General features: G+C 61.8%; 51 protein-coding genes and 1 pseudogene (2 of these 52 only partly in view). 26 read left to right on the top strand and 26 right to left on the bottom strand.

Annotated features, from left to right (window positions below; genetic code table 11):
• The 4 genes from ACSSVH_RS24095 to fdhA all read left to right on the top strand — a co-directional run.
• A protein-coding gene (locus ACSSVH_RS24095; RefSeq protein ID WP_492633825.1) for a sarcosine oxidase subunit alpha crosses the window boundary here: on the top strand, positions 1 to 1,992 show its 3' portion. Its footprint begins 1,026 nt before the window's first position; the window shows 1,992 of its 3,018 coding nt (coding positions 1,027–3,018); its start codon lies beyond the left edge, outside the window; the stop codon is at positions 1,990 to 1,992.
• Positions 1,993 to 2,124: 132 nt separating this feature from the next.
• Positions 2,125 to 2,757, top strand: coding sequence for a sarcosine oxidase subunit gamma (locus ACSSVH_RS24090; protein ID WP_169953719.1), 633 nt, complete (start codon positions 2,125 to 2,127; stop codon positions 2,755 to 2,757).
• Positions 2,758 to 2,808: 51 nt separating this feature from the next.
• A complete protein-coding gene (gene purU, locus ACSSVH_RS24085) occupies positions 2,809 to 3,666 on the top strand; it encodes a formyltetrahydrofolate deformylase (protein WP_169953721.1) in 858 nt (285 codons plus the stop codon).
• Between the two features lie 189 nt (positions 3,667 to 3,855).
• Complete coding sequence (gene fdhA, locus ACSSVH_RS24080) at positions 3,856 to 5,055, top strand: formaldehyde dehydrogenase, glutathione-independent (protein WP_038443950.1); 1,200 nt, start codon at positions 3,856 to 3,858, stop codon at positions 5,053 to 5,055.
• 137 nt (positions 5,056 to 5,192) lie between these two features.
• Here the strand turns inward: fdhA and ACSSVH_RS24075 are convergent, their stop codons facing one another.
• Both ACSSVH_RS24075 and ACSSVH_RS24070 read right to left on the bottom strand, forming a co-directional pair.
• Positions 5,193 to 5,558: a hypothetical protein gene (locus ACSSVH_RS24075; RefSeq protein ID WP_178121185.1), complete on the bottom strand. Its 366-nt coding sequence runs from the start codon at positions 5,556 to 5,558 to the stop codon at positions 5,193 to 5,195.
• 258 nt (positions 5,559 to 5,816) lie between these two features.
• Complete coding sequence (locus ACSSVH_RS24070) at positions 5,817 to 6,275, bottom strand: anti-sigma factor domain-containing protein (protein WP_169953723.1); 459 nt, start codon at positions 6,273 to 6,275, stop codon at positions 5,817 to 5,819.
• A 182-nt stretch (positions 6,276 to 6,457) separates the two neighbouring features.
• On the opposite strand from ACSSVH_RS24070, the gene ACSSVH_RS24065 reads away from it, so the two are divergent.
• Positions 6,458 to 7,027: a DUF2780 domain-containing protein gene (locus tag ACSSVH_RS24065; protein ID WP_170042198.1), complete on the top strand. Its 570-nt coding sequence runs from the start codon at positions 6,458 to 6,460 to the stop codon at positions 7,025 to 7,027.
• Here ACSSVH_RS24065 and yihG read toward each other — a convergent pair.
• On the bottom strand, positions 7,024 to 7,911 hold the full coding sequence (gene yihG / locus ACSSVH_RS24060) for a 1-acylglycerol-3-phosphate O-acyltransferase, YihG family (protein WP_492633824.1): 888 nt from the start codon (positions 7,909 to 7,911) through the stop codon (positions 7,024 to 7,026). The genes ACSSVH_RS24065 and yihG overlap by 4 nt on opposite strands.
• Positions 7,912 to 8,086: 175 nt before the next feature.
• Between yihG and rloA2 the strand changes: the two genes are divergently transcribed.
• The 4 genes from rloA2 to creD are packed head-to-tail and all read left to right on the top strand — an operon-like array spanning position 8,087 to position 12,187.
• A complete protein-coding gene (gene rloA2 / locus ACSSVH_RS24055) occupies positions 8,087 to 8,587 on the top strand; it encodes a retropepsin-like aspartic peptidase RloA2 (RefSeq protein ID WP_029296952.1) in 501 nt (166 codons plus the stop codon).
• A gap of 58 nt (positions 8,588 to 8,645) precedes the next feature.
• Entirely contained in the window at positions 8,646 to 9,323 is a 678-nt protein-coding gene (gene creB / locus ACSSVH_RS24050) for a two-component system response regulator CreB (RefSeq protein WP_172313588.1), read from the top strand.
• Positions 9,323 to 10,762: a two-component system sensor histidine kinase CreC gene (creC, locus tag ACSSVH_RS24045; protein WP_170057623.1), complete on the top strand. Its 1,440-nt coding sequence runs from the start codon at positions 9,323 to 9,325 to the stop codon at positions 10,760 to 10,762. The genes creB and creC overlap by 1 nt, the downstream gene beginning before the upstream one ends.
• Before the next feature lie 51 nt (positions 10,763 to 10,813).
• On the top strand, positions 10,814 to 12,187 hold the full coding sequence (gene creD / locus ACSSVH_RS24040) for a cell envelope integrity protein CreD (RefSeq protein ID WP_492633823.1): 1,374 nt from the start codon (positions 10,814 to 10,816) through the stop codon (positions 12,185 to 12,187).
• Positions 12,188 to 12,338: 151 nt separating this feature from the next.
• Here the strand turns inward: creD and ACSSVH_RS24035 are convergent, their stop codons facing one another.
• The 9 genes from ACSSVH_RS24035 to ACSSVH_RS23995 form a co-directional block, all read right to left on the bottom strand.
• Positions 12,339 to 12,968 (bottom strand): glutathione S-transferase family protein, encoded by a 630-nt coding sequence (locus tag ACSSVH_RS24035; protein WP_170042200.1) that lies wholly within the window; start codon positions 12,966 to 12,968, stop codon positions 12,339 to 12,341.
• 164 nt (positions 12,969 to 13,132) lie between these two features.
• Positions 13,133 to 13,312 carry a hypothetical protein gene (locus ACSSVH_RS24030; protein ID WP_170057625.1) on the bottom strand — a complete coding sequence of 60 codons (180 nt, stop codon included), beginning with the start codon at positions 13,310 to 13,312 and terminating at the stop codon, positions 13,133 to 13,135.
• Positions 13,309 to 14,412: a PepSY-associated TM helix domain-containing protein gene (locus ACSSVH_RS24025; RefSeq protein ID WP_170057626.1), complete on the bottom strand. Its 1,104-nt coding sequence runs from the start codon at positions 14,410 to 14,412 to the stop codon at positions 13,309 to 13,311. Before ACSSVH_RS24025 ends, ACSSVH_RS24030 begins: the two co-directional genes overlap by 4 nt.
• Positions 14,413 to 14,476: 64 nt before the next feature.
• The gene (locus ACSSVH_RS24020; protein WP_170042202.1) at positions 14,477 to 16,915 is read right to left on the bottom strand and encodes a TonB-dependent siderophore receptor; all 2,439 of its coding nucleotides are present in this window, start codon (positions 16,913 to 16,915) and stop codon (positions 14,477 to 14,479) included.
• A gap of 146 nt (positions 16,916 to 17,061) precedes the next feature.
• Positions 17,062 to 19,887, bottom strand: a complete 2,826-nt coding sequence (locus ACSSVH_RS24015; RefSeq protein ID WP_492633822.1) for an acyltransferase domain-containing protein — start codon at positions 19,885 to 19,887, stop codon at positions 17,062 to 17,064.
• A gap of 140 nt (positions 19,888 to 20,027) precedes the next feature.
• Entirely contained in the window at positions 20,028 to 21,023 is a 996-nt protein-coding gene (locus ACSSVH_RS24010) for a FecR domain-containing protein (protein WP_169953740.1), read from the bottom strand.
• Positions 21,020 to 21,538, bottom strand: a complete 519-nt coding sequence (locus ACSSVH_RS24005; RefSeq protein ID WP_169953742.1) for an RNA polymerase sigma factor — start codon at positions 21,536 to 21,538, stop codon at positions 21,020 to 21,022. The genes ACSSVH_RS24010 and ACSSVH_RS24005 overlap by 4 nt, the downstream gene beginning before the upstream one ends.
• A gap of 97 nt (positions 21,539 to 21,635) precedes the next feature.
• The gene (locus tag ACSSVH_RS24000; RefSeq protein WP_432754710.1) at positions 21,636 to 22,343 is read right to left on the bottom strand and encodes a 3'-5' exonuclease; all 708 of its coding nucleotides are present in this window, start codon (positions 22,341 to 22,343) and stop codon (positions 21,636 to 21,638) included.
• Positions 22,340 to 24,262 (bottom strand): putative nucleotidyltransferase substrate binding domain-containing protein, encoded by a 1,923-nt coding sequence (locus ACSSVH_RS23995; protein ID WP_169953746.1) that lies wholly within the window; start codon positions 24,260 to 24,262, stop codon positions 22,340 to 22,342. The genes ACSSVH_RS24000 and ACSSVH_RS23995 overlap by 4 nt, the downstream gene beginning before the upstream one ends.
• 247 nt (positions 24,263 to 24,509) lie before the next feature.
• Here ACSSVH_RS23995 and ACSSVH_RS23990 point away from each other — a divergent pair, with 247 nt between their 5' ends.
• On the top strand, positions 24,510 to 24,956 hold the full coding sequence (locus tag ACSSVH_RS23990) for a response regulator (RefSeq protein ID WP_169953748.1): 447 nt from the start codon (positions 24,510 to 24,512) through the stop codon (positions 24,954 to 24,956).
• 128 nt (positions 24,957 to 25,084) lie between these two features.
• On the top strand, positions 25,085 to 25,474 hold the full coding sequence (locus tag ACSSVH_RS23985; protein ID WP_169953750.1) for a hypothetical protein: 390 nt from the start codon (positions 25,085 to 25,087) through the stop codon (positions 25,472 to 25,474).
• Positions 25,475 to 25,540: 66 nt separating this feature from the next.
• Here the strand turns inward: ACSSVH_RS23985 and ACSSVH_RS23980 are convergent, their stop codons facing one another.
• Positions 25,541 to 27,718: a malate synthase G gene (locus tag ACSSVH_RS23980; RefSeq protein ID WP_432754708.1), complete on the bottom strand. Its 2,178-nt coding sequence runs from the start codon at positions 27,716 to 27,718 to the stop codon at positions 25,541 to 25,543.
• A gap of 480 nt (positions 27,719 to 28,198) precedes the next feature.
• Here ACSSVH_RS23980 and ACSSVH_RS23975 point away from each other — a divergent pair, with 480 nt between their 5' ends.
• Positions 28,199 to 28,717: a glycine cleavage system transcriptional repressor gene (locus ACSSVH_RS23975; protein ID WP_057440288.1), complete on the top strand. Its 519-nt coding sequence runs from the start codon at positions 28,199 to 28,201 to the stop codon at positions 28,715 to 28,717.
• Between the two features lie 222 nt (positions 28,718 to 28,939).
• Here ACSSVH_RS23975 and rarD read toward each other — a convergent pair whose 3' ends face one another.
• The 4 genes from rarD to ACSSVH_RS23955 all read right to left on the bottom strand — a co-directional run bounded on the left by rarD (position 28,940) and on the right by ACSSVH_RS23955 (position 32,653).
• A complete protein-coding gene (gene rarD / locus ACSSVH_RS23970) occupies positions 28,940 to 29,824 on the bottom strand; it encodes an EamA family transporter RarD (RefSeq protein ID WP_128593318.1) in 885 nt (294 codons plus the stop codon).
• Positions 29,825 to 29,985: 161 nt separating this feature from the next.
• On the bottom strand, positions 29,986 to 30,960 hold the full coding sequence (locus tag ACSSVH_RS23965) for a serine/threonine protein kinase (RefSeq protein ID WP_032858595.1): 975 nt from the start codon (positions 30,958 to 30,960) through the stop codon (positions 29,986 to 29,988).
• 125 nt (positions 30,961 to 31,085) lie between these two features.
• A complete protein-coding gene (locus ACSSVH_RS23960; protein ID WP_170042275.1) occupies positions 31,086 to 31,850 on the bottom strand; it encodes a TOBE domain-containing protein in 765 nt (254 codons plus the stop codon).
• 65 nt (positions 31,851 to 31,915) lie between these two features.
• Entirely contained in the window at positions 31,916 to 32,653 is a 738-nt protein-coding gene (locus ACSSVH_RS23955) for a ComFC family protein (protein ID WP_492633821.1), read from the bottom strand.
• A 92-nt stretch (positions 32,654 to 32,745) separates the two neighbouring features.
• Between ACSSVH_RS23955 and bioB the strand changes: the two genes are divergently transcribed.
• The 10 genes from bioB to ACSSVH_RS23905 all read left to right on the top strand — a co-directional run bounded on the left by bioB (position 32,746) and on the right by ACSSVH_RS23905 (position 45,132).
• Positions 32,746 to 33,801, top strand: a complete 1,056-nt coding sequence (gene bioB, locus ACSSVH_RS23950) for a biotin synthase BioB (protein ID WP_169953757.1) — start codon at positions 32,746 to 32,748, stop codon at positions 33,799 to 33,801.
• A gap of 156 nt (positions 33,802 to 33,957) precedes the next feature.
• Positions 33,958 to 35,136: an 8-amino-7-oxononanoate synthase gene (bioF, locus tag ACSSVH_RS23945; protein ID WP_492633820.1), complete on the top strand. Its 1,179-nt coding sequence runs from the start codon at positions 33,958 to 33,960 to the stop codon at positions 35,134 to 35,136.
• Complete coding sequence (locus ACSSVH_RS23940; protein ID WP_169953761.1) at positions 35,129 to 35,860, top strand: alpha/beta fold hydrolase; 732 nt, start codon at positions 35,129 to 35,131, stop codon at positions 35,858 to 35,860. Before bioF ends, ACSSVH_RS23940 begins: the two co-directional genes overlap by 8 nt.
• Complete coding sequence (gene bioC, locus ACSSVH_RS23935; RefSeq protein WP_492633819.1) at positions 35,853 to 36,665, top strand: malonyl-ACP O-methyltransferase BioC; 813 nt, start codon at positions 35,853 to 35,855, stop codon at positions 36,663 to 36,665. The genes ACSSVH_RS23940 and bioC overlap by 8 nt, the downstream gene beginning before the upstream one ends.
• Positions 36,662 to 37,342, top strand: a complete 681-nt coding sequence (bioD, locus tag ACSSVH_RS23930) for a dethiobiotin synthase (protein WP_169953763.1) — start codon at positions 36,662 to 36,664, stop codon at positions 37,340 to 37,342. The genes bioC and bioD overlap by 4 nt, the downstream gene beginning before the upstream one ends.
• 107 nt (positions 37,343 to 37,449) lie before the next feature.
• Complete coding sequence (locus tag ACSSVH_RS23925) at positions 37,450 to 37,731, top strand: pyrroloquinoline quinone biosynthesis protein PqqE (protein WP_169953764.1); 282 nt, start codon at positions 37,450 to 37,452, stop codon at positions 37,729 to 37,731.
• 286 nt (positions 37,732 to 38,017) lie between these two features.
• Positions 38,018 to 39,823 (top strand): phenylacyl-CoA dehydrogenase, encoded by a 1,806-nt coding sequence (locus tag ACSSVH_RS23920; protein WP_029296902.1) that lies wholly within the window; start codon positions 38,018 to 38,020, stop codon positions 39,821 to 39,823.
• Positions 39,824 to 40,030: 207 nt separating this feature from the next.
• The gene (locus tag ACSSVH_RS23915; protein ID WP_169953765.1) at positions 40,031 to 41,323 is read left to right on the top strand and encodes a GGDEF domain-containing protein; all 1,293 of its coding nucleotides are present in this window, start codon (positions 40,031 to 40,033) and stop codon (positions 41,321 to 41,323) included.
• 90 nt (positions 41,324 to 41,413) lie between these two features.
• Positions 41,414 to 43,198, top strand: coding sequence for an acyl-CoA dehydrogenase C-terminal domain-containing protein (locus ACSSVH_RS23910; RefSeq protein ID WP_492633818.1), 1,785 nt, complete (start codon positions 41,414 to 41,416; stop codon positions 43,196 to 43,198).
• A gap of 155 nt (positions 43,199 to 43,353) precedes the next feature.
• Complete coding sequence (locus tag ACSSVH_RS23905) at positions 43,354 to 45,132, top strand: acyl-CoA dehydrogenase C-terminal domain-containing protein (RefSeq protein WP_169953767.1); 1,779 nt, start codon at positions 43,354 to 43,356, stop codon at positions 45,130 to 45,132.
• A 227-nt stretch (positions 45,133 to 45,359) separates the two neighbouring features.
• On the opposite strand, the gene ACSSVH_RS23900 is transcribed toward ACSSVH_RS23905, so the two are convergent.
• Positions 45,360 to 46,280 carry a LysR family transcriptional regulator gene (locus tag ACSSVH_RS23900; RefSeq protein WP_169953768.1) on the bottom strand — a complete coding sequence of 307 codons (921 nt, stop codon included), beginning with the start codon at positions 46,278 to 46,280 and terminating at the stop codon, positions 45,360 to 45,362.
• Positions 46,281 to 46,486: 206 nt separating this feature from the next.
• Between ACSSVH_RS23900 and ACSSVH_RS23895 the strand changes: the two genes are divergently transcribed.
• The 4 genes and pseudogenes from ACSSVH_RS23895 (at position 46,487) to ACSSVH_RS23880 (ending at position 48,909) form a co-directional block, all read left to right on the top strand.
• Positions 46,487 to 47,758 (top strand): aspartate aminotransferase family protein, encoded by a 1,272-nt coding sequence (locus ACSSVH_RS23895; protein ID WP_169953769.1) that lies wholly within the window; start codon positions 46,487 to 46,489, stop codon positions 47,756 to 47,758.
• A gap of 232 nt (positions 47,759 to 47,990) precedes the next feature.
• Positions 47,991 to 48,348, top strand: a pseudogene (locus ACSSVH_RS23890) (type II toxin-antitoxin system RelE/ParE family toxin).
• Positions 48,332 to 48,652 carry a helix-turn-helix domain-containing protein gene (locus ACSSVH_RS23885; RefSeq protein WP_170042213.1) on the top strand — a complete coding sequence of 107 codons (321 nt, stop codon included), beginning with the start codon at positions 48,332 to 48,334 and terminating at the stop codon, positions 48,650 to 48,652. Before ACSSVH_RS23890 ends, ACSSVH_RS23885 begins: the two are co-directional and overlap by 17 nt.
• Positions 48,653 to 48,750: 98 nt before the next feature.
• Positions 48,751 to 48,909 carry a YqaE/Pmp3 family membrane protein gene (locus ACSSVH_RS23880; RefSeq protein WP_010207008.1) on the top strand — a complete coding sequence of 53 codons (159 nt, stop codon included), beginning with the start codon at positions 48,751 to 48,753 and terminating at the stop codon, positions 48,907 to 48,909.
• Between the two features lie 5 nt (positions 48,910 to 48,914).
• Here the strand turns inward: ACSSVH_RS23880 and pqqE are convergent, their stop codons facing one another.
• From pqqE to ACSSVH_RS23840, 8 genes are all read right to left on the bottom strand, one after another.
• Positions 48,915 to 50,045 (bottom strand): pyrroloquinoline quinone biosynthesis protein PqqE, encoded by a 1,131-nt coding sequence (gene pqqE, locus ACSSVH_RS23875; protein ID WP_187699250.1) that lies wholly within the window; start codon positions 50,043 to 50,045, stop codon positions 48,915 to 48,917.
• Positions 50,038 to 50,313 (bottom strand): pyrroloquinoline quinone biosynthesis peptide chaperone PqqD, encoded by a 276-nt coding sequence (pqqD, locus tag ACSSVH_RS23870; RefSeq protein WP_032858571.1) that lies wholly within the window; start codon positions 50,311 to 50,313, stop codon positions 50,038 to 50,040. Before pqqD ends, pqqE begins: the two co-directional genes overlap by 8 nt.
• A complete protein-coding gene (gene pqqC / locus ACSSVH_RS23865; RefSeq protein WP_170057637.1) occupies positions 50,310 to 51,062 on the bottom strand; it encodes a pyrroloquinoline-quinone synthase PqqC in 753 nt (250 codons plus the stop codon). Before pqqC ends, pqqD begins: the two co-directional genes overlap by 4 nt.
• 10 nt (positions 51,063 to 51,072) lie before the next feature.
• Entirely contained in the window at positions 51,073 to 51,984 is a 912-nt protein-coding gene (gene pqqB / locus ACSSVH_RS23860; RefSeq protein ID WP_169953780.1) for a pyrroloquinoline quinone biosynthesis protein PqqB, read from the bottom strand.
• A 75-nt stretch (positions 51,985 to 52,059) separates the two neighbouring features.
• Entirely contained in the window at positions 52,060 to 52,134 is a 75-nt protein-coding gene (gene pqqA, locus ACSSVH_RS23855) for a pyrroloquinoline quinone precursor peptide PqqA (protein ID WP_003194766.1), read from the bottom strand.
• Between the two features lie 163 nt (positions 52,135 to 52,297).
• Complete coding sequence (pqqF, locus tag ACSSVH_RS23850; protein ID WP_492633817.1) at positions 52,298 to 54,685, bottom strand: pyrroloquinoline quinone biosynthesis protein PqqF; 2,388 nt, start codon at positions 54,683 to 54,685, stop codon at positions 52,298 to 52,300.
• A gap of 50 nt (positions 54,686 to 54,735) precedes the next feature.
• Positions 54,736 to 55,530 carry a carbon-nitrogen hydrolase family protein gene (locus tag ACSSVH_RS23845; RefSeq protein WP_492633816.1) on the bottom strand — a complete coding sequence of 265 codons (795 nt, stop codon included), beginning with the start codon at positions 55,528 to 55,530 and terminating at the stop codon, positions 54,736 to 54,738.
• An 11-nt stretch (positions 55,531 to 55,541) separates the two neighbouring features.
• Positions 55,542 to 57,103, bottom strand: the 3' portion of a protein-coding gene (locus tag ACSSVH_RS23840; RefSeq protein ID WP_169953786.1) for a flavin monoamine oxidase family protein. Its footprint extends 130 nt past the window's final position; the window shows 1,562 of its 1,692 coding nt (coding positions 131–1,692); its start codon lies beyond the right edge, outside the window; the stop codon is at positions 55,542 to 55,544.

Raw genomic sequence — 57,103 nt, 5'->3', positions numbered from 1 at the left:
GATTGGTTCGACGCTGGCCTCAGCGTGGTCGCGGTAGCCGATGCACGCCACAACCCACGCGGCGCGCTGGTGGAAGAGGCCCGCGCCAAAGGCATTCGCATCCTTACCGGCAGCGCCGTGATCGAAGCTCGTGGCAGCAAGCACGTCACTGGCGCCCGTGTGGCGGCCATCGACGTCAAAGCCCATAAGGTCACCAGCCCCGGCGAGTGGCTGGACTGCGACCTGGTGGCCAGCTCCGGCGGCTACAGCCCGGTGGTTCACCTGGCCTCGCACCTGGGCGGCAAGCCAACCTGGCGTGAAGATATCCTTGGTTTTGTACCGGGCGAAGCACCGCAAAAACGCGTGTGCGTGGGCGGTATCAATGGCGTCTACGGCCTGGGTGATTCCCTGGCCGATGGCTTTGAAGGCGGCGTGCGCGCGGCCAGCGAAGCCGGGCTTGCCCCGGTGGAAGGTACGCTGCCCAAGGCCCTGACGCGCCTGGAAGAGCCGACCCTGGCCTTGTTCCAGGTGCCTCACGAAAAAGCCACTGCACGGGCGCCCAAGCAATTTGTCGACCTGCAGAACGACGTCACCGCTGCCGCCATCGAACTGGCGACCCGCGAAGGCTTCGAGTCGGTGGAACACGTCAAGCGCTACACCGCGCTGGGCTTTGGCACCGACCAGGGCAAGCTGGGTAACGTCAACGGCCTGGCGATTGCCGCGCGCTCGCTGAACGTGACCATCCCGCAGATGGGCACCACCATGTTCCGCCCCAACTACACGCCGGTGACCTTCGGCGCCGTGGCGGGCCGGCACTGCGGGCATATCTTCGAGCCGGTGCGCTACACCGCGCTGCAAGCCTGGCACGTAAAAAACGGCGCCGAGTTCGAAGATGTCGGCCAGTGGAAACGCCCATGGTACTTCCCGCGCAACGGTGAAGACCTGCATGCGGCAGTCAAACGCGAATGCCTGGCCGTGCGCGACAGCGTCGGCCTGCTGGACGCCTCGACCCTGGGCAAGATCGACATCCAGGGCCCGGATGCCCGGGAGTTTCTCAACCGCATCTACAGCAACGCCTGGACCAAGCTCGACGTGGGCAAGGCGCGCTACGGCCTGATGTGCAAGGAAGACGGCATGGTCTTCGACGACGGCGTCACCGCCTGCCTTGCCGACAACCACTTCCTGATGACCACCACCACCGGCGGCGCCGCCCGCGTGCTGCAGTGGCTGGAAATCTACCAGCAGACCGAATGGCCGGACCTCAAGGTGTATTTCACTTCGGTCACCGACCACTGGGCGACCATGACCCTGTCCGGGCCCAACAGCCGCAAGCTGTTGAACGAAGTCACCGATATCGACCTGGACAAGGACGGCTTCCCGTTCATGACCTGGAAAGAAGGCCTGGTGGGCGGTGTGCCGGCGCGGGTGTTCCGGATCTCGTTTACCGGTGAGCTGTCGTACGAAGTCAACGTGCAGGCCGACTACGCCATGGGCGTGCTCGAACAGATCGTCGAGGCCGGCAAACAGTACAACCTGACCCCATATGGCACCGAGACCATGCACGTGCTGCGGGCCGAGAAGGGCTTCATCATCGTCGGCCAGGACACCGACGGCTCGATGACCCCGGACGACCTGAACATGGGCTGGTGCGTGGGCCGTACCAAACCGTTCTCGTGGATCGGCTGGCGTGGGATGAACCGTGAGGATTGCGTGCGTGAAGAGCGCAAGCAACTGGTGGGCTTGAAGCCGATCGATCCGAAGGTGTGGCTGCCGGAAGGCGCGCAACTGGTGTTTGATCCGAAGCAGAGCATCCCGATGAAGATGGTCGGCCACGTCACCTCCAGCTATGCGCACAACTCCCTCGGCTATTCGTTTGCGATGGCGGTGGTCAAGGGCGGCTTGAAGCGTATCGGCGAGCGGGTGTTCTCGCCCCAGGCCGATGGCAGCGTGATCGAGGCGGAGATTGTGTCTTCGGTGTTCTTCGACCCGAAAGGCGATCGCCAAAACATCTGACACCACTCCCTGTAGGAGCCGGCTTGCCGGCGATGGCGTTTCGGAAATCGCCGCCAGGCTTGAGGGCCTCATCGCCGGCAAGCCGGCTCCTACAGGGGTTGTGGTGTTCATTGGAATTCAGATAGGTGCTTTATGACAGCAGCCAATGTGTACCAACAACGCCCCACCTCCGGCGCCAAGGCCGAGTCGTCGCTGCACCATGCCGACCTCGCCAGCCAGGTGGGCAAGGGCCGCAAGAACGCCGGCGTGACCGTGCGCGAAAAGAAACTCCTCGGCCACCTGACCCTGCGCGGCGATGGCCACGATGCGGCCTTCGCCGCCGGCGTGCACAAGGCCCTGGGCATCGAACTGCCCGGCGCCCTGCAGGTCATCGTCAAGGGCGAAACCAGCCTGCAATGGCTCGGCCCGGATGAGTGGTTGCTGATCGTGCCAGGCGGTGAAGAATTTGCCGCCGAGCAAAACCTGCGGGCCGCCCTGGGCGATCTGCACATCCAGGTCGTCAACGTCAGCGGCGGCCAGCAGATCCTCGAACTCAGCGGCCCGAACGTGCGCGATGTGCTGATGAAGTCCACCAGCTACGACGTGCACCCCGACAACTTCCCGGTGGGCAAGGCAGTGGGCACGGTGTTCGCCAAGTCGCAGCTGGTGATCCGCCATACCGCCGAAGACACCTGGGAACTGCTGATTCGTCGCAGCTTCTCGGACTATTGGTGGTTGTGGCTGCAGGATGCCTCGGCCGAATTCGGCCTGAATGTCCAAGCCTGATGATCGTTCCCACGCGCTGCGTGGGAACGCATCCCTGAGGAGTCAACTGTAATGAGCCGCGCACCCGATACATGGATTTTGACCGCCGACTGCCCCAGCGTGCTCGGCACGGTGGACGCGGTCACCCGCTATCTGTTCGAGCAGGGCTGCTACGTCACCGAGCACCACTCGTTCGATGACCGCCTCTCGGGGCGCTTTTTTATCCGCGTGGAGTTCCGTCAACCCGATGGCTTCGACGAGCAAGGTTTTCGCGATGGCCTGGCCACGCGAGGCGAAGCCTTTGGGATGATCTTCGAGCTGACGGCACCGAACTACCGGCCAAAAGTGGTGATCATGGTGTCCAAGGCCGATCACTGCCTTAACGACCTGCTGTACCGCCAGCGTATCGGGCAACTGTCGATGGATGTGGTCGCGGTGGTGTCCAACCACCCCGATCTCAAGCCGTTGGCCGACTGGCACCAGATTCCCTACTACCATTTCCCCCTCGACCCCAACGACAAGCCGTCCCAGGAGCGTCAGGTGTGGCAAGTGATTGAAGACGCGGGCGCCGAACTGGTGATCCTTGCGCGCTACATGCAAGTGCTGTCGCCAGAGCTGTGCCGCAAGCTCGATGGCAAGGCGATCAATATCCATCACTCATTGCTGCCGGGGTTCAAGGGCGCCAAGCCTTACCACCAGGCGTACAACAAGGGCGTGAAGTTGGTCGGCGCCACTGCGCACTACATCAACAACGACCTGGACGAAGGCCCGATCATCGCCCAGGGCGTGGAGGTGGTGGATCACAGCCACTATCCCGAGGACCTGATTGCCAAGGGGCGGGATATCGAAGGGCTGACATTGGCGCGGGCGGTGGGGTACCACATTGAGCGGCGGGTGTTTTTGAATGCCAATAGAACGGTGGTGCTCTGACTGACGCCATCGCAGGCAAGCCAGCTCCTACAGGGTGATATGTGAACCCGATCAAATGTGGGAGCGGGCTTGCCCGCGATGAGGCCCTTACAAACAACGCAAAAACAGCATCTGTAACCCGAGCACTTAAACGCGCTGCCCACTCGAACGGGCACCGCAGTTCCATAAAAACAACAGCGAGGTGAAAGCATGTCTGGTAATCGTGGTGTCGTGTATCTCGGCAACGGTCAGGTCGAAGTACAGAAAATCGACTATCCCAAAATGCAGGACCCCCGTGGCAGGAAGATCGAGCACGGCGTCATCCTGCGCGTGGTCTCCACTAACATCTGCGGCTCCGACCAGCACATGGTGCGCGGCCGTACCACCGCCCAGACCGGCCTGGTGCTCGGTCACGAAATCACCGGCGAGGTGATCGAGAAAGGCAGCGACGTCGAGAACCTGAAGCTCGGCGACCTGGTGTCTGTGCCCTTCAACGTTGCTTGCGGCCGCTGCCGCTCCTGCAAGGAACAACACACCGGCGTCTGCCTGACCGTCAACCCGGCCCGTGCCGGTGGTGCCTACGGCTATGTCGACATGGGCGACTGGACCGGCGGCCAGGCCGAATACGTACTGGTGCCGTACGCCGACTTCAACCTGCTGAAACTGCCGGATCGCGACAAGGCCATGGAGAAAATCCGTGACCTGACGTGCCTCTCCGACATCCTGCCCACCGGCTATCACGGCGCCGTCACTGCTGGCGTTGGCCCTGGCAGTACCGTGTACATCGCCGGCGCCGGTCCTGTAGGCCTGGCGGCCGCCGCTTCGGCGCGTCTGCTGGGCGCGGCGGTGGTGATCATCGGTGACGTCAACCCGATCCGCCTGGCCCACGCCAAGGCCCAGGGTTTTGAAATCGCCGATTTGTCCAAGGACACGCCGCTGCACGAGCAGATCGCCGCGTTGCTGGGCGAGCCGGAAGTGGACTGTGCGGTGGACTGCGTGGGCTTTGAGGCGCGCGGCCACGGGCATGATGGCGTCAAGCACGAGGCGCCGGCCACGGTGCTCAACTCACTGATGGGGGTGGTGCGCGTCGCAGGCAAGATCGGCATCCCCGGCCTGTACGTCACCGAAGATCCAGGGGCGGTGGATGCCGCCGCGAAAATGGGCAGCCTGAGCATTCGTTTTGGCCTGGGCTGGGCCAAGTCCCATAGCTTCCACACCGGCCAGACCCCGGTGATGAAGTACAACCGCCAGTTGATGCAGGCGATCATGTGGGACCGCATCAACATCGCCGAGATCGTCGGCGTGCAGGTGATCAGCCTGGATGACGCGCCGCGTGGGTACGGCGAGTTCGATGCCGGGGTGCCGAAGAAGTTTGTGATTGATCCGCACAAGCTGTTCAGCGCGGCGTAGGCACTCGTAATACAAAACGGTGACCCGAGGTTAATGCCGACCAACCAAGAGCGAACAGCGGCCTGTCTGCGCCTTCTCTTGACTGATCGGCATTAGATCCAACGGTCATCGTTTTTGCGTTTTGATACCGGGGCGGACTACTCGGGGGCATGTAATTTCAGGAAGGGGTTGGAATAGACTTCTTTGCCAGGTTCGCCCGCCTTCACCGCCTCGCCACCATAAATACATGTCAGCTTGCCATTTGCCTGGTTGAAGCCTTCAGCTTTGAGTTTGTATTTGGGATCAAGGTAGTCATCGTCGGTGCCGGCCGTTACGCCCTCCCACTTCTTGCCGTTGCTGCTGGCTTCGTATTTGAAACCATCAGCAAACGTTCCAAGCGCGGGGTCGCTGTAGGGTGACGATTTGATCGCGCTTACGTCGGGACAACTACTAATGTCTGCCGCCAGGGTCTGACCGGTCAGGGCCATGAAGACGAGTGCTCCGATTGCAATTTTGCTGTGCATGATCAACGTTCCTTTGTTGTGGGAGGCTTCATGTTGCAACGGGAGTTGGAGGGTGCCTACTGTGGGATATGACAGTTAGATAAAATCAAATACAATTAAAAGTACGTGTCTTATTTCAAACGCCGCGACTGCGACCGAGCAAATGCGCAGGCGCAAAAAAACCTGCAAAGGAGCAGGTTTTTTTTGCGAACTTCACGGCGCGTGCGCTATCACGGGCAAGCCCGTTTCCACAGTGTTTTTTGAGGGGAGGCAGGGCGGTTAGCGAATTGCCAGCGCGCCCTGGTACACCGTCGGGCCGGTAGGCTGCTTGCTCACCGAGCCACCTTTGGTTTCCGAACTGACCATTAACTCCACCGGCTGGCTGATGGTTTCCTGCTGGCGTGGGTTGAGGCCGATGATGCCTTTGCCATCTTCAGGCAACAGGCCCAAAGACACAGGCGTGCCGCCGGCCGGCAGGGCCCACAGTTCGAGGCTGCGGTCCGGCTCAGGCGCGGTGGCGGCGATGGGCTGGACTTCCAGGTAATCCTTGTGCGCCACAATTTGCGCCGCCGGTTGTTGGGTGCTGCTGACCAGGGTCGCGGCGGACTTGACGCTGTCCTGGGTGTAGAGCGCGCCGCCGATACCGGCAACCACCACCACGCAGACGCCGATGAACAGGCGCGGGCGGGTCCAGAATGAGGGCTTGTGCTCGATCACTGGGGGTTGGGACGCAGTCATAAGGCTCTTCCTGACAAGTTTTGTAGTGTGTTGATTGACCCTGTGACAGGCGATGGGTTCCTAGTGGCAGTTTGATGGTGCCGGGCTTTGGTGCTTTTCTGAACAAATCTGTGACGTGGAACAACCTGTTGGATGCTGAGTCAAACGGCTGCTTTAGCTCCTACATTTACGAGGTTGTCTCGATGAAGATTTCACGCGGTTTTGCCCTGTCCTGCCTCCTGACCGTGGCGGCCAGCCCGGTATTTGCAGCAGGTTTCAGCCTGGGCGATGTGGCCAACGCCGTTTCTGGCGCCCAGGGCACCAACAAGGCCGCCGCCGCTGCGCCGACCTCACAGACCGCTGGCTTGCTGGGCGCACTGACCCAGCAACTGAATGTCACCCCGGAGCAGGCCGTCGGCGGTACCGGTGCGATGCTGGGCCTGGCCAAGAACCAACTGAGCAGCACCGATTATTCGCAGTTGGGCAAAAGCGTACCGGGCCTGGACAAGCTGTCGGGCAACAACGCATTGGGTAGCCTTGGCGCCTTGAGCGGCATGCTTGGCCAGAACGGTGGCAGCAAGACCAGCGGCCTGGACGGCGTGCTGGGTAACGTGAAGAACACCAACGACCTGAACACCGCGTTCAGCGCCTTGGGCATGGACAGCGGCATGATCGGCCAGTTTGCCCCGGTGATCCTGCAATACCTGGGCGGCCAGGGTGCCGACAGCTCACTGCTCGGCAAACTGGCCCAGGCCTGGGGTACCGGTAGCTAAGGTCGCTCGGCGCGCAGTTGGGCAATGCGCGCATCCTTCTCCATCCAGAGCTGGTTGACCCAGTTCTGGACGGTCTGGCGAAACGCCGGATCATTCTCGTAATCCCCCTGCCACAACGCCGGATCCAGCTCGCGGGTGCGGATATCAACAATGACGCGGGGCACCGCGCCGCTGATCAAGTCCCAGAACCCTGGAATCTTCTGCTGTGGATACACCACGGTCACGTCGAGGATCGCATCCAGCTGTTCGCCCATCGCGGCCAGCACAAACGCCACGCCACCGGCCTTGGGCTTGAGCAGGTGAGTGAAAGGTGAGCTCTGCTGGGCACGCTTGGCCTCGGTAAAACGCGTGCCTTCCAGGTAGTTGACCACCGTCACCGGCTGGCGCTTGAACAGCTCGCAGGCCTGTTTGGTGATCTTCAGGTCCTGGCCCGCCAGTTCCGGGTGCTTGGCCAGGAACGCCTTGCTGTAGCGCTTCATGAACGGGTAATCCAGGGCCCACCAGGCCAGGCCCAGGAACGGCACCCAGATCAGCTCCTTTTTCAGGAAGAACTTGAAGAACGGCGTGCGCCGGTTGAGGGTCTGGATCAGCGCCGGGATATCCACCCAGGACTGATGGTTGCTGATCACCAGGTATGAGGTATCGACCCTCAGCCCAGTGTCGCCGCGAATATCCCATTGGGTGGGGATGCACAGGGCAAAGATCAGCTTGTCGATCTCGGCCCAGGTCTCGGCGATCCACATCACGGCCCAGGAGGCGTAATCGCGTGACCGCCCGGGCGCCACCAGCTTGAGCAGGGCGAATACCAGCAGCGGGCCGATCAGGATCAGTGTGTTGAGTAACAGCAGCAGTGTGACGAAACAGCCGGTGAGCAGGCGGCGCATAAGCAACTCTTGCAAGCGATTGGACGGGCCATGATAAGCAGCTTGAGTCTAGAGGCCAAATCGCAAATGGCCTGACGAATGTTTCACTTTGTGTTGCGTATGCTGGGCAACGATCCAACTTTAGGCAGCGTTTGCAGTCTAGTATTCGTCTACTTACTTCAAGGAATCCTCCTACGTGAAATCCCTCCTTGCCCTATTAGCCGTGGTTGCCCTGCCCGTGATGGCCGCCGAGCCGACCCTGTACGGGCGCTACGAATATATCCAGTTGCCGGAAATCGGCGAGACCTTCAAGGCCAAGATGGACACCGGCGCGTTGACCGCCTCGCTGTCGGCCCGCGACATCGAGACCTTCACCCGCGATGGCGAGGACTGGGTGCGGTTCCGTCTCAGCGGCAAGGACGTGAGCAACAAGGTCTACGAACACAAAGTGGCGCGCATCAGCAAAATCAAGAACCGCGCCGACGAAGATGAAGACGGCGAAGAAACCAGCGTGGCCAAGCGCCCGGTGGTGGACCTGGAAATGTGCCTGGGCAACGTCAAGCGCACGGTGGAGGTCAACCTTACCGACCGCAGCAGCTTCAACTACCCGCTGCTGATCGGGGCCAAGGCCCTGCGTGAGTTCGGCGCCGCCGTGAACCCGGCCCGCCGCTATACCGCGGACAAGCCCGACTGCTGATTGACGCCGCATAAGGCATGGGGCACCGTTCACCTTTAGCTCCCAGTGCTCGGACGCCATGCCTCATATCCTGATTGTCGAAGACGAAGCGGCCATAGCCGATACGCTGATTTTTGCCCTGCAAGGCGAAGGCTTTACCACCACCTGGCTGACCCTCGGCCAGGCGGCGCTGGAGCATCAACGCCAAACCCCGGCCGATCTGCTGATCCTCGACATCGGCCTGCCGGACATCAGCGGTTTTGAAACCTGCAAGCAACTGCGCCGCTTCAGTGAAGTACCGGTGATGTTCCTCAGTGCCCGCGACGGTGAAATCGACCGTGTGGTGGGCCTGGAAATCGGCGCGGATGATTATGTGGTCAAGCCCTTCAGCCCGCGGGAAGTGGCGGCGCGGGTCAAGGCGATCTTAAAGCGCGTGGCACCGGTGGCAGCGCCGGCCAGCGGCGGCCTGTTCCAGGTGGACCACGAGCGGGTGCAGATCCACTATCGCGGCCAGTTGCTGGGCCTGACCCGGCATGAGTTCCGCCTGCTCAACTGCCTGCTGGAACAGCCCGGGCGGGTATTCAGCCGCGAGCAACTGCTGGATGCCGTCGGCGTGGCCGCCGATGCCGGCTACGAGCGCAATATCGACAGCCATATCAAAAGCCTGCGCAGCAAGTTGCGTGGCGTGGCCGCCGAGGCCGAGCCGATCCAGACCCATCGGGGCCTGGGCTACAGCTACAGCCCGAGCCACGCCTGATGCGCATGGGGCTGCGGATTTTCCTGGTGTATGCACTGTTTATCGGCCTCACCGGCTACTTTGTGCTCAACACGGTGATGAAGGAAATCCGCCCCGGCGTGCGTCAGTCCACCGAGGAAACCCTGGTAGATACCGCCAACCTGCTGGCGGAAATCCTGCGTGACGATGTGAAAAACGGCACCCTTGGCCAAAGCCACTGGCCTACCGTGCTCAAGGCGTACGGCGAGCGCCAGCCGGGCGCGACGATCTGGGGGCTGGCGAAGAATCAGGTCAACCACCGCATCTATGTGACCGACGCCCGGGGCGTTGTGCTGCTGGACTCGGCAGGAACAGCCGTGGGCCAGGACTACTCGAAATGGAACGACGTGTACCTGACCCTGCGTGGTGAGTACGGCGCCCGCTCGACCCGCAGCGATGCCGATGACCCGGCGTCGTCGGTGATGCATGTCGGCGCGCCGATCCGCGATAACGGGCAGATCATCGGCGCCGTTACCGTGGCCAAGCCCAACAGTTCGCTACAGCCCTATGTCGACCGCACCGAGCGCCGCCTGCTGTGGTACGGCGCCGGCCTGGTGGCGCTGGGCTTGTTGCTGGGGGCGTTGCTGTCATGGTGGTTGAGTGCTGCGCTACGCCGCCTGACCACCTATGCCCAGGCGGTCAGCGAGGGGCGGCGCGCCGAGTTGCCGCATTATCGCGGTGGTGAACTGGCGCAGTTGTCCACCGCTGTGGAGCACATGCGCACGCAACTGGAGGGCAAGGCCTACGTCGAGCGTTACGTGCACACCCTGACCCACGAACTGAAAAGCCCGTTGGCGGCGATTCGCGGCGCGGCGGAGTTGTTGCAGGGGGAAATGACTGTCGCCCAGCAACAGCGGTTTGTCGGCAATATCGCCAGCGAAAGCGCGCGCTTGCAGCAGTTGATCGAGCGCCTGCTGAACCTGGCCCAGGTCGAGCAGCGCCAGGGGCTGGAGCAGCAAGTCCCGGTACCGTTGGCCGCCTTGGTCGATGAAGTCCTCAAGGCGCAATGCGCGCGGATCGAACAGGCCGGGTTGCAGGTCGAGCGCCTGATCGAAGCGGATGTGAAGCTGTATGGCGAGCCGTTTTTACTGCGCCAGGCCTTGGGCAACCTGCTGGAAAACGCCCTGGACTTTACCCCGCCCGGCGGCACTCTGCGCTTTAGTGCCCAGGTGCGGCATCACGATGTGGATGTGTGCTTGTTCAACCAGGCCGCACCGATCCCCGAATACGCGCTGCCACGCCTGAGCGAGCGCTTCTACTCCCTGCCGCGCCCGGCCAGCGGGCGCAAAAGCACCGGCCTGGGCCTGAATTTTGTCGAAGAAGTGGTGAAGCTGCACGGCGGCTCATTGCAGATCGGCAACGTCCCGGGTGGCGTGCAAGTGGTGCTGCATCTCCACACAGTCTCCACATTGCCCTCATAAATCCCCCACAGGCCGCCGCCAGACTCTCCCCATCAAAACAGGGAGAGACCCATGAACCGCAGCCTGCTATTCAAACTGGGCGCCATCGCGCTGCTGATCCTGCTATTGCTGATTCCGTTGCTGATGATCAACGGCATCATCAACGACCGCCAGGAACTGCGCGACGGCGTCTTGATGGACATTGCCCGCAGCTCCAGCTACAGCCAGCAGGTCAGCGGGCCGTTGATGGTGGTGCCGTATCGCAAGACCGTGCGTGAGTGGAAGCTCAACGAAAAACTCAACAAACGCTATGAAGTGCTCAGCGAAGAAGATGGCCGCCTGTACTTCCTGCCGGAGCAGTTCGAACTCGACGGCAAGGTGCAAACCGAACTGCGCGCCCGGGGGATCTACCAGGCGCGGCTGTTCCATGCCGACAACCGCATCAGCGGCCGCTTTGTGCTGCCGGCGCAGATGGGCATCAAGGAGGACTTTGCCGATTACACGTTTGGTCAGGCATTTTTGGCGGTCGGTATCAGCGATATCCGCGGCATTGAAAACGCCCTGAAACTGGAACTGGGCAGCCAGCGCCTGGAGTTTGCCCCGGGCACCCAGGTGAGCTTCCTTGGCGCTGGCGTGCATGTACCGTTGCCCGCCCAGGACAGCAAGAACCCCGCGCCGCTGGACTTCGCGTTTGACCTGCGGCTGCAAGGTACCGAACAACTGCTGGTGCTGCCGGTGGGCAAGACCAGTAAGGTCAAGCTGGCCTCCAACTGGCCCCATCCAAGCTTCGTCGGCAACTTCCTGCCGGTGCAGCGCGAGATCAACGACCAGGGTTTTAACGCCAGCTGGCAGACCTCGTTTTTCTCCACCAACCTTGAAGAATCACTGGGAGGCTGTGTGGTCGGCAGTCGCTGCGAGGACTTCAACCAGCGCAGCTTCGGCGTGAACTTCATCGACCCGGTGGACCAGTACCTCAAGAGCGACCGCGCGATCAAATATGCGCTGCTGTTTATCGCCCTGACATTCGCCGGCTTCTTCCTGTTCGAAGTGCTCAAGAGCCTGGCGGTACACCCGATCCAGTACGCGTTGGTGGGGGTGGCCCTGGCGTTTTTCTACCTGCTGCTCTTGTCGCTGTCCGAGCATATCGGCTTTGCCCTGGCGTACCTGATTTCGGCCAGTGCCTGTGTGTTGTTGATCGGCTTTTATGTGTGCCATGTGCTGCGCAGCGTGGCCCACGGCCTGGGGTTCTCGGCGGGGTTGGCGGCGCTGTATGGCTTGCTGTACGGGTTGTTGAGCGCCGAGGACTACGCGCTGCTGATGGGCTCGTTGTTGCTGTTCGGGCTGCTGGGCACGGTGATGGTCCTGACGCGCAAACTGGACTGGTATGGCGTGGGCAAACACAAGGTGGCCGAGCCGTTGGTGTTTGACCTGGAGGCGGTGCAATGATCGGCTTGCGTGAGGATCAGCGGGAGAGGGGAGAGCTGGTGGCGATGATCAGGGCATTGCTGCCCGACCCTTGGAGCGGGCGTGCCTCCCCCTCGTCAATGCGCCTGGAATACCTTCGCGAGCCAGCTCGCTCCTACAAGGGAGGCACCACTCAGGCCGGCGGCTGGGTCGCCAACATCGAAGGCCGCTGACTGACCTCGGCGTACCAGGTAGCCAGTTTGGGATTGCTTGAACGCCAGCGCAGGTCCGGGTGGCGAAAGTCCAGGTACGCCAGGGCGCAGGCGACGCTGATGGCGGCGATGTCGAAATGGCTGGCCAGCTCAGCGATGGCGTCCTGTTCCAACTCGGCCAGGGCGCGGCGGATTTTGTTGCGCTGCTCCTGCAGCCAGCTGTCCCAGTGTTTGTCGGCCGGGCGCAGGGCGGTTTCATAGCGTACCAACACCGCCGCGTCCATGATCCCATCGGCCGTCGAGGCCAGGGTCAGGCGGCGCCAGCGGGCCGAGCCGTCGCGGGGGATCAGCGGGTTGCCGACGTGCTGGTGGTCGAAGTAGTCGAGGATCACCCGGCTGTCGTGCAACACATTGCCATCGGCCAGGCGCAGGGCCGGGATCTTGCCCAGGGGGTTGCCCTCGTTCAACGCGGTGATCGGGTTGACCGGCGTGACCAGCACGGTCTCCAGGGCAACCCGCTCTTGCTGGCCGGTTTCGTGGAGCAGCACCAAAACTTTGCGGACAAACGGCGAAGCGGGGTTGTGGAACAAGGTCATGCTGGGCGCGAACATGGGCAATCCTCGGAAAGGGTCGGCCATAGACTAGACAGTTGCGAGGTGACTGGCGAGGGGGATCTCGGTTGTTTTTGCGGGCCTCATCGCAGGCAAGCCAGCTCCCACATTGGACGGTGTTCGCACATCAAACTGTGGGAGCTGGCTTGCCTGCGATGGCGTCCTCACGGCCGCCGCAGCAACCCCCAGACACCGATTACCGCCGGGATCCCCAGCCCAAGCCAACTGAGGGAATCCCAACCCCCATCCCCCAGCAACGCCGCAAACAACCCGGCAGCACTGAGCAGCCCGATCACCAAGGGCACCCCGAACACCTTCCAGAAATTCGACTGCCGGGGCCTCATGGCTTGGCCGCCTTGCGCCGCACCAACCACAGGTACACACCGCTGCCCAACACGATGATGGTCAGCACATCCAGCACCGCCCAGAGGATTTTCATCGGCATGCCGCCATAGTCGCCAAAGTGCAGGGGCTGGGACATGCCCATGGCGTCCATGTACCACGGCCGCTCGGCCACGGCGGTGACGCTCAGGTCGCTGGCGTCGATCAGCACCGGGGTCAGCAGGTGCGAGGTCAGGTGCGTGCTGCCTTTCATGAATACCGCGTAGTGATGCTCGCTGGAAAACCGCGTGCCAGGGAACGCAATAAAGTCTGGGGTCATGCCCGGTGCGACTTGTTCGGCGATGTTCAGCAGGTTGGTGGCCGGCGCACGCAAGGTCAGCGGCGGCGCGTTCTTGTAGGGTTCGATCATCGCGGTGAGGCTGTCGCTGCGCCACGCGGCGATGATCAGGTCGGCGCAGGCGCTGATCACCCCGGTGACGCCCACCACCAGCGCCCAGGTCAGGGTGACGACACCGATCAGGTTATGCAGGTCCAGCCAACGCAGGCGCGTGGACTTGTCCTGGCGCACCGTGGCGAACTTCAAGCGCCGCATGAACGGCAGGTACAACACCGTGCCGGAAACAATCGCCAGCACAAACAGCACCCCCATGAACGCCAGCAGCAATTTGCCCGGCAGCCCGGCGAACATATCCACATGCAGGCGCAGCAGGAACATCGTCAAGCCGCCATTGGCCGACGGCATCTCCACACTTTCGCCGGTGCGCGCGTCGAGCATAAAGGTGTGGGACGAATTGGGCTCGGTCCCGGCGGTGGCCGCCATGATCGCAATCACACCGTTCTTGTCGTCTTCGTCCCAGGCCAGGTACTGCATGGCTTCGCCAGGGCGATGGGCCTGGGCCTTGGCCACCAGTTGCTCGAGATTGAGCTGCGGGGTATCGGCCGGCATCTGCTTGAGCTCGGGTTCATTGCCCAGCAGGTGATCGATCTCGTGGTGAAAGATCAGCGGCAGCCCGGTCAGCGCCAGCATCAGCAGGAACACGGTGCAGATCAGGCTGGTCCAGGTGTGGATGAAGGACCAGCGGCGGATGGTTGTGCTTTTCATCACGGCTCCAAAAGGCAGAAGGGCCGCAATTGGGGCGGCCCTTCATCTGCGGTTTTTAACCGTCTTAGAATTTGTAGTTCACGCTGGCGACGACGTTACGTTGGTCGCCGTAGTAGCAGTAGAAACCATCGCAGGTGGCGAGGTAGTCCTTGTTGAAGATGTTCTTGGCATCGACCGCCACGGTGACACCTTTCAGAGCGCTGCTTACGCGGCCAAGATCGTAATGGGCCGAGGCGTCGTACACCGTGTAGGAGCCAACATGGCCCCAGTCGGTATTGGCAGCGTTGCCGTAGGTATCGCCGACATAACGCACGCCTGCACCCACGCCAAAGCCGTCGAGCGGACCGCTGTGCCAGGTGTAGTCGGCCCAGGCGGTGGCTTGGTTACGAGGTACCTGATTCATGCGGTTGCCTTTTTCTGCGGCAGCGCCCTTGGTGATTTCGCTGTCGTTATAGGTGTACGAGCCTACGAGCTTGAGGCTTTCGGTGACGTCGGCGCTGGCTTCCAGTTCCAGGCCGCGCACACGCACCTCGCCTACTTGACGGGTAATGCCGCCCTCGGTAACCGACGTATTTGTCTGTGTTAGATCGAACACGGCAGCGGTCAGCAACGCCTTGGTGCCAGGCGGCTGATATTTGATCCCTGCTTCGTACTGTTTGCCTTCTGTGGGTTTGAATGCACCAGTACTGAGTACTTGTGTCCCTGAGCCCGCTTGGAACGATTCGGCGTAGGAGAGGTATGGAGTGACGCCGTTGTCGAACACATAGCTTAGTGCCGCATTACCGCTGAAGTTTTTGTCACGCTGGGTGTTGGTGGCGTCGTTCTGATTGTGGAACGTGGTGCCGGTGTGCACCCAGTCTTCACGTCCACCAAGAGTCAGGCGCCAATTGTCGAGAGCCATTTGATCCTGTACGTACAGGCCGGTCTGCTGGGTCTTTTGGGTGTAGTCATACATGGTGAAGTATTGGACTTTGGAGAAGTCCTGCCCATACACCGGTCGATTGAAGTTGATGGTCGGAACACCGGCGGAACCCCATAGCCAGCGCGCATCGGCATCGGAGCGCTGGTGGTCCAGACCCAGCAGCAAGGTGTGGCTTACAGCACCGGTCTGGAAGTCGGCCTGGAAGTTGTTGTCGACGGCAAACTGCCCGATGTTTTCATCGACCTTGCCGGCTGAGCGGCTCACGTTGCCATCGGCGTCTACGGCCAACTCCGGCCCGTTTGGCCAAAAACTACCCCCTGCCGTGATGCCCTGGAACGACAGGTCGTTTTTGGTATAGCGCAGGTTTTGCCGGAACTGCCAGGTATCGTTCAGGCGAGTTTCAAAGGCATAGCCGAGCGCATAGTAAGTGCGGTCGTAGAATTCCCAGTCCGGATCACCGAGGTTCTTGTGGTGGGAAATTTTGCCGGCAGGCGATGACAATTTGGTGCCCTGTAGCGGCAGGAATTGACCCGTGATCCCGGTGTCGTCGCGGGTGAACTGCGAGAGCAGGGTCAGCTTGGTGTCGTCGTTGATGTTCCACGTCAGGCTGGGCGCGACGTTGTAGCGTTTGTCAGGGATATGATCGACCGCTGTATCGCTGTCACGCACCACGCCACCGATACGGTAGAGGAATTGTCCTTCGTCATCGATTTTTCCGGTGCTATCGAAGTTGATCTGCTTGTGGTTATTGGTACCGGTTTGTACCTCGACCTCGTGACTGCTTTCAGCTTGTGGGCGACGGCTGACCATATCCAGCAAGCCACCGGGAGGCGTCTGACCGTAGACGGAGGAAGCCGGACCGCGCAGTACAGCGATACGCTCCAGGCTCCAAGTGTCAACTTTTGGCGTAGCGTAGTTGCCCTTTGGCAAAGGCAGGCCGTCGAGGAATTGGGTCGGTACAAAACCGCGTACCAGTAACCAATCGCTGCGCGAGTCAGAACCATAGCCGCTGCTCTGCACCCCTGCGGTGTAGCGCAGCGCGTCGTTGAGGTTCAGAACTGAGCGGTCTTCCATTTGTTTACGGGTGATTACTGTCACGGAGCGCGGCAATTCGGCAATTGGCGTATCGGTCTTGGTCCCAGCCGCCGTACGCGTAGCCACATAACCCTCCACCGGCCCCCACGCGCTCTCGTAATTCCCCTGCCCGGTGATATTGGTCTGCGGCAACGACACCACACCCTCTGGAATCGCCACCAGGCTGTAGGTGCCCGCGCTGCTTTGCTCCAGCTGCAACCCAGTGCCACGCAAGGCCTCGCGCAGTGCGCCCGGGGCATCGAACTGGCCCTTGACCGGGGCCGAGGTCTTGCCGGCGGCCAGTGCCGGGCTGAGGGTCAGCGCGAGGCCGGCCTGGCTGGCGATCTGGTTCAGGGTGCTGGCCAACGGTGCGGCCGGCAGGTTGTAGGCACGCACGCTGGATGCCTGTTCGGCGGCGATCAGCGCAGTACTGGCCAGCGGGGCGCTGAGGGCGATCGCCACGGCTAGCAGGCTGGGGCGCAACAAGGTGTCTAGTGTGCGGGACATAGGGCGGCTCCGGAATGGAAATATTTCTCAATTGCCTAGGTGCCGGACGAGAATCAAAAAGTGATAGGGCCAAGTGAAAATAAATCTGTGAATGTTCACAACTCTTCGTAATGCATGGCCCTCAAGGCTCAGGATAGCGGTGTTTTTCAGCCGACGGCCCACTGCAGTTTGTTGGCCAGTGCATCGGGGTATGGCGCTGTATCGGCGATTGCCGCGCGGGTGGCCTCGCCATGGCCGAACGCCTCAATCAATAGTTCAACGTGCGCGGTGAGGAAATCGCTCAACGCATCAAGGCGCTCCTCAAGGGCGCGGTAGCGCGCAATGTCCATAAGGCCTTCGCTGATAAACCAGGCGGCGTGTTGGTTCAGGTACTCCAGCACATACATCCCGCACAACGCGCTACCCAGTTCCCTGGCCAGGCCCTGGGGCAGCGAGTGGCTCGCTCGCACCGCGCTCTGGATGGCGAGGCGCTGGGCGTAGGCCTCACCCGCGCGGGCAACGATCATCAATTGCGAGTTCCATACCTGCATGTCGTCCTCACCCTCGCCGCTATGCTGGGCGACATGCTTGGCCACTTGCTTGAGCAAGCGATACTCCAGGGTGTGCGCCATGGCCTGCCAGTACGCGGCATCATCCAGTGCACCTTGCGGGTCTGGCCGGGTGGGTTCGTCCAAGGGCTGACCGATCAGGACCTTGGCTGCGTCCAACAGGATCATGCGGTTATTGCCCCCGGCATCCTGGTAGATCTTGGCCATGCCTTCGTAGTCGGCGAAGCGATTGAGGTTGAGCGCGCCGGCCACTCCGCAGCGCAATCGGCATTCGGTGGCCAGCGCCTCGGCGGCGGGGGCGCAGAGGGCCTTGGTCAGGGCCAGGGTCTGGCTGATGGCGGCCCATGGGGTCCACGTCACGTCGCCGCTGCCGGTGGTCTGCAGCGATGCCTGGCTGGCCGTGCCTTCGATCCACAGGCGCGCGGAGTCATTGGCAAAGCACTTCATGACGTAGGCCGTGGCCAGGCAGCCGAACAGCGCACGGCGTTGGGTACGAAAAGCCAGCAAGCCGGTGCCGTTGCCGATCCGCGCCTGGGTGGTGCGCCGGTTGGCATGGGTCAGGGCCAGGGTTGCACAGGCCAGCATCACCGAACTCAAGCCGATACCGACCATGGCCCAGACATTTTTGGGCGCAAACAGTGAGCGAATCAGGCGGCGGTCGGTGCTGCCCAATGGGTCGTGGAAGTGATTGGCCGCGTCGATCGAGGCGCCATCGCACAGCCACGCGTCGAACGGTAGGCGCACCCGGTCAAAGCTTGCCAGGCCATAATCGAGCGGCACTGCGCGAATCTCCGCCGGTGACGACATGCAAACCCCTGGGCGCGGGCCCTTGGCGTCACTCAGTGGCAGTACAAACGCGAACACGCCACAGGCCTGGCCCTGCACGGTTACCTGGGCAAACACCACGCCCATCTTGTCCAGGTTATTGATGCCGACGTTGGCGAATTTCAGCGCCGCTTTGTTTGGCGTGTTCAGCACAAACGTGCGGGTTTGGGGGTCGAATACTGCTTCGACACAGGCCCCCATATGGGAGTTGCTGCGACCTATCTCAGTCAGTGCGTACACCCCAAGCCTCGCGCCGGTTTCCAGTTGATGTCGCCACTGCGCAGCGTGCGGGTGATCCTGTTCGAACGCCAGGAGTGTGCCGATGCACAGCCCTTGCTGAATCACGCAGCCCATAAAAAGCGAGGGGTCGTTGATCGCCGCGTGAGAGGCCACGGCCATCAGTAACTGGGGTTGTGCAAACCCGTGAATGCCTTCGGGCAGTTGCCGCATCAGGTGCTGCAAGCGCTGGTAGGTATGGCGGTGGCCGTCGTGAAAGCTCTGGTTGGCGCGGGGGCGCAGTTCAGGGTCGCGGAAAATTTTCGCCATGTGTGCGTGAACCTGGGCATCGACCGGGCCATTGGCCAGGCCGCGCAGGGCCATGATCGCTTCGTGTTCGAGGGGTGTCTTGGTCAGCAACAGGCGCAGGATTTCGATGGGTTGTGCCAGCGGCGCGTAGACCTGTGCATCTGGCAAGCTCTTGTGTATGCACGTGGACAGGCCGTTGTTCACCCCGAGGTCGATAAACACGGTGTGTTCGTCCGTCGGCAGCTGCGCCAAGGTGTGGGGCAGGTTGGTCGGCTGCGTGACACCCCGGGTAAACATGTGGTGCAGGTCATCCTCGGGTTCGTAGCGGCGCCCCAGTACGGTGGAGTAGATCGGTGTATGGAACGGCTGGGGTATCAGGGGCTGCAGGTTTTCGTAGAGCTTGCGGGCAACTTCCAGGTGAGGGGGGTAGTGGGAAGCGTACGCGATGGGGATCGGGCGCAAGGGCGGCGCGTTGCCGTCATGGTGGGCACGCAGGTGCTCAAGGTCTGCCGTCTCGCCGCTGATGATGCATTGCGCCGGTGCGTTGACCGAGCCCAGTACCAGGTTGCGCTCGGGGAAGCGGTCCAGCAGTGCTTGGGTGGCCGGCGCCGAAAGGTTGATCAGCAGCATGCTGCCTCGGCCCTCCTCGTCGCGGTAGGCGGCATTGAGAGCGCACACCGCGCGTGCCCCCTGCGCAATGTCGAGCACGCCGCCACAGACCCTGGCCGCAATTTCGCCGAAACTTTGCGCAACGATCAGGGCAGGGACCACACCTGCCGCCTGGAGCAATTGATTGAGTACCACCGCTGCGCCATATAGCGCCAACTGGGCAACGCCGGAAGGCAGGGGGAGTGCGTGATCATGGGTCAGCAGAACCTGGGTCACTAATCCAGGGTGCGGATCTGGCTCGTATTGGGCCGCCTGGTGTTCGATGATCGCCAGGGTCGCGTCAATTTGCTCCCGCGCTTGGGGAACGCACTGATACAACTCTGCCAAAGCGCCACAGGGGTCGCTGCCTTGGCCAGGAAAGCCAAAGACATAGTTCTGACGGTAAACATTGAGTTGGGTTGACATGGGTCCATCCTCGTTGGCCTAACAGAAACGCTTTAGCCAGCGGGTTGCCGGCAAAGCGAAGGCTTATTGGATGGCAAAAGGCAGTGTTCATAACCTGTGAAAAATGACAGTTTTTTGGACTTTTTCGAAATTGTCTTTATTCAGTTGTTACTAGCAGAGCCGCCTGGCGCGGGCCCGGCGGCCACGTTTACCCACCATGGCGTACGCTGCTGGATCTGCACCGGCAAAGTCGGCAGCAGGGCATTCAAGGCCAGGTCGGTGTCGTGCAGCGGGAAGCTGCCAGTGATGCGCAGGTCGGCGACGTTTTTGTCCACGCCCAGGTAGCCGGTGCGATAGCGCGACAGTTCCTCGACCACATCCGCCAGCCGCGCGTTGTCGACCACCAGCATGCCGCGGGTCCAGGCGTCGGTGCCGGGACTGACGGCGAGCAACGGGCCAAGGCCGTCATGGCGCATCAGCACCTGCTGGCCTTCCTTGAACACCTGCTCCTGCTGCACCGCCTCGGGCTGCGCCGCGACGGCCGACTGCAACACGCTGAGCCGCGTTCCGTCGTCCTCGCGCTTGACGATAAACCGCGTACCCAGGGCGCGCAGGCTGCCGTCGCGGGTCTGGACGAAAAAGGGGCGCGCGTCGTTATGGCCGGTCTCTACGAGAATCTCGCCGTCCTGCAACACAATCACCCGGCGCTTTTCGTCAAAGCGCACATCAATGGCGCTGTGGGTATTGAGGTTGATCAGCGTGCCATCGGCCAGTTTCAGGGTGCGTTGTTCGCCGGTGGCGGTGCGTTGGTCGGCCAGCCAATAGTCGAGGGGCGCGTAGCGCTGGCCGGCGAACAGCGCCAGCCCGCAGATCAGCACCACACTGGCCAGGCCACTGCCGAGCTTGCGCACCCGGCGGCGGATACTTTCGCGCGATTGCAGCAACGCCGCCCGCGCCGGGCCGCTGGCCACACTGAAACGCTGGTCGAGCATGCCCAGTTGGTGCCAGGCGCGGGCATGTTCATCGCTGCTGGCCAGCCACTTGTTGAATTCTTCCTGCTCTACGGCGCTGCGATCCCCGCAATCCAGGGACAGTTGCCAGGCTATCGCAGCATCCAGCACTCGTGCCGAAACCGGTTTGGAACTGATCTGAGTCACAGCGGCTCGCCATACAGCGCGATGTAGCACTGGCGAATACCCTGGGCCAGGTACTGGCGCACCCGCGGCACGGAAACCCCCAGGCGCTGGGCGATTTCGGCGTGGCCCAGGCCATCGAGACGGTTATAGAGGAAGGCGGCGCGGGCCTTGCTGGAGAGTTTGCCGAGCAGGCGGTCGATGGCCTTGAGGTCTTCGAGGATCAGGTGCTGTTCTTCTGGGGACGGGTGTTCGCTTTCCGGAAGCAGCATCAGTTCGCTGAGGTAGGCCTGTTCCAGCGCGGCGCGGCGGAAATAGTCGAACAACAGGCCCTTGGCGATGGCCACCAGGAACGCCCGGGGCTCGCGGGGTTCGCGCAGTTCTTCACGGCCCAGCAGGCGCATGAAGGTGTCCTGGCTGAGGTCTTCGGCCCGACTGGGGCAGGCCACGTTGCGCCGCAGCCATGCCAGCAGCCAGCCGCGATGGTCACGGTACAACGTGCCAACAAGCTCACTGTGGGGACTTTGGGCTGACGACAAGGCATCACCAATCGAGATGTTTAAACTAACGAGAATTATTCGCGATTGTGGCAGAGGCAGCGGATGGGTGCAATTGGCGTTGGTCGGGTGATGCTTCCTATAGGGAGGGGGCCTGCTTGCGGCGTTTCCATTGGCTCAGGCGCTGTTGCAGTACCGCCGGGCTGTCCAGCCCTTGCTGGCGGGCGCGGCTGAACAGAATCAACATCAATTCAGCGGTGGCCAGGGCGTCGGCGCTGGCGTGATGGCGTTCGCCGACTTGCAGGTTGAAGTGGCCGACCCAGTCATCCAGGCCCGCTTCGCGAATATGCGCCTGCGGGCACAGCAGCGGCGCCAGGTCCGCCACGTCGAGGAATGGATGAGCCAGGCGGTACCCCAGGCTGTCCTTGAGCGCGCGCCCAAGCATGTGTTGGTCGAACGGGGCATGGAACGCCAGCAGCGGGCTGTCGCCGACAAAATCCATGAAGTCCAGCAACGCCTCGGCCGGATCGCAACCGGCGGCGATCGCACTGGGGCCGAGGCCGTGGATCAGTACGCTGGGGCTGAGTTTGGTTTGAGCCCGCAGCAGGGTGCGTTCGAACTGCTGGGAAAAGTCGATGGCACCGTCTTCAATGACCACCGCGCCAATCGACAGCACCAGGTCACGATTGAGGTTCAGGCCGCTGGTTTCCAGGTCGAGGACGACCCAGCGCTGCTCGCGCAAGCTGTGTTCGCCGAGCGCCTTGGGGGCGGCCAGGTGTTGCAGGCGCGCCTGTTGACCGGCATCCAGGCCCGGCCGCGCAGGGCGCAGCCAACTGAACAGGCTCACAGTTGATACCTCAGGGCCAGGCTGCTTTGCAGGCGCTGGGCCTGGCGCAGGGATTCACGCAGGATGCGCCGGTCCAGATGGTTGAGGCTGTCGGGGTCGACCCGGTTGGAGTACGGCTGGTTCTCGCGGGTCTGCAACTGGTGCTGCTGCATGCGGGTTTGCTGGATAAAGTGGTAGGCCTCTTCATAGGCCGCGCCGTCCAGGCGTTCGATTACCTCGTGCTCCACCAGTTGGCGTAAACGCTCCAGGGTGTTGTTGGCTGCGATCCCGTTAGCCAGGGCCAACAGGCGTGCGCCATCGACGAAGGGCGTCAAACCCTGCACCTTGAGGTCCAGGGTGGCCTTGTCCGAGCCCTTGCGCGTCAGCACGAAGTCACGGAAGCGCCCCACCGGCGGGCGCTGGCGCAAGGCGTTCTCGGCCATCATCCGCTGGAACAGGCGATTGTCCGCGACCTGGTCAAGAATGCCCTGGCGCAGTTGCTCGCAACCCTGTTCATCGCCCCACACCACCCGCAGGTCGAAGTAGATGCTGGATTTGAGCAGGTTCTCAGGCGTCGCCTCGCGGATAAACGCCGCAAAGCGCCGGGCCCACTCGGCGCGGGACAGGCACAGTTCGGGGTTGCCGGCCATGATATTGCCCTTGCACAGGGTAAAGCCGCACAGCGCCAGGCTCTGGTTGATCTGCTGCGCCAGCGGCAACAGCAGGCCGCGAATCTCGGCCGCATGGGCCGCGTCACGGGCGTCGAACAGAATGCCGTTGTCCTGGTCGGTGTGCAGCGTCTGCTCGCGGCGGCCTTCGCTGCCGAAACACAGCCAACTGAACGGCACGCCGGGGTCGCCCTTGTCGGCGATGCTCAGCTCGATGACCCGGCACACCGTGTGGTCGTTGAGCAGGGTGATGATATGGGTGATCTGGGTCGAGGACGCGCCATGGGCCAGCATGCGTTCGACCAACTGGCCGATTTCGCCACGGATCGCCACCAGGTTGTCGACCCGTGGCGCGTTGCGGATGGTACGCGCCAGGTGCACCAGGTCGACCCGTTGCAGGGAAAACAGATCGCGCTCGGACACCACGCCACACAGGCGCCGATCCTTGACCAGGCACACGTGGGCGATATGCCGTTCGGTCATGGCAATCGCGGCATCAAATGCGCTGTGATCCGGGCTGAGGAAAAACGGCGCCTGGGTCATGTGCTGTTCGATGGCCTGGCTGAAGTCGCTGGTGCCATCGGCGACCACCTGGCGCAGGTCGCGCAGGGTGAAGATCCCCAGGGGCGCCTTGTGTTCATCGACCACCACGATGCTGCCGACCTGCTGCTCGTGCATCAGCGTGACCGCCTCGCGCAGCGGCGTCAGCGGGCTGCACGTCACCGGGTGGCGCATGGCCAACTCGCCCAGGCGGGTGTTCAACGAGTATTGGGTACCGAGGGTTTCCACGGCCTTTTGCTGCACCTGCTGGTTGACCTGGTCCAACAGGCTGCTGACCCCGCGCAAGGCAAAATCACGGAACGGGCTGGACAGGGCAAACAGCTTGATAAAGGCCGGCTTGTTCAATTGCAGGCAGAAGGTATCTTCGGCGGCCTTGTGCTCGGTGCGGGTCGCCCGCTCCCCCAGCAGCGCGGCCAGGGGGAAGCATTCGCCGGTGGTGATTTCGAAGGTGGTTTGCGCCGAATCCGGCCGCTCGCCCACCACACGCCCTTGCTTGACGATGTAGAAGTGCTCCACGGGGCCTGCCGAAGGCTTGAGAATGCTCTCGCCGGGGCCATAGAAGCGCAATTGGCACTGTTCCACCAGAAACGCCAGGTGGGCGTTTTCCATTTGGTTGAACGGCGGGAAGCGTTGCAGGAATTGCAGGGTGCCGTGAATGTTCTGCAACACCGCAGTTTTCCCTGCCTGGGTGAAAGCATCAGCTTTACTCATAACCATGACCGCAGTTTTTTTGTCGTTATCGTCCCTCATGGTCGACCCCCACGCGGCGGGTGCCCATTGGACGTAAGTCTAGGTAGCTATCCGGCCTTCAATGACTAGGGAAAAACCTTACATGAATATGGTCCAAACCCCGTAGATCTCCCACTAGGAAATCTATCCGACGAAGTGCACATTGTTCGCCCTTCCGGCGATGTCTGACTTCTGTGCTGGGAGATTGAGAGAAACTGCCGAGAAATCTATGCCCGACCAAGATATTTTGAGTGATGCCGAGCGCGAGGCGCTGAGCGCCGTGATGCTGGAGCCTGATCTACCGCCGCAACGGGTGCTGATCGTCGATGACGATAAAGACGCCCGTGAACTGCTGGCGGAAATTCTCGGGCTCGATGGCATTCGCTGCATGACGGCGGACAGTGGCGAGGCGGCATGGCAACTGCTCAATTCCAGTACCTCCATCGGGTTGTTGATCACGGATCTGCGCATGGCGCCCAGCAATGGCCTGGAGTTGATCCGAAAAGTGCGTGGCTCCACCCGCGCGGCGTTGCCGATCATCATCATGTCGGGGGATGCCGAGGCGCCGGATGTTATTGATGCGATGCATTTGAGTGTGGTGGACTTTTTGCTCAAGCCGATTGATAGCGTGAAGTTGGCGAAGATGGTCAAGCGCGAGTTGGGGATGGCTCCGTAGCCGAGGGACCGTTGGTCGGCACTGTCAGATTTCACAGTATCGGGTGTTTGAGGGGGGCCTGTTTAATCGTTGAGAGGGTGCTGGTTTGGGATCGGTGCCCCAACTAATGAAGCGAACAGGAGTTCACCATGAGTAATGCATGTAATGGCACCACAACAGTCGAAGCGAATATCTCGGCGCGTGTAAATGGACACGATAACCTTTTTTATCCGAATCAATTTTCTGGCTCGTCATCTGGGGTGCTGCTGGTCGCGACCAGTGATACTACGCACCTGGGAATTAACTACGGCCAGACCCTGGGGCAGGGGACTCATACGTTGCCGCATACGCAATTTCAAATAGATTATCTGGATCCTGCTGGACGCACATTTACTCACTCGGTTGGAGGCACTATCCAGGTGAAAGTGGTCGGTAATGTGCATTCGGGCACGTTGACCGGCGTTACAGTTGATGGAACGGGTTCTGGGGCTGGCTCGCAGGCCGTAATTTCGGGTACCTACGTCATTATTGTCAGTTAAGTCTTGCTACACGGCCTATAAAAAGCCCCGGCCATATGACCAGGGCTTTTTCATTTCAGTGACCCGTTACAAACCATTCCTGGCCTTGAACTCCCGCCGCCGACGATGCAACACCGGCTCGGTATAACCATTGGGCTGCTGGGTCCCTTCAATCACCAACTCCACCGCGGCCTGGAACGCGATATTGCTGTCGAAGTCCGGGGCCAGCGGACGGTACAGCGCATCCCCGGCGTTCTGCCGATCCACTACCGGCGCCATGCGCTTGAGGCTTTCCATGACCTGGGCCTGGCTGACCACGCCATGGCGCAACCAGTTGGCGATGTGCTGGCTGGAGATACGCAGGGTGGCGCGGTCTTCCATCAGGCCTACATCGTTGATGTCCGGCACTTTCGAGCAACCCACGCCCTGGTCGATCCAGCGCACCACATAACCGAGGATGCCCTGGGCGTTGTTGTCCAGTTCGTTGCGGATTTCTTCCTCGGACCAGTCGGTATTCTGCGCCAGGGGGATGGTGAGGATATCGTCCACCGAAGCGCGTTCGCGCTTGGCCAGTTCGGCCTGGCGGGCAAAGACGTCGACCTTGTGATAATGCAGCGCGTGCAGCGCAGCGGCGGTCGGCGACGGTACCCACGCAGTGTTGGCGCCCGCCAGCGGGTGCGCGATCTTCTGCTCGAGCATCGCGGCCATCAGGTCGGGCATGGCCCACATGCCTTTACCGATCTGCGCACGGCCCTGCAGGCCGGTGCTCAAGCCGATATCGACGTTCCAGTTTTCGTAGGCGCCGATCCACTTTTCGGCCTTCATCGCGGCCTTGCGCACCATCGCGCCAGCTTCCATGGAGGTGTGGATTTCGTCGCCGGTACGGTCGAGGAAGCCGGTGTTGATAAACACCACGCGCTCGCTGGCCGCCTTGATACAGGCCTTGAGGTTGACCGTGGTGCGGCGCTCCTCGTCCATGATCCCGACTTTCAGGGTGTTGCGCGGCAGGTTCAGCACGTCTTCGATGCGCCCGAACAGCTCGTTGGTGAACGCCGCTTCTTCCGGGCCGTGCATTTTCGGCTTGACGATGTACACCGAGCCGGTGCGGCTGTTCTTGCGGCTGTTGTTGCCATTGAGGCTGTGGATCGCGGCCAGGCTGGTGATCAGGCCGTCGAGGATGCCTTCGGGCACTTCATTGCCCTGGGCATCGAGGATCGCGTCGATGGTCATCAGGTGGCCAACGTTACGCACGAACAGCAGCGAGCGACCATGCAAGGTCACCGCGTTGCCATCGACACCGGTGTAGGTGCGGTCGGCGTTCATGGTACGGGTGAAGGTCTTGCCGCCCTTGGCCACTTCTTCGGTCAGGTCGCCCTTCATCAGGCCGAGCCAGTTGCGGTAGATCACCACTTTGTCATCGGCATCGACGGCGGCCACCGAGTCTTCGCAGTCCATGATGGTGGTCAGCGCGGCTTCCATCAGGATGTCTTTGACGCCGGCGGCGTCGGTCTGGCCGACCGGGGTGCTGGCGTCGACCTGGATTTCGAAATGCAGGCCGTTGTGCTTCAACAAAATTGCGATGGGCTGGGCGGCATCGCCCTGGTAGCCGATCAACTGGGCATCGCTGCGCAGGCCGCTGTTGCTGCCGCCCTTGAGGCTGACTATCAGCTTGCCATCGACAATCTTGTAGCCGGTGGAGTCGACATGGCTGCCGGCGGTGAGCGGTGCGGCTTCGTCGAGGAACGCACGGGCGAAGGCGATAACCTTGTCACCGCGCACCTTGTTGTAGCCCTGGCCTTTCTCGGCGCCGTTGGCTTCGCTGATGGCATCGGTGCCATACAGCGCGTCGTACAGCGAGCCCCAGCGGGCGTTGGAGGCGTTGAGGGCGAACCGCGCATTCATCACCGGCACCACCAGCTGGGGGCCGGCCATGCGGGCGATTTCGTCATCGACGTTTTGGGTGGTCGCTTGGAAATCCGCCGCTTCTGGCAGCAGGTAGCCAATATCTTGCAGGAAGGCTTTGTAGGCCACCGCGTCGTGGGCCTGGCCGGCGTGGGTCTGGTGCCAGGCATCGATCCGCGCTTGGAAATCGTCGCGTTTGGCGAGTAGGGCTTTGTTCTTCGGTGCCAGGTCGTGGATGACCTTGTCGGCACCGGCCCAGAACTGGTCGGCGGTCAGGCCGGTACCGGGAATGGCTTCGTTGTTCACGAAGTCGAACAGGACTTTGGCGACCTGCAGGCCACCGACTTGAACGTGTTCAGTCATTGCTTGCCTCACTCTGCGGAGCTAATTCGCTTTTCAGCTTTTCAATTTACCAATGAAGCCTCTGGCCATTTAAACCACAAACCCAAGGCACCAGTACATGCCATCAACGGCGGCTGGGCGGTTCCAATCAACGGCGCAAGGCTTGCTGACGGGGTGTTCGGGGTTCTGACGGCGCCTGGGCAGACATCGACCTAACGTTATGTAGTGCGCGCCGAGGCATACTACATGATGAGTTGCGGTTGTGAAAATTAGACTAAATACGTCGTTTAACGACCCACTTTGGTTGTACGGTCACAGCGGGGCATGGGATGTTCTCAAAAAACCAATAGATTGTTCCAGATAAATATAAAAATGGTACACGATTTGTTTTTCTTCACTGCCATGGGGTCAACGCGGAAGCTGGCTTGCCTGCGATGGTTCCCGGCTCCTACATGAGCACATCTGCCTATACTGGCTAATCCATAAAAGAGGGCTGTTGCCATGGACCATCTCGTACTCACCGTGATCGCCGCCGACAAACCCGGCGTAGTCGAACGTGTTGCCCACTGCATTGCCGAGCGCGGTGGCAACTGGCTGGAAAGTCGCATGGCTCATATGGCCGGGCAATTTGCCGGGATCCTGCGGGTCAGCGTGCCGATGGAAAACCGCAGCGAGTTGGTCAGCGCTCTGGAGGATTTGTCTACCCATGGCATCCGTGTGCTGGTGGGCGAGAGCAGCGGCGCGCAGGCATCGGCGAGCAAGCCGATCCTGATGACCCTGGTGGGCAATGACCGGCCGGGGATCGTGCGCGAGATCACCGCACTGTTGAGCAAGCAAGGGGTCAACCTGGAACGCCTGAGTACCGACGTGCGCCCGGCGCCCATGAGCAGCGACCCGTTGTTTCACGCCGAAGCTGCGTTGGCCGTGCCGTCCAGCCTGGCGCTGGACACGCTGCAAGCCGCCCTGGAAACCCTGGCCGATGATTTGATGGTGGAGTTGCAGCTGCGCAGCGAGGAATAACCGTCCACAGGGTTGTTCATGGAAATCTTGCATGGGCCTGTGGATAAGCTGTAGAGACCCGGCGCCAGGCCACGCCGGCCGTGGCTTGTGGCGCCTTGAGCAAAAAACGAGCAATTTCAACGGCTTGTGCACAAACGCCGGGGATCAGGTTGTGGATAACCTTGGGGTGAAACCCTGCAAGCCACACCGGCCGTGGCTTGTAGGGTTTTGTACGTTATTTGATCAGCGTTTGCGCAGGCTGAGCCACGCATCAACGCTGTAGACCGCCAGCCCCGCCCAGATAAACACAAAGGCCACCAGGCTGGCTGGCGTCATGTGTTCGTCGAACAGCAGTACCGCCTGCAGCAGCACCAGGGTCGGTGCCAGGTACTGTAGGAAACCGAGGGTGGTGTAGGGCAAATGTCGCGCCGCAGCGTTGAAACACACCAGTGGGATCAACGTCACCGGGCCTGCAGCCACCAGCCACCAGGCTTCGGAAGTGCTCCAGAACGCTAGGTTGGCACTATGGGCGGTGGGGTTGAGCAGCAGCCACGCCAGGGCGATCGGCACCAGCATCCAGGTTTCCACCACCAGCCCGGGCAGCGCCTTGACCGGCGCCTGCTTGCGGATCAAGCCGTAGAAGCCAAAGGTCAGCGCCAGCACCAGCGAGACCCACGGCAGACTCCCCACCTGCCACACCTGTTGCGCCACACCCACGGCGGCCAGCCCGACGGCCACCCATTGCAGGCGCCGCAGGCGCTCGCCAAGCAGCAGCATGCCCAGCAGCACGTTGACCAGCGGGTTGATGTAGTACCCCAGGCTGGCTTCGAGCATGCGCCCACTGTTGACCGACCACACATAGGTCAGCCAGTTGCCCGCGATCAACGAGCCGCTCAACGCCAGGATCGCCAGGCGCTTGGGGTTGTCCCGCAGTTCGCGCCACCAGCCGGGGTGTTTCCACACCAGCAGCAGCAAACCGCCGAACAGCGCCGACCACAGCACGCGGTGGACGATGATTTCGGCAGCCGGCACGCTGGCGATGGCTTTGAAGTAGAGCGGGAACAGGCCCCAGATGACGTAGGCACTCAGGCCCAGGATGTACCCGCGACGCGGGTTGGCGGCTTGCATGCAGAATCCTTGCTTAGGCAACTAACAATGCGGCGATTGTAAGGATGTTTGTCAGCAAATGTGTGCTGAAAACTCAATCGCCACAAAACGTGCCGGCGATGGCGCCCTCGGGTTGGGGGCTGTTGAGGATGCCATCGCCAGCAAGCCGGCTCCTACCGGGGTCAGAACAATTTCAGGGGTTCTTCGTTGAGTGCAGACAGTTGCTCGCGCAGCGCCAGCACCTGGTCGCCCCAGTACCGTTCGCTGCCGAACCACGGGAAGCTGTGGGGGAACGCCGGGTCATCCCAGCGCCGCGCCAACCAGGCGCTGTAGTGCATCAGGCGCAGGGCGCGCAGGGGTTCGATCAGCGCCAGTTCGCGGGGATCGAAATCGTGGAATTCCTGGTAGCCGTCCATCAGTTCCGACAGCTGCCCCAGGCATTCCTGCCGATCGCCGGCCAGCATCATCCACAGATCCTGCACCGCCGGGCCCATGCGGCAGTCGTCGAGGTCGACGATATGGAACATCTCGTCGCGACACATCATGTTGCCGGGGTGGCAGTCGCCATGCATGCGGATGTTCTTGTGCGGCGTGGCGCTGTACACATCCTCAACGCGCTTGAGCAGGTCGCGGGCCACGGATTCGTAGGCGGGCAACAGGCTCTTGGGGATGAAATTGCCTTCGAGCAAGGTGTTCAGGGAGTCATGGCCGAAGTTCTTCACGCCCAGGGCTTCGCGGTGCTCGAAAGGGCGGGTGGCGCCGACAGCATGCAAGCGCCCAAGCAACTGCCCGAGGCGGTACAACTGATCGAGATTGCCTGGCTCCGGCGCCCGGCCACCACGGCGGGGGAACAGGGTGAAACGGAAACCCGCGTGTTCGAACAGGCTTTCGCCGTTGTGGATCATCGGCGCCACGACCGGGACTTCGCACTCGGCCAGTTCGAAGGTGAAGCGGTGTTCTTCGAGGATTGCCTCGTTGGTCCAGCGCTGGGGCCGGTAGAACTTGGCGATCAGCGGCTCGGAGTCTTCGATGCCGACTTGATAGACACGATTCTCGTAGCTGTTGAGCGCCAAGACGCGGGCGTCGCTGAGAAAACCGATGCTTTCGACAGCGTCGAGAACCAGGTCGGGGGTCAATGTTTCAAACGGGTGGGCCATGCGAACTCCTGCGCGCAGCAGGTCGCCGCGTCCGGCCGGGTATGGTAGCGCACCGGGCCGTGGATAGGTGGCGCGTGTGCCATCGTGTGGGAGCGGGCTTGCCCGCGATGGGCCCTGAAGATCAGCTAAACCGGCGTGCCCAACAACACATTGCTCGGCGCAAACTGCACCTGAACCTGCGTGCCTTCACCCGCCCCCAGCGCCTTGAGCTGCTCGGGCGCTGCCAACGCGCACAGCACCAGGCCACTGGGCAAGACAATGCGCACCTCACTGGGCCCATCATCGGCATCAAGGATGGCCTCGACCTGGCCGCCCATGCAGTTAAACCCAGGCACCGGCGCCTGGTCAGCCGCGATCAGCTCCAGCCAGCCAGCCTTGATCAAGGCCACTACTTGCGTACCGGTTTCCAGTTCCAGGCGCAGGGTGCTGTCATGGGTGATCTGGGCATCGAGGGTCAAGCCACCGGCCAGTTCCAGGCGTACTCGATCATTGCGGCCGTGGCTGTCGATGGCGACCACCTGGCCATGCAATTGATTACGCGCGCTGGTGCGCAGCATCAGGCGGCCCAGCAGGTTGAGGTCGCTGGCGTCTTCGGCGGCCTCCAACACCTGGGCTTGCAGGGTTTGCAGGCGCTGATACAGGCGCAACACCCGCTCACCTTCTGCCGAAAGTCGCGCACCACCGCCGCCCTTGCCGCCGACGCTGCGCTCGACCAGGGGCTTTTGCGCCAGGTTGTTCAGCTCATCGATGGCATCCCACGCGGCCTTGTAGCTCAAGCCGGCACTTTTTGCGGCGCGGGTGATGGAGCCTTGCTCGGCGATATGTTGCAGCAAGGCGATGCGCTGCGGGCGGCGGACAATATGTTGGCTCAACAGGGACGGTAAAGGCATGGCGAACGGCTGCACACTGGCTTGGAATACCCGGGACGTTGCGGGCACGCGCCGCCAGAGTCAAGTCATGTGCCGGGCTTGGGCGTGCGCGCCAGGCAATACACGTCGACCTGGCGCGCACCGGCCTGCATCAGCAGGCGGGCCAGGCTGTGGGCGGTGGCGCCGGTGGTCAGCACATCGTCCACCAGGGCCAGATGCTGGCCCTGCACCTGTGCGCCGGGGGCCAGGGCAAAGGCCTTGAGTAGGTTGCGCTGGCGCTGTTTGGCGTCCAGCTGTTGCTGGGCAACGGTGTCATGGGGGCGCAACAGCAGGTGTTCATCCAGGGGCAGGTCCAGGTCCCGGCTCAGCCAGCGGGCGAGCATGGCGGCCTGGTTGTAGCCGCGTTGGCGCAGGCGTTTAGCGGCCATCGGCACCGGGAGTAGGCGGTCGGGGCGGGCCAGTTCGGTGTTGTCGAAGCGGTCTTGCAGGCATTGGCGCAACAAGCTCGCCAGCATCTGCCCTAGCGGCCATCTGCCCTGGTGCTTGAAGCGGCTGATCAGGCTGTCCAGCGGAAAGCCATAGGTCCAAGGCGCGACCACTTGCCTGAATGCAGGCGGCGAGCGCTGGCATTGGCCGCAGACCAGCCCGCTGATCGGCAAGGGCAGGGCGCACACCTCGCAGCCGTCCGTCAGCCACGGCAGGTCGATTTCGCAGGTATTGCACAGGGTCGCGGCTGAATGTGTGGCTTCATCGCAGAGTAGGCATGTCTGGTTGCTTTTTAACCAGATGTAAACCTCATGTTTGTAGTCAGGTTGACAGTGCATGAATCTTCCTTAAATATGCCGAGCATCCGTGTCGTGCCTGTGGGTATTGCCCTACCCACAGCGCTTGCCCAAGCATAAACAAGGAATCGCCCATGAGCGCCAGCCTCACTGCCACCTTGCGTCACGACTGGTCTTTGGCCGAAGTCAAAGCCCTGTTCGTCCAGCCGTTCAATGACCTGTTGTTCCAGGCGCAGACCGTGCACCGCGCGCACTTCGATGCCAACCGCGTGCAGGTGTCCACCTTGTTGTCGATCAAGACCGGCGCCTGCCCGGAAGATTGCAAATATTGTCCGCAGTCGGGCCACTACAACACCGGCCTGGAAAAAGAAAAGCTGATGGAAGTGCAGAAGGTCCTCGAAGAGGCTGCGCGCGCCAAGGCCATCGGTTCGACCCGCTTCTGCATGGGCGCGGCCTGGAAGCACCCGTCGGCCAAAGACATGCCTTACGTGTTGCAGATGGTCAAAGGGGTGAAGGCCATGGGCCTGGAAACCTGCATGACCCTCGGGCGTCTTGACCAGGATCAGACCGAGGCCCTGGCCCAGGCCGGCCTGGACTACTACAACCACAACCTGGATACGTCGCCGGAGTTCTACGGCTCGATCATCACCACCCGCACCTACAGCGAGCGCCTGCAAACCCTGGCGTATGTACGTGATTCGGGGATGAAGATCTGCTCGGGCGGCATCCTCGGCATGGGCGAGTCCCTGGACGACCGCGCCAACCTGCTGATCCAACTGGCCAACCTGCCGGAGCATCCGGAGTCGGTACCCATCAACATGCTGGTCAAGGTGGCCGGTACGCCGCTGGAGAATGCCGAGGATATCGACCCGTTCGACTTTATCCGCATGCTCGCCGTGGCGCGCATCCTGATGCCGCAATCCCATGTGCGCCTGTCCGCTGGCCGCGAAGCGATGAACGAGCAGATGCAGGCCCTGGCGTTTTTTGCCGGTGCCAACTCGATCTTCTATGGCGATAAATTGCTCACCACATCCAACCCGCAGGCGGACAAGGACATGCAACTGTTCTCGCGCCTGGGCATCCTGCCCGAAGCCCGCGAAGAACATGCCGATGAAGTGCACCAGGCGGCGATTGAGCAGGCGTTGGTCGAGCAGAAAAGCAGCGAGCAGTTCTACAACGCTGCCGTCTGAACCCCATCTCCCTATTGGAATGCAATCCAAATGTGGGAGCTGGCTTGCCTGCGATAGCGACCTATCAGTCACCTGATTGATCGACTGACCCTGCGCTATCGCAGGCAAGCTAGCTCCCACAGTGGGTCGGATTCAACCTGATTTATCGAGGCCAGCATGTCTTTCGATCTCGCCGCGCGCCTCGCTGCCCGCCGTACAGACCATCTCTACCGCCAGCGCCCGCTGCTGCAAAGCCCCCAGGGCCCGCAGGTGGTGGTGGACGGCCAGCCGTTATTGGCCTTTTGCAACAACGACTACCTGGGCCTGGCCAATCACCCGCAAGTCATCGAGGCCTGGCAGGCCGGCGCGGCCCGCTGGGGCGTGGGCGGTGGCGCCTCGCACTTGGTGGTTGGCCACAGCACCCCGCACCATGAGTTAGAGGAAGCGCTGGCCGAGTTCACCGGGCGCCCGCGTGCGCTGCTGTTCACCACCGGTTACATGGCCAACCTCGGTGCCGTCACCGCCTTGGTGGGGCAGGGCGATACGGTGCTCGAAGACCGGCTCAACCACGCGTCCCTGCTGGATGCGGGTTTACTGTCCGGTGCGCGCTTCAATCGCTATCTGCATAACGATGCGGTCAGCCTGGCCAAGCGCCTGGAAAAGGCCTGCGGCAATACCCTGGTGGTGACCGACGGCGTGTTCAGCATGGACGGCGACCTGGCGAACCTGCCGGCCCTGGCCCGCGAAACCCGGGCCAAAGGCGCGTGGTTGATGGTGGATGACGCCCATGGCTTCGGACCGCTGGGCGCCACGGGCGGCGGGATCGTCGAGCATTTCGGCCTGAGCCAGGAGGATGTGCCGGTACTGGTCGGCACCCTGGGCAAGGCTTTTGGCACCGCCGGGGCGTTTGTGGCTGGCAGTGAGGATCTGGTCGAAAGCCTGATCCAGTTCGCCCGCCCGTACATCTACACCACCAGCCAACCGCCAGCGCTGGCCTGCGCGACCCTGAAAAGCCTGGCGCTGCTGCGCAGCGAGCACTGGCGGCGCGAGCATCTGCGCACGCTGATCCGCCAGTTCCGCCAGGGCGCCGAGCAGATCGGCCTGGCGTTGATGGACAGCTTCACGCCGATCCAGCCGATCATGGTTGGCGACAGTGGCCGGGCGATACGCCTGTCACAGATGCTGCGCGAGCGCGGGATCATGGTCACAGCCATCCGCCCGCCCACGGTGCCGGCCGGCAGCGCGCGCTTGCGCGTGACCTTGACCGCCGCCCACAGCGAGGCGCAGGTACGACTATTGTTAGACGCATTGGACGAGTGTTTCCGCTTGTCAGGCCGGGAGTCCGACCATGCGTGACCGACTGATATTGCTTCCCGGCTGGGGCCTGGGTGTCTCGCCGCTGGAGCCCTTGGCCGCCGCCTTGCGCGGCCTGGACGAGCGCCTGCGGGTGGATATCGAACCACTGCCGGCGCTGCCGGGCGGCGACCTGAACGAATGGCTCGACGAACTCGACGCCACCTTGCCGGATAACGCCTGGCTGGGCGGCTGGTCGTTGGGCGGGATGCTCGCCTCTGAGTTGGCGGCACGGCGCGGCGAGCGCTGCTGCGGCTTGCTGACCTTGGCCAGCAACCCCTGTTTTGTGGCGCATGAGGGCTGGCCCAATGGGATGGCGGCGCAGGCTTTCGATGGGTTCCTGGCCGGCTGCCATGCCGACTCGCAAGTCACCCTCAAACGCTTCGGCCTGCTGTGTGCCAAGGGTACGCAAGACCCACGGGGCATCGCGCGCTTGCTGGTCAGCAGCGCGCCGGCTACCCCGTCCAGTGTATTGATGAGCGGTCTTGAGCTGCTCGCGCAACTGGACACCCGCGAGGCCTTGCAGGCTTTTCGTGGCCCACAGTTGCATCTGTTTGCCGGCCTGGACGAGTTGGTGCCCTGTGAGGCGGCCACTGACCTGTTGAAGTTACTGCCAGATGTTGAAGTCGGTCTGATTGAACAGGCCGGCCACGCTTTCCTACTGGATAACCCCCACGGAGTGGCGGGGGCGATCCAGGCTTTTTTGCATGAGTGCGGTGATGACTGATTTGTCCCATCCTCCACTGCCGGGCGCCTTGCCCGACAAGCGCCAGGTCGCGGCGTCGTTTTCCAGGGCGGCGGCCAGTTATGACAGCGTGGCCGCGTTGCAGCGTGATGTGGGCGGCGAGTTGCTCGGGCGCTTGCCGTCGGCGTTGCAGCCCCGGCGCTGGCTCGACCTGGGCTGCGGCACCGGGTTCTTCAGCCGTGCATTGAACCAGGCGTTTGCCCAGGGCCAAGGCCTGGCGCTGGATATCGCCGAAGGTATGCTCCATCACGCACGGCCCTTGGGCGGTGCCGAGCATTTTATCGCCGGGGATGCCGAGCGTTTGCCGCTACAGGACGGCAGCTGCGAGCTGATTTTTTCCAGCCTGGCGGTGCAGTGGTGTGCCGATTTTGCCGCGGTGCTCAGCGAAGCCCGGCGCGTGCTGCAGCCTGGCGGGGTGCTGGCGTTTGCCAGCCTGTGCGTCGGCACCCTGGATGAGCTGCGCGAAAGTTGGCGGGCGGCGGACGGGATGGTGCACGTCAATCGCTTCCGCCCGTTCAGTGCTTATCAACAGCTGTGTGCGGCCAGTGGCTTGCGTGTGGTGAGCCTGGAGCAGCGCCCCCATGTACTGCATTACCCGGATGTGCGCAGCCTGACCCACGAATTGAAAGCCTTGGGCGCGCATAATCTGAACCCGGGACGCCCGGGTGGCTTGACGGGCCGCGCGCGGATTGTTGCACTGGTGCAGGCCTATGAGCAGTTCCGCCAGGCTCAGGGCCTGCCGGCAACCTATCAAGTCGTGTACGCCGTATTGGAGAAACCACTATGAGCGCTGCCTATTTCATTACCGGCACCGACACCGATGTCGGCAAGACCACCGTTGCGGCCGGCCTGCTGCACGCCGCGCGGCAAGCGGGCAAGAGTACCGCCGCCGGCAAGCCGGTGGCCTCGGGCTGTGAAGTAACGCCCCGTGGCTTGCGCAACGCCGATGCCCTAGCCTTGCTGGCCGAGTGCTCGTTGCCGCTTACCTATGCCGAGGTCAATCCACTGGCCTTCGAGCCCGCCATCGCGCCGCACCTGGCGGCCCGTGAAGCTGGCGTGGCGTTGACCGTGCAGGCCCTGCTCAAGCCGATGCAGCACATCCTCGAAAAACACGCGGATTTCACCCTGATCGAAGGTGCAGGTGGCTGGCGCGTGCCGCTGGCTGACCAGGACAACCTGTCGGACTTGGCCAAGGCTTTGCAGCTACCGGTGATCCTCGTGGTGGGCGTGCGCCTGGGCTGTATCAATCATGCATTGTTGAGCGCCGAAGCCATCGCCCGGGACGGTCTGCCGTTGGCGGGCTGGGTGGCCAATATCATCGACCCGAAGACCTCCCGTCTGGAAGAAAACCTCGCCACCTTGGCCGAACGCCTGCCGGCGCCGTGCCTGGGCCGGGTGCCGCGCCTCAAGCAGCCCACGGCCGAAGCGGTGGCCGAGTACCTGCAACTGGACTTGCTTGATTAGTTTTTCCTAGCGATAAGGCATTATGCCATTAGTGTTATTGACGGGCCTTTTGCCAGATTGTCTGCTTCAATAAGGGTTCACGATTGATTGCAAGGCAGGTGCACGCCATGGACATCTCTGGAAGTAGCGCGTTTTATTCGGGCCTGAACACTATCCAGGCCGGGCAGAACCGCGTCGACCAGGCCGCCGGCAAAATTGCCAGTGCCGCCACCAGCCAGCCTTCGGATGCGCAGAATGACCGTTTGCAAGCGGTCAATCGCGGCCAGCCGACCGACTCGGCGAGCAATATGGTGGAACTGGCCGAAGGCAAGTTCCAGGTGGAGCTGGGCGCGAAAGTCGCCAAGGCTTCCGACGAAATGCTCGGCACATTGATCGACACCTACGCCTGATCCCCCTGACTCTCCTGTAGCAGCCGGCTGGCCGGCGATCGCGGCCTGCCTGGCACACCGCAATCGCCGGCCAGCCGGCTCCTGCCATTTTTCCCCCTGGAAATCCTGTGCGGCATCACGCTGCAGGCCTCGTCGCGCCTGGCGTTGACCTGCGTCATGACAAACGGCAGCCGCTGGGCGCTTGACAAGGATTGGTCGTAAACGTATGTTTCAAACAACTGTTTGACCGCTACAACAAATCCACGCGGTTGTTCATTCCAGGATTCATCAGCAGAGGTTTATCGCTATGCCTGACTACAAGGCCCCCTTGCGTGATATTCGCTTCGTTCGTGACGAACTGCTCGGCTACGAAGCGCACTATCAGAGTCTGCCGGCTTGCCAGGACGCTACCCCAGACATGGTTGACGCCATTCTCGAAGAAGGCGCCAAGTTTTGTGAGCAAGTGCTGGCCCCGTTGAACCGCGTCGGTGACATCGAAGGGTGCACCTGGAGCGAGTCAGGCGTTAAAACCCCTACTGGTTTCAAAGAAGCCTACAAGCAATTCGTCGAAGGCGGCTGGCCGAGCCTGGCCCACGACGTCGCGCACGGCGGCCAAGGCCTGCCGGAATCCCTGGGCCTGGCCGTCAGCGAGATGGTCGGTGAAGCCAACTGGTCGTGGGGCATGTACCCAGGCCTGTCCCATGGCGCGATGAATACCATTTCCGAGCACGGCACCCCCGAGCAGCAAGATGCCTACCTGACCAAACTGGTCTCGGGCGAGTGGACCGGCACCATGTGCCTGACCGAACCGCACTGCGGTACCGACCTGGGCATGCTGCGCACCAAGGCCGAACCTCAGGCCGACGGTTCCTACAAAGTCTCCGGCACCAAGATCTTCATCTCGGCCGGTGAGCACGACATGGCCGACAACATCGTCCACATCGTACTGGCCCGCCTGCCGGATGCTCCGGCTGGCACCAAAGGCATTTCGCTGTTTATCGTGCCTAAGTTCCTGCCCAACGCCGATGGTTCGGTGGGTGAGCGCAACGCGGTGTCCTGTGGTTCCCTGGAACACAAGATGGGCATCCACGGCAACGCCACCTGCGTGATGAACTTCGACGCGGCCACCGGTTACCTGATCGGCCCTGCGAACAAAGGCCTGAACTGCATGTTCACCTTTATGAACACCGCTCGCCTGGGTACCGCGCTGCAAGGCCTGTCCCACGCCGAGATCGGTTTCCAGGGTGGCCTCAAATATGCCCGTGACCGCCTGCAAATGCGCTCCCTGACTGGCCCGAAAGCGCCGGACAAGGCCGCGGACCCGATCATCGTGCACCCTGATGTACGCCGCATGCTGCTGACCATGAAAGCCTTCGCCGAAGGCAACCGTGCGATGGTGTACTTCACCGCCAAGCAAGTGGACATCGTCAAATACGGCACCGATGACGAAGCCAAGAAACAGGCAGATGGCCTGCTGGCGTTCATGACCCCGATCGCCAAGGCGTTCATGACCGAAGTCGGTTTTGAATCCGCCAACCACGGCGTACAGATCTACGGCGGCCACGGCTTCATCGCCGAGTGGGGCATGGAGCAGAACGTTCGCGACAGCCGCATCTCGATGCTGTACGAAGGCACCACCGGCATCCAGGCCCTGGACCTGCTCGGCCGTAAAGTGCTGATGACCCAGGGCGAAGCGCTCAAGGGCTTCACCAAGATCGTGCACAAGTTCTGCCAGGCCAACGAAGGCAACGCAGCGGTCAGCGAGTTCGTCGCACCGCTGGCTGCACTGAACAAGGAATGGGGCGAGTTGACCATGAAGGTCGGCATGGCGGCCATGAAGGACCGTGAAGAAGTCGGTGCCGCCTCCGTGGACTACCTGATGTACTCCGGTTATGCCTGCCTGGCTTACTTCTGGGCCGACATGGCACGCCTGGCTGCCGAAAAACTGGCTGCCGGCACCAGCGAAGAAGGCTTCTACACCGCCAAGCTGCAGACAGCGCGCTTCTACTTCCAGCGCATCCTGCCGCGTACCCGCACCCACGTAGCCACCATGCTGTCGGGCGCCAACAACCTGATGGACATGAAAGAAGAGAACTTCGACCTGGGCTACTAAGCCTAGGCCGGTTCCCTGCCAAGCCGCCGCTCTTTCGGGAGCGGCGGCTTTTTTGTGGGAGGCTGAAAAAACCTGAGCGGCGCGCTCAGGGATTGCTCCTTGCTGCCGTTACAGTGATGGCAATGTGATGCAGGTCACATTGAATGTGCTTAACTGTGAGCAATGAAGGCACTATGCCATCTTTTTTTGTGGGTCGGAGCTTTACCCTTGTCGCGCGCGTCCGCTGTACGTTTCAGTCATTTCCTACCATCGTTGCTGTTATTGCTGGCGGGGTTGTCGGCTGCTTACGTCAAGGACCTCAGCGTTTTCTTCACCTCGCTGTTCAACGTCCTGCCGACCCTGGTGCTGTTGCTGGGCGGTGCCTATTGCGCGGTGTACCGTCGCCAGCGTGAACTGTTCCTGATGGTGACGGTGTACGTCGCCTACTTCCTGCTGGACACCCAGACCGATTTCTATCGTGACCATGGCCGCGTGCGCGAAGACGCCGCCGTGGTGTTCCACCTGGTGTGCCTGCTGTTGCCGCTGCTGTTCAGCATCTATGCCTTGTGGCAGGAGAAAACCCACCTGTTCCGCGACTTTGTCGCACGCTGCGCGGTGCTGCTTGCCGTAGGCAGCGTGGCCCTGGGCCTGGAGCAGAGTTACCCGGGGCCGTTGCTCAACTGGCTGGCGGAGATTCGCTGGCCGGCGCTGCATGGCGCGTGGATGAGCTTGATCCAACTGTCGTACCCGATGTTCCTGCTTGGCTTTGTCGCATTGGCGGCGCAGTACTGGCGCGAGCCTCGGCCGCTGCACGCCGCGCAGTTGGTAGGGTTGCTGGGAATGTTCTGGATGTTGCCGCAGACTTTCATCCTGCCGTTCACCCTGAACATCATGTGCAGCCAGGTGATGTTGATGATTGCTGCGGGTGTGTCCCATGAGGCCTATCAGATGGCCTTTCGCGATGAACTCACCGGCCTGCCGGGACGCCGCGCCCTCAATGAACGCATGCAGCGCCTGGGGCGCAACTATGTGCTGGCGATGAGCGACGTCGACCACTTCAAGCGCTTCAACGACACCCACGGCCACGACGTCGGCGACCAGGTGCTGCGGTTGGTCGCCAGCAAACTGTCGAAAGTCAGCGGCGGTGGCCGGGCCTATCGGTATGGTGGCGAAGAGTTTGCCGTGGTGTTTGCCGGCAAGACCCTGGATGAATGCCTGCCGCACCTGGAAGAAATCCGCGAGATCATTGCCAACTACCACATCAAGTTGCGCAATCAGGACAGTCGCCCCCAGGACGACCACCAAGGTCGCCAGCGCCGTTCGGGCGGCGGCGATTCCAGTGTCTCGGTCACCGTGAGCATCGGCGTCGCCGAGCGCCAGGCCGAGCAGCGCACCCCGGAAGAAGTGCTTAAGTGCGCCGACCAGGCGCTGTACAACGCCAAGGGCGCCGGGCGTAACTGCGTGGTGGCGGCTGGCCAGAACCGCCGTGGCGCGGTGCGCATGCAGGGCGCTGCCGGTTGAGTGATGGTGATGTATTCAGCGCCTGTACAGTGATTGTCCGGGGCCCCTGGCGGCAGTAGGTTTAAACAATCTGCCGCCGGAGACATCACCATGCCTGCCTATAAAGCCCCCCTGCGTGACATGCGCTTTCTGATCGATCACGTGTTTGATTTCCCAGCTCACTACGCTGCCCTGGGGGCCACCGAGGCCAGCCCGGATATGGTCAGCGCGATCCTCGAAGAAGGCGCCAGGTTCTGCGAGAACGTGCTTGCGCCGTTGAACCGTACGGGGGACGAAGAAGGCTGCCATTTCGACAATGGCGTGGTGACCACCCCCAAAGGCTTCAAGGAAGCCTTCGCACAATACGTCGAAGGCGGTTGGCACGGCCTGGCGGCGGACCCGGCCTACGGCGGCCAGGGCCTGCCGTCTTCCCTGGGCTTGGTGCTCAGCGAGATGATCGGCTCCAGCAACACCTCCTGGGGCATGTACCCGGGCCTGACCCACGGCGCCATGTCGGCGATCCATGCCCACGGCACCGCAGAGCAAAAAGACACCTACCTGAGCAAACTCACCGCCGGCCAGTGGACGGGCACCATGTGCCTGACCGAAGCCCATTGCGGCACGGACCTGGGCATCATCAAGACCCGCGCCGTGCCCCAGGCCAATGGCAGCTACGCGGTAACCGGCAGCAAAATCTTCATCTCCGCCGGCGAGCACGACATGAGCGAAAACATCATCCACCTGGTGTTGGCCAAGTTGCCGGATGCGCCTGCTGGCACCAAGGGTATTTCGCTGTTTATCGTGCCCAAGTTCCTCGCCGATTCCGGGGCGCGCAATGGGGTCAGTTGCGGCTCCATCGAACACAAGATGGGGATCAAGGCCTCGGCCACCTGCGTGCTGAATTTCGATGGTGCCGAGGGTTACTTGATTGGCGAGGCCAACAAGGGCCTGAACTGCATGTTCACCATGATGAACCATGCGCGCCTGGGCACGGGCATGCAGGGGCTGTGCCTGGGGGAGGCGAGCTTCCAGGGCGCGATCAAGTACGCCAACGACCGCTTGCAGATGCGCTCCCTGACGGGCGCCAAGGCGCCGGATAAGCCGGCAGATCCGATCATCGTGCACCCCGATGTGCGGCGCATGTTGCTGACCATGAAAGCCTTCAACGAAGGCAACCGCGCCCTGACTTACTTCACCGCGCAACTGCTGGACACCGCGCACCTGGGCGACGACCCGCAGCAACGCCAGGAAGCGGAGGATTTGCTGGCGTTCCTCACGCCGATCTGCAAAGCCTTTATGACCGAAACCGGCCTGGAAGTGACCAACCACGGCATGCAGGTGTTTGGTGGCCACGGTTTTATCCGTGAGTGGGGCATGGAGCAACTGGTGCGCGATTGTCGGATCGCGCCGATCTACGAAGGCACCAACGGTATCCAGGCCCTGGATTTGCTGGGGCGCAAGGTGCTGGGCAGCCAGGGCAAGTTGCTGCTTGGCTTTACCAAAATTGTGCATAAGTTTTGCGCGGCGCATGCCGAGCACCCGCAACTCAAGGCCCAGGTCACGCAGCTCAATGAGCTGAACCAGCAATGGGGCGAATTGACCACCAAGGTCGGCATGGCCGCGATGAAAAACCCCGATGAAGTCGGCGCCGCCGCCCTGGATTACTTGATGTACAGCGGTTACATCATCCACGCCTACCTGTGGTTGCGCATGGCCCTGGTGGCCCAGGCGCAGTTGGATGCGGGCAATGGCGATGGCGATTACGCCCGGGGCAAGCTGGCGACCTGCGAGTTTTATTTCAAGCGCCTGTTACCGCGCACCAGTGCCCATCGCGCGGCGGTGGAAGCGGGCAGTGACTGCCTGATGAGCCTGCCTGCCGAACTGTTCGCCTTGTAGGCGCCGGGTTACCGGCTCCTACAGGGAACGTTGTGACTGAAAAATACTTGTTGGTCACAAGCAGACCCTATGTGTCACAAAAGTTGTTCGGTTACACTCTGGGTCTGTGAAACCGATCCTACCGAATCACTTTTAACGTTCTCACGAGGTTTGCCATGGCTGACTACAAAGCGCCGCTGCGCGATATGCGCTTCGTCCTCAACGAAGTATTCGAGGTTGCCAAGCTGTGGGCGCAACTGCCGGCCCTGGCCGAGACCGTGGATGCTGAAACCGTCGAGGCGATCCTTGAGGAAGCCGGCAAAGTCACCGCCAAGACCATCGCCCCCTTGAGCCGCAGCGGCGACGAAGAAGGTTGCCGCTGGGACAACGGCGTGGTCACTACCCCGGCCGGGTTCCCCGAAGCCTACAAGACCTACGCCGAAGGCGGCTGGGTCGGCGTTGGTGGCGATCCAGCCTACGGTGGCATGGGCATGCCCAAGGCCGTATCGGCCCAGGTCGAAGAAATGATCAACTCCTCGGGGTTGGCGTTTGGCCTGTACCCCATGCTGACGTCCGGCGCCTGCGTGTCGATCAATACCCACGCCAGTGACGAACTCAAAGCCACCTACCTGCCGAATATGTACGCAGGGGTGTGGGCCGGTTCCATGTGCCTGACCGAACCGCATGCTGGCACCGATCTTGGGATTATTCGCACCAAGGCTGAGCCTCAGGCGGACGGTTCCTACAAGGTCAGCGGCACCAAGATCTTCATCACCGGTGGCGAACACGACCTCACCGACAACATCATCCACCTGGTGCTGGCCAAGTTGCCGGACGCCCCGGCCGGTCCCAAGGGCATCTCGTTGTTCCTGGTGCCCAAGTTCATGGTCAATGCCGATGGCAGCCTGGGCGCGCGCAACCCGGTGACCTGTGGCTCGATCGAACACAAGATGGGCATCCAGGCCTCTGCGACCTGTGTGATGAACTTCGACGAAGCCGTTGGCTACCTGGTCGGCGAGCCGAACCGTGGCCTGGCGGCGATGTTCACCATGATGAACTACGAGCGCCTGGGCGTCGGCATCCAGGGGCTGGCGACTGGCGAGCGTTCTTACCAGAACGCTGTTGAGTACGCCCGTGACCGTCTGCAAAGCCGTTCGCCGACCGGCCCCAAGGCCAAGGACAAGATCGCCGACCCGATCATCAACCACCCTGACGTGCGTCGCATGTTGCTGACCATGAAGGCGGCAAACGAAGGCGGCCGGGCGTTCTCCACTTATGTGGCGATGCAACTGGACACCGCCAAGTTCAGCGAAGACGCCGCGACCCGCAAGCGCGCGGATGACCTGGTGGCGCTGCTGACCCCGGTTTCCAAGGCGTTCCTCACCGACCTGGGCCTGGAAACCACCGTGCACGGCCAGCAGATTTTCGGCGGCCATGGTTACATTCGCGAGTGGGGCCAGGAGCAACTGGTGCGTGATGTGCGCATCACCCAGATCTACGAAGGCACCAACGGTATCCAGGCGCTGGACTTGATGGGGCGCAAGATCGTTGGCAGCGGCGGGGCGTTCTACACCCTGTTTGCCGATGAGATCCGCCATTTCATCAGCACTGCCAGCAGCGACCTGGCTGAGTTCACCCAGCCCCTGAGCGCTGCGGTGGACGAGCTCGACACCTTGACCGCCTGGGTGCTGGACCGTGCCAAGACCAACCCGAATGAAATCGGCGCGGCCTCGGTGGAGTATCTGCACGCCTTTGGCTACATGGCCTATGCTTACATGTGGGCGCTGATGGCCAAGGCGGCCTTGGGTAAAGAGGCCCAGGAAGACTTCTACGCCAGCAAATTGGGGACGGCGCGCTTCTACTTTGCCCGCCTGCTGCCGCGCATTAACTCCCTGAGCGCCTCGGTCAAAGCCGGCAGTGAATCGCTGTTCTTGCTGGACGAAGCGCAGTTCTAAGCGGGGGAGGGCGTGTAAGCATTCTCTTACGTGACGTGCTGCTAATCGTCCTCTATCGCCAGATTGGATCCACAGCTAATCTACTTCACATGGACGTCGCGCAGGAAGCGCAAAGCAACAACAGGGACACGTAGGATTCTGCCAGGGTGGCGGAGTGAAATGGATGTCAGGGAAACAGTCTGCAAAGCCCCGCTTCGGCGGGGTTTTCTTATTGCCTGCGAAAAAGTTCAGGCCAGCCCGTCTACTGTGGCCGTCGGCCCATGGGGACCGTTCATCACGTCTTCGAGCAAGGTGCGCAGCAACTCAAGCGTCGCCTGTTGCCGTTGCACATCCCGACACACCAACCCCACCTTCAGCGGCACCCGTGGCTCGCTCAAGGGCTTCCACAACAGCGCTTGGCTGCTGTGTTCGTCCTGGGAGCGGCCAGGCAGTACCGTCGCCAGTTTGGTATGGGGCAGGCTGTCGAGAATCCCCACCATGGTGTTCAGCTCCGCTTGGACCTGTGGTCGGCGCCCCAGATTCGCCAACTGTGCCTGCCAGATCTGCCTGACCTGGAACTCTTCCCCCAACAGCAGCATGGGCAGTTCCGCCGCTTGCTTGAGGGAGACCTTCTTGAATTCACGCAAGGGATGGTCGGATGGGATGACCACTTTCAGTTCATCTTCATACAGCAGCACACCGTGCAAACCGGGCTGGCGTGCCGGCAAGTAACTGATGCCGATGTCCAGCGAGCCGTTGAGCAGGCGGCGTTCGATCTCCAGCCCCGTCAACTCGTAGATCTGCACCACCAGGTGCGGCTGGGCCTTGCGTACCCGTTCCAGCATCTGCGGTACCAGGCTGGTATGCACGGTTTGCAGTACGCCGATGGCCAAGGTACGCAGCGCCTGGCCCTTGAAGTGGCGCAGGGCCTCGACGGCTTGCTGCATGCCATCGAGCAATGGCAGGGCGTGGTTGTACAAGGTGTGGGCAGCCAGGGTCGGCAATAGGCGTTTGCTGCTGCGCTCGAACAGGCTCACGTCGAGGTTCTGCTCCAGCTGGCGGATTTGCTGTGACAAGGCCGGCTGGGAGATCGACAGGCGCTCTGCAGCCCGGCCGACATGGCCTTCCTCGTACACCGCGACGAAATAACGCAGTTGCTTGAAATCCATAAGTAACACTTATCGAAAAAGCTGGAAAATCGAAATGGCTGTACGCCCCCAAGGCGCCTAGTCTAGCGCCTATTCACAGGGCTTACAGGGCCAAGAAGCGAGATGAATACCGTTTACAGCGATGGTGTTTACATAGGCAAGGCAAAAAACGACGTGACGGGCTTGCGCCAATCCAGGGTTGCCAACAACCTGCGGGGTGTGCAGGCATGAACCTGTTCAACCTGCGACGCCCGGCACCGAGCCTGGATGATCTGTTACTGGACGCGAAAACCCCGATGCTGCGTGATGAGCTTTCCAGCCAATCACTGATGCCCACCGTGGCCCGTCCGCCACAGGTTTTCGTACGCGGCCAGGGATCCTGGCTATGGGACAGTGAAGACCGTGCCTACCTGGACTTTACCCAAGGCGGTGCTGCCAACAGCCTTGGCCACAGCCCTTCGGTATTGGTGCGCGCGTTGGCCGACCAGGCGCAGGCGCTGATCAACCCTGGCAGCGGCCTGCACAACCGCAGCCAACTGAACCTGGTGGACCGCCTGTGCCACAGCACCGGCAGCGACCAGGCCTACCTGCTCAACAGCGGTGCGGAAGCCTGCGAGGCGGCCATCAAGTTGGCGCGCAAATGGGGCCAACTGCATCGCAGCGGCGCCTATCGCATCATCACTGCCAGCAACGCTTGTCATGGTCGCAGCCTGTCTACACTGGCGGCCTCTGGCGACAATCGTTTCGAGCCGCAACTGCCGGGCTTCTGCCACGTACCGTTCAACGACCTGCCAGCCCTGCATGCCGCAGTCGATGCGCACACCGTGGCGATCATGCTGGAGCCGATCCAGAGCGACGCCGGCGTCATTCCGGCCACCGAGCATTACCTCAAGGGCGTGGAGCGGCTGTGCCGGGAGCTGGGCATCCTGCTGATCCTCGACGAAGTGCAGACCGGCATGGGCCGTTGCGCCACCTTGCTGGCCGAACAACACTACGGCGTGCGCGCCGATATCGTCACCCTGGGCAAAGGCCTGGGCGGCGGAGTGCCATTGGCGGCGTTGCTGGCTCGCGGCAAGGCCTGCTGCTTTGAGCTGGGCGAGCTGGAAGGTACCCATCACGGCAATGCCCTGATGGCCGCTGCCGGCGTCGCCGTGCTCGATAGCGTGCTGGGTCACGGCTTCCTCGAACACGTGCGTGATACCGGCCAATACCTGGGCGAAGGCCTGGCGCGCCTTGCCCACCGCTATGGCCAGGGCGAACTGCGGGGCCAGGGCCTTTTGTTGGGCCTGGGCTTGTCAGATGATTCGGCAGATGCGGTGGTAAAGGCGGCACTGTATGAAGGTCTTATCCTCAATGCCCCTCAACCCGACTGCCTGCGCTTTACCCCGGCGCTGACGGTGAGCAAGAGCAATATTGACGAAATGCTGCTGCGTCTGGCCCGCGCTTTTTCCCGTGTGCATACCACCCAACTGCAGTGCCGCAAGGGCATTGCTGTTTAACCTTTATTCCTGAACCGTCTCGCGTTATACGCGGCGCCTCCAGCCTGATTTTTTTGGTTGGGGGCGTTTTTTTGTGTGTAATTTTTGGATTGAAAAGGAGGCTTGAGCCTCATCGAAATAAATGGCTTTTTAGCGGGCACCGGCAGGGAGTGCCGGTAGGGCGCAAGGATTTTTGTATGCGCTCTTTCTAATCTGTACCACTGGGTGGTATGTTTATGAGGAATGGATGCCTATGAAACTCAGGCTGTTCAAAAGCCGGCATTTTGCTGAGGCTGCCCGCAAAGCCTGGATCGGTGATATGGAATTGGGCGAGGCATTTGGCCAAATGCTCAGGGGGCAGGCGGATAATTTGGGCGGTGGAGTTTGGAAGAAACGCCTCAATCACAACCGTCATCGTCCTGGCGAAGGGCAGGCATTACTGGGTTTATCAGTTTCTGTTCGCCAAACAAGACCAGAGCAATATCAGCCTCAAAGAATTGGCTGGGTTTAGGGCATTGGCAAAGGCCTATGAGGGCTTAAACGAAATACAGATCCAGCAGTTACTGGATCTCAGGGAGTTTGTGGAGAAACATCATGAGCAAAAAATATGAAAGTGAAGCACTGGAGTCCATCCACCAATCGGCCAGCGCGCTGCATTCGATCGGCGCCATCAGCAAGACCACCCTTCGTGAGTTTGATGAGATGTGCATTGCGCCTGTGCCGGCGCAGATACCTGCCGACCAGATCAAGCAACTGCGCGAGCGCAGTCATGTCAGCCAACCGGTGTTCGCCCGTTACCTGAACACCAGTGCGTCGACAATCAAGCAATGGGAATCCGGCGAGAAGCAGCCCAGCGGCATGGCGCTCAAGTTGCTGAGCATCGTGCAAAAGCACGGGTTGGAGATCCTCGCCTGAGGAGGATGGCCCGGTGCCAGATTCCACTGAACCCTCACGCGCGGCCAGGGTCGATTAGCTGTACGGCTCACACGAGCCGATTTTTCGGAGCTGAACCCATGGATATCATTCGTATCATCATCGCCATCCTGTTGCCGCCATTGGGTGTGTTCCTGCAAGTGGGCTTCGCCGGCGCGTTCTGGCTGAATATCCTGCTGACCTTGTGCGGTTACTTCCCGGGCATCATTCACGCGGTATACATCATCGCCAAGCGCTGAAACCTTCAGCCTTTTGCGATCAGCCGGGAGTTTCGCTCATTGCGAAAAGCCAGTTGCTCGATAGTCTGCGTGGCGTGCTCGGCTTCGAGTCGGGCATCGAGGATGATCCCGTGATCGGCGGATTTGCTGCATACCGGGTCGGCGTTGCTGGCGTCGCCAGTCAGCATGAAAGCCTGGCAGCGGCAGCCGCCGAAGTCCTTTTCCTTCTCGTCGCACGAGCGGCACGGCTCGGGCATCCAGTCGTAGCCGCGAAAGCGGTTGAAACCAAACGAGTCGTACCAGATGTGCTGCATGCTGTGGTCGCGCACATTGGGAAACTGCACCGGCATCTGTCGGGCGCCGTGACAAGGTAGGGCGGTGCCGTCTGGTGTGACTGTCAGAAAGATACTACCCCAGCCATTCATACAGGCTTTCGGGCGTTCCTCGTAGTAGTCCGGCGTGACAAAGATCAGCTTGCAGGGGTGACCTTCGGCTTGCAGCTTGGCGCGGTATTCGTTGGTGATGCGCTCGGCGCGGGTCAGTTGTGCCTGGGTTGGCAGCAGGCCGACGCGGTTGAGCTGGGCCCAGCCATAGAACTGGCAGGTGGCGAGCTCGACAAAGTCCGCCTCAAGGGCAATACACAGTTCGATGATGCGGTCGATCTTGTCGATATTGTGTCGATGAGTGACGAAGTTCAGCACCATCGGATAACCATGAGCTTTGACCGCCCGGGCCATTTCCAGCTTCTGTGCGAAGGCCTTTTTGGAGCCGGCCAGCAGGTTGTTCACCTGCTCGTCGCTGGCCTGGAAACTGATCTGGATATGGTCCAGGCCAGCCTTTTTGAAGTCGCTGATCTTCTGCTCGGTCAGGCCGATGCCGGAGGTGATCAGGTTGGTATAGAACCCCAGCTTGCGGGCTTCGCCGATCAGTTCGGCAAGATCCTGGCGCACCAGCGGCTCACCGCCGGAAAACCCCAGTTGTGCCGCACCCATCTCCCGGGCCTCGCGAAACACCTTGATCCACTGTTCGGTGCTCAGCTCCTTGCCTTGTTCGGCGAAGTCCAGCGGGTTGGAGCAATACGGGCACTGCAGCGGGCAGCGGTAGGTCAGCTCGGCAAGTAACCATAGCGGCAGGCCAATCTCGGGCTTTTCAGGCAAGTTCGATCCAGTGCTCTGCACGTGCGACCTCCATGAATTGCTCGATGTCTTCACCGAGTTCGGGCACGCCGGGGAATTGCTGCTCCAGCTCGCCAATGATCGCTGCCACGCTGCGCTCACCGTCGATCAAGCCACCAATCAACGCAGCACTGTCGTTGAGCTTGATCATGCCTTCGGGGTACAGCAACACATGGCCTTTCTGCGCCGGCTCGTACTGGTAGCGATAGCCCTGGCGCCACGTCGGCTTTTTGCTGCGGTCAAAACTCATAGGGTGATCCCTTTATGCCAGACCCGCTGCGCGGTCACGCTGTGATAAGGCGGGCGGTTCAGTTCGTAGGCCATGCTCATGGCATCGAGCATGCTCCAAAGGATGTCCAGTTTGAACTGGAGAATCTCCAGCATCCGCTCCTGGCCGGCGCGGGTGGTGTAGTGCGCAAGCGTGATCGCCAGCCCCTGCTCTACATCACGTCGGGCCTGGCCCAGGCGGGTGCGGAAATACTCGTAGCCGGCAGGGTCGATCCATGGGTAATGCTGGGGCCAGCTGTCGAGGCGCGACTGGTGGATCTGCGGGGCGAACAGCTCGGTCAGCGAACTGCTGGCGGCTTCCTGCCAACTGGCCCGGCGGGCGAAATTGACGTAGGCATCGACGGCAAACCGCACGCCGGGCAGCACCAGTTCCTGGGAGCGCAGTTGATCCGGGTCCAGGCCTACGGCCTGGCCCAGGCGCAGCCAGGCTTCGATACCGCCGTCTTCGCCGGGGGCGCCATCATGGTCGAGCAGGCGCTGGATCCATTCGCGGCGGATTTCCCGGTCCGGGCAGTTGGCCAGGATCGCGGCGTCTTTCAGCGGAATGTTCACCTGGTAGTAGAACCGGTTGGCGACCCAGCCCTGGATCTGCTCGCGGGTGGCCCGGCCTTCATACATCGCCACATGGTAGGGGTGATGGATATGGTAGAAGGCGCCCTTGGCCCGCAAGGCCTGTTCAAAGTCGGCGGGGTTCAGCGGTGTATCGGTCATTGGGGCTCTCCTACAGTTCAATGCTCATGCCGTCGTAGGCTACTTCTACATTGCGCCGCGCCAACTCGGCTCGCTCGGCAGAGTCTTCGTCGAGGATCGGGTTGGTGTTGTTGATGTGGATAAGCACCTTGCGCTGCTTGGGCAGTTGCTCCAGTACCTCCAGCATGCCGCCGGGGCCGTTCTGTGCCAGGTGGCCCATTTCGCGGCCGGTACGGGTGCCGACGCCACGGCGCTGCATTTCATCGTCATCCCACATCGTGCCATCCACCAACAGGCAGTCGCTGCCGGCCATGATCTCCAAGAGCGGCGCGTCTACCTTGCCCAGGCCGGGGGCGTAGAACAGTTTGCCGCCGGTGCGCAGGTCTTCGACGATCAGGCCGATATTGTCACCGGGGTGCGGGTCGAACCGATGGGGCGAGTAGGGCGGCGCGGCACTGCGCAGAGGCAGCGGGGTGAAGCGCAGGTTGGGGCAGGCGGGAATAGTGAAGCTGGCATCCAGCTCGATGCGCTGCCAATCGAGGCCGCCATTCCAGTGAGTCAACATGGTGAACAGCGGGAATCCGGTGCTCAGGTCTTCGTGGACCATGTCGGTGCACCACACCTGGTGCGGGCAGCCTTCGCGCAAGCTGAGCAGGCCGGTGGTGTGGTCGATCTGGCTGTCCATCAAGATGATTGCGCTGATCCCGGTATCGCGCAGTGCTCGGCCCGGTTGCATCGGCGCAAAACCTTGCAGTTGCGCGCGGATATCCGGCGAGGCGTTGCATAACACCCAGTTCACGCCATCGTCGGACAGGGCGATGGACGATTGGGTTCGTGCCTGGGCCCGCAGGCTGCCGTCGCGAAAGCCGGCGCAGTTCACGCAGTTGCAGTTCCACTGCGGGAAACCGCCACCGGCCGCCGAACCTAGAATCTGGACAAACATCGCCGCTCCTTCACACAAGACTCAAAATAAAAACGCCCCGGCGAGCCGAGGCGTTGCATTGCAATACAAAAGCACTCAGCGGCTGGCGAAGTACATGGTGACTTCAAAACCGATACGCAGATCAGTGTAAGCAGGTTTGGACCAAGTCATATTCATACTCCTACGAAGGGATGGGACGTTTACTACCAAGTAATACATATAGTCCACCTCCAAGCGGAGATGTTCAGATGCGTGGCGGAATATTACTCATTTCTCGTCAAGCTAGCGCTGTCTTGGTGGAAAAAGCCTGTTGCAGCATCGGCAACGATCAGAATCATATCTGCCAGTCATCGCTCACCGCCGCACCATTGGCCAGGCAGTGCCAGCCGCCGGCGGCTTGCTCGAGTCGCTGCGCCGCATCCACCAGGTTCTGCCGGTTGCGCGCCTGGATCATCTGTTGCAGTTGCTCAAGATAGTCCGCGCCACGCCCCGCCAAATGCGCCTGCCAGAGCAACTCCGCGGCTTGGGCGGTGGGCAGTGTTTGTGGCGAGAACTGCTGGGCCAGGGTGGTGTTGCCCAAGTCGTTACTCCCACCGATCAACGCTGGCAGTTGCTTGAGAAAGACCTGGATGTGCTCGAACAGGCCCGCAAGCGCGACACTGGGTGACTGCACGCCAAACAGCAGGCCGGTTTGCCCATTGAACTGTCGGATGCCACTGAATACTGCGTAGCCCACTTGTAACTCGACACGTAGGCGTTGGTAAAACGGGGTTTGCGCCAGGTGAGCGAGCAACCGCCAGTCGGCCTCGTCGGTGAGGGACTGGCTGGGTGTCGGGCAAAACAGCAGCAAGGCGTCTTCGTCGCCATCGGTTGCTACGGTGTGCCAGCGATGCGGGCCGTTGATGGGCTGGGCTTTGTGTTCACTGTCGGCACAGTGCCCGGGTAGGCGCGCCGCCGCGCTTTTGATGGCCATTTCGCACGCAGCCGGCAGGCCCATGCCCAAGCCTTGCCAGCGGGCGGTGGCCCAACGGTCAGGTGGCGCGGTGACGTCAGCGATGTCGGCAAAGCAGGCCGGCAATGCCTTGAGCAGCTCGCGAATGGCCATCTGCGGCGCCGGCCTGGCGAGTGCGTCCTGCCAAAGGTCGGCGTCAGGCTGGGTCAGGTCGCGTGCCAGTTGCTCGACGATAGTGGGCATGGGTTCATGCAGCCCGCTCATTTTCAGCAGCCAGGCATTGCCTACGGCTTCCCAGGACACTTGCACCCCGGCCTGACGGGCATTGGTTTGCAGTGTTTGCAGGCTGTTGCCCAAGCCATGCGCGGGCGAATCCAGTTGCCAGCGCAGGTAGAGAGCGCCTTCGTCGCTATCGGCCGGCAATGCTGGGCTGAACGACAGGCCTGGCAGCTCGCGCCGGCCACGGGAGCGATCCTGGGCGAAGGTGCGCAAGCCCCGATGGGCGCTGGTCTGCCCGCGAATCAGCCCGGGGCGGTGTTCCTGGGGTGACCGTTGCAGGAATGGGTTGCCTGGCGGGAGCTGCCAGGCCTGTTGCGCGGGCGACGGTTGCAGTGCAATCAGCATGGCCTTGAGGGCTTGGCAGTGCGGCTCGGACAACTGAGTTTGAAGGTTCTCACTGTCCTGACGGGCCAGGCCCAAGGCGCCACTGATTTGCTGTTGGCGGTCGATCAGCCGGGCATATTCTTCGCGCAGCGCAGCCCAGTCGCTGTGGGCGAAAAAGCTTAACCAGTCGTTCAATAGTGCTTCGATTGCCGGGACTTGTTGTGAACCCTTGGGCCCCAGGGTGAACTCGATATCCAGCAGCGCCTGCCCGGCGAACTGGTACGGCACCCTGGCGTGCAGCGCGCTTACCCAGCCACGGGTTTTCAACTCGGCCAGCAAACCACCAGGTGCCTGCGCATTCAGCCAGGTGCAGAGGAAGTCCAAGGCTTCGCGGGGCGCGTTGCAGGCGATGAGGTGGTGCAGATGCTGTTTATCCAGGTATTGATAGCGCTGTTTATCGCTGTCCATCAACGCCGGCGGTGCCTGCTGCGGGCGCAGCGGGCCAGCGCGCAGGCGATCGCCAAAGTGCTGGGCCAAGGCTTGCAGCTCCTCAAGCGATTGCGGTCCGGCAAGGCTCAGGGTCATTTGTCCTGTGTGATAGAAGTCTTGATAAAACCCCAGCAAACCTTGTTGGAAGTCCTCGTGTGGCACCGGCAGGCTGTCGCGATTGCCCGCATGAAAACCCCGCAGTGGATGTGCGGCAGCGAGGCCTTCGAAGATCGCCACTTGATGCTGTGCCTCGGCATCCTGGGCCCAGGCGACAAACTCTGCCTGTAACACCTCACGCTCGCGCAACTGATCGTCCATCGCCAGGCGCGGGTGAGCGAGCATATCCACCAGACGCTGCAGCGCGTCGCCAAACACTGGGGTGGGCACTTCGAAGAAGAAGTCGGTGGTGCGTTCGCGGGTGCTGGCGTTGACCTGCCCACCGTGGCGTTGCACGTAGGCCATCAAACCGTCAGGTGCAGGAAAAGCCTCGGTGCCGAGAAACAGCAGGTGCTCCAGAAAATGCGCCAGCCCCGGCCAGGCCAACGGCACATCATGGCTGCCGGCCGCTACCCGCAGGGCCGCGGCACAGCGCTTGAGACGTGGGGCGTGACGCAGGGAAACGCGCAGGCCATTGGCCAGGGTCAGTTGCAGGTGATGAGGGTGGGCCGGCACAGGCATGAGCACTTCCAGAACGTAGGAAGTGCCTATGCTAGCGCAAAGCGCGGTGGTCAGTGCTTGTGCAGCGCGGCATAAAGCTCGGGGCGCCGGTCTGCGAGGTAGTGATTGGCCGCTTGTGCGTCACGTATCAGCTGACGGTCGAGGGTAGCGACGATCAGCGCTTCATCCAGGCCGGCCTGGGCGACACGCTGGCCATTCGGCGCGGCGATGCTGCTTTGCCCGCAATACTGGATCTGGTCTTCATGCCCACAGTAGTTGGCGTAGGCCACATAGCACTGGTTTTCAAAGGCCCGTGCCCGCACGGTGACGTCCGCGACGAAGTCGAAGGGCACCATGTTGGCCGTCGGTACCAGGATCAACTCGGCACCGGCCAGGGCCAGGCGCCGGGTGTTTTCCGGGAACTCCAGGTCGTAACAGATGAGGAACCCCAGCTTCCAGCCGTTCAATTCGACGATAGGGAACTCGTCGCCGCCGGCGCTGAACATCGAGTGATCGAGATCGCCGAACAGGTGCGTCTTGCGGTAGTTGCACCGGCGCTGGCCAGTGACATCGATCAGTTGCACAGAGTTGTAGATCTGCCCGTCCTCGGCCCGCTCCGGGTAGCCATAAAGAATCGCCAGGCCCGCATTGCGCGCCAGTTCGGCAATGGTTTGCGCCGCCGGTCCATCCTGCGCCTCGGCCAGCGCGCCCACCGCTTCAGCACCAATGTTGTAGCCGGTGAGGAACATTTCCGGCAGCACCAACAGGTCTGCATCGCCCGCTTCATGGGCGACGTGGTGCAGGCGCTTGAGATTGCCGGCTACATCCAGTGGCAATGGCGGGCATTGGTACAGGGCGACACGCATGGCTTGACTCCTTATTCGGCCAGGGCGATGGGGCCGATCTCATCGAACACATCCCCAGGCCCCGGGTTTTGCGGGTGGGTACTGCCACCGAAGTGGGTCATGATGCCCCAAACCGCGTTCAACGAGGTTTGCACTGCGCCTTCGACCCAGGCTGGGGTCCAGGATACGTCGTCGCCGGCGATGAAAATCCCGCGCTGCTCGGCCGGCATATCCTTTTGCATGAAGTGCGCGTACATGCGCTGGTTATAGCGATAGTGGCCCGGCAACGCGCCCTTGAAAGCACCGAGGAAATGCGGGTCGGCCTCCCAGGAAACGGTGATCGGGTCGCCAATGATGCGCGCCTTGATATCGACTTTCGGGTAGATCTTTTTCAGCGCATCGAGGGCCAGCTTGACCCGTTTATCAATGGGCTGCGGCAGCATTTTCAGGGCGTCGCTCATCCACGAGTAAGACAGGCAAATCACTCCCGGCTTGTCGTCGCCGTTGTCGAACAGGTAGGTGCCGCGGGTCAAGCGGTCGGTGAGGGTCATGCTCATCAGGTCGCGGCCGGTTTCCGGGTCTTTGTCCTTCCAGAAAGGCCGGTCGACCATGACGAAGGTTTTCGACGACTGCATATAGCGCGTGCGGTCCAGGGCCATCCACATTTTTTGCGAGAACAGGCTTTCGTCGCATTCGATCTGGGTGGTCAGCAGCCAGCTCTGGCAGGTGGTCAGCACGGCGGCGTATTCCCGGGTGTCGCCGTAATTGTCGGTCACCGCGAAACGCCCGTCGGCGGCATGGGCAATGCGCTTGACCCCGGCCCGCGGCGCGCCGTGGTGCAGGGAACTGAGGCTGGTGCCGGCTGGCCAGTGGGCGCAACGCTCTGGCACATGGCGCCAGATCCCCATGGGCACCTGCGCCACGCCACCGACCACCAGGTGCTGGTGATCGTCGCAGTTGGTCATCACCACGCGGAAGATTTCCAGCATCGAGTTGGGGAAATCGGAGTCCCAGCCACCGGTGCCAAAACCGACCTGGCCGAACACTTCGCGGTGATGGAACGACAGCTTGGCGAACGCCTTGGAAGTGGCGACGAAATCGTAGAACGTGCGGTCGTCCCACAGCGGCACCAGGGTATTCCACAGCGCTTTGAGGCGTGGCACATCGCGGTCGCGGATGGCCTGCTGGATATCGCTGAACTGCGAACCGGCTTCCAATGCATCGGCCCAGGCGTCAGCCACTTCCTGGAACAGCGCAGGAAGGTCGGCGAGTTTCTGTGCGTAATGGGTCTGGCCTTCCAGGTCGATCACGGTGCTGCCGGAGGCCGGTGTCAACGGGTTGGGGAAGGGCTTGGTCTCCAGGCCCAACTTATCCACATAGTGGTAGAACGCCGTAGAGGACACCGGGAAACGCATGCCACCTAGTTCGGCGATGATGCCTTCGGCCCCTTCAAACGCCTGGGACCGCAGGCGCCCGCCCATTTTCGAGGCCTCGTACACCACCGGCTTGAGGCCCAGCTTCATCAGCTCGTAGGCGGCCACCAGCCCGGCGATACCCGCACCGACAATCGCCACTTCGGCGCCATGGTGGGCGG

The organism is Pseudomonas sp. HC1(2025) (genome assembly GCF_058742075.1).
The sequence above is the reverse complement of the archived record's forward strand: the minus strand, read 5'-3'. Positions and strand labels throughout refer to the sequence as shown.

Coding starts and splice junctions, on each gene's coding strand:
- ACSSVH_RS24090 (WP_169953719.1), top strand. CDS start 2,125: ATGACAGCAGCCAATGTGTACCAACAACGCCCCACCTCCGGCGCCAAG.
- purU (WP_169953721.1), top strand. CDS start 2,809: ATGAGCCGCGCACCCGATACATGGATTTTGACCGCCGACTGCCCCAGC.
- fdhA (WP_038443950.1), top strand. CDS start 3,856: ATGTCTGGTAATCGTGGTGTCGTGTATCTCGGCAACGGTCAGGTCGAA.
- ACSSVH_RS24075 (WP_178121185.1), bottom strand. CDS start 5,558: ATGCACAGCAAAATTGCAATCGGAGCACTCGTCTTCATGGCCCTGACC.
- ACSSVH_RS24070 (WP_169953723.1), bottom strand. CDS start 6,275: ATGACTGCGTCCCAACCCCCAGTGATCGAGCACAAGCCCTCATTCTGG.
- ACSSVH_RS24065 (WP_170042198.1), top strand. CDS start 6,458: ATGAAGATTTCACGCGGTTTTGCCCTGTCCTGCCTCCTGACCGTGGCG.
- yihG (WP_492633824.1), bottom strand. CDS start 7,911: ATGCGCCGCCTGCTCACCGGCTGTTTCGTCACACTGCTGCTGTTACTC.
- creB (WP_172313588.1), top strand. CDS start 8,646: ATGCCTCATATCCTGATTGTCGAAGACGAAGCGGCCATAGCCGATACG.
- creC (WP_170057623.1), top strand. CDS start 9,323: ATGCGCATGGGGCTGCGGATTTTCCTGGTGTATGCACTGTTTATCGGC.
- creD (WP_492633823.1), top strand. CDS start 10,814: ATGAACCGCAGCCTGCTATTCAAACTGGGCGCCATCGCGCTGCTGATC.
- ACSSVH_RS24035 (WP_170042200.1), bottom strand. CDS start 12,968: ATGTTCGCGCCCAGCATGACCTTGTTCCACAACCCCGCTTCGCCGTTT.
- ACSSVH_RS24030 (WP_170057625.1), bottom strand. CDS start 13,312: ATGAGGCCCCGGCAGTCGAATTTCTGGAAGGTGTTCGGGGTGCCCTTG.
- ACSSVH_RS24025 (WP_170057626.1), bottom strand. CDS start 14,412: ATGAAAAGCACAACCATCCGCCGCTGGTCCTTCATCCACACCTGGACC.
- ACSSVH_RS24020 (WP_170042202.1), bottom strand. CDS start 16,915: ATGTCCCGCACACTAGACACCTTGTTGCGCCCCAGCCTGCTAGCCGTG.
- ACSSVH_RS24015 (WP_492633822.1), bottom strand. CDS start 19,887: ATGTCAACCCAACTCAATGTTTACCGTCAGAACTATGTCTTTGGCTTT.
- ACSSVH_RS23995 (WP_169953746.1), bottom strand. CDS start 24,262: ATGAGTAAAGCTGATGCTTTCACCCAGGCAGGGAAAACTGCGGTGTTG.
- ACSSVH_RS23990 (WP_169953748.1), top strand. CDS start 24,510: ATGCCCGACCAAGATATTTTGAGTGATGCCGAGCGCGAGGCGCTGAGC.
- ACSSVH_RS23985 (WP_169953750.1), top strand. CDS start 25,085: ATGAGTAATGCATGTAATGGCACCACAACAGTCGAAGCGAATATCTCG.
- ACSSVH_RS23980 (WP_432754708.1), bottom strand. CDS start 27,718: ATGACTGAACACGTTCAAGTCGGTGGCCTGCAGGTCGCCAAAGTCCTG.
- ACSSVH_RS23975 (WP_057440288.1), top strand. CDS start 28,199: ATGGACCATCTCGTACTCACCGTGATCGCCGCCGACAAACCCGGCGTA.
- rarD (WP_128593318.1), bottom strand. CDS start 29,824: ATGCAAGCCGCCAACCCGCGTCGCGGGTACATCCTGGGCCTGAGTGCC.
- ACSSVH_RS23965 (WP_032858595.1), bottom strand. CDS start 30,960: ATGGCCCACCCGTTTGAAACATTGACCCCCGACCTGGTTCTCGACGCT.
- ACSSVH_RS23960 (WP_170042275.1), bottom strand. CDS start 31,850: ATGCCTTTACCGTCCCTGTTGAGCCAACATATTGTCCGCCGCCCGCAG.
- ACSSVH_RS23955 (WP_492633821.1), bottom strand. CDS start 32,653: ATGCACTGTCAACCTGACTACAAACATGAGGTTTACATCTGGTTAAAA.
- bioB (WP_169953757.1), top strand. CDS start 32,746: ATGAGCGCCAGCCTCACTGCCACCTTGCGTCACGACTGGTCTTTGGCC.
- bioF (WP_492633820.1), top strand. CDS start 33,958: ATGTCTTTCGATCTCGCCGCGCGCCTCGCTGCCCGCCGTACAGACCAT.
- ACSSVH_RS23940 (WP_169953761.1), top strand. CDS start 35,129: ATGCGTGACCGACTGATATTGCTTCCCGGCTGGGGCCTGGGTGTCTCG.
- bioC (WP_492633819.1), top strand. CDS start 35,853: ATGACTGATTTGTCCCATCCTCCACTGCCGGGCGCCTTGCCCGACAAG.
- bioD (WP_169953763.1), top strand. CDS start 36,662: ATGAGCGCTGCCTATTTCATTACCGGCACCGACACCGATGTCGGCAAG.
- ACSSVH_RS23925 (WP_169953764.1), top strand. CDS start 37,450: ATGGACATCTCTGGAAGTAGCGCGTTTTATTCGGGCCTGAACACTATC.
- ACSSVH_RS23920 (WP_029296902.1), top strand. CDS start 38,018: ATGCCTGACTACAAGGCCCCCTTGCGTGATATTCGCTTCGTTCGTGAC.
- ACSSVH_RS23910 (WP_492633818.1), top strand. CDS start 41,414: ATGCCTGCCTATAAAGCCCCCCTGCGTGACATGCGCTTTCTGATCGAT.
- ACSSVH_RS23905 (WP_169953767.1), top strand. CDS start 43,354: ATGGCTGACTACAAAGCGCCGCTGCGCGATATGCGCTTCGTCCTCAAC.
- ACSSVH_RS23900 (WP_169953768.1), bottom strand. CDS start 46,280: ATGGATTTCAAGCAACTGCGTTATTTCGTCGCGGTGTACGAGGAAGGC.
- ACSSVH_RS23895 (WP_169953769.1), top strand. CDS start 46,487: ATGAACCTGTTCAACCTGCGACGCCCGGCACCGAGCCTGGATGATCTG.
- ACSSVH_RS23885 (WP_170042213.1), top strand. CDS start 48,332: ATGAGCAAAAAATATGAAAGTGAAGCACTGGAGTCCATCCACCAATCG.
- ACSSVH_RS23880 (WP_010207008.1), top strand. CDS start 48,751: ATGGATATCATTCGTATCATCATCGCCATCCTGTTGCCGCCATTGGGT.
- pqqD (WP_032858571.1), bottom strand. CDS start 50,313: ATGAGTTTTGACCGCAGCAAAAAGCCGACGTGGCGCCAGGGCTATCGC.
- pqqC (WP_170057637.1), bottom strand. CDS start 51,062: ATGACCGATACACCGCTGAACCCCGCCGACTTTGAACAGGCCTTGCGG.
- pqqB (WP_169953780.1), bottom strand. CDS start 51,984: ATGTTTGTCCAGATTCTAGGTTCGGCGGCCGGTGGCGGTTTCCCGCAG.
- pqqF (WP_492633817.1), bottom strand. CDS start 54,685: ATGCCTGTGCCGGCCCACCCTCATCACCTGCAACTGACCCTGGCCAAT.
- ACSSVH_RS23845 (WP_492633816.1), bottom strand. CDS start 55,530: ATGCGTGTCGCCCTGTACCAATGCCCGCCATTGCCACTGGATGTAGCC.